Source organism: Streptomyces sp. SS1-1, from assembly GCF_008973465.1.
Taxonomy (GTDB): domain Bacteria; phylum Actinomycetota; class Actinomycetes; order Streptomycetales; family Streptomycetaceae; genus Streptomyces.
In genome coordinates this window covers 114469-172139 of sequence record NZ_WBXN01000004.1, presented here as the reverse complement: position 1 = coordinate 172139, position 57671 = coordinate 114469, and the positions used below count along the sequence as shown (strand labels likewise).

At 71.6% G+C, this 57671-nt stretch carries 42 protein-coding genes and 2 pseudogenes (2 of these 44 only partly in view); 29 read left to right on the top strand and 15 right to left on the bottom strand.

Translation table 11 applies throughout. The annotated features are described in order from the left end of the window. From F8R89_RS01970 to F8R89_RS36545, 6 genes and pseudogenes are all read left to right on the top strand, one after another. On the top strand, positions 1 to 5114 hold the end of the coding sequence (locus F8R89_RS01970; RefSeq protein WP_151782299.1) for a type I polyketide synthase. Its footprint begins 10588 nt before the window's first position; 5114 of the gene's 15702 nt are visible here — the last part of the coding sequence; the start codon falls outside the window, past its left edge; its stop codon occupies positions 5112 to 5114. Further along, entirely contained in the window at positions 5111 to 16405 is an 11295-nt protein-coding gene (locus F8R89_RS01965; protein ID WP_151782298.1) for a type I polyketide synthase, read from the top strand. Before F8R89_RS01970 ends, F8R89_RS01965 begins: the two co-directional genes overlap by 4 nt. A gap of 69 nt (positions 16406 to 16474) precedes the next feature. Further along, the gene (locus F8R89_RS01960) at positions 16475 to 16777 is read left to right on the top strand and encodes a hypothetical protein (protein WP_086867885.1); all 303 of its coding nucleotides are present in this window, start codon (positions 16475 to 16477) and stop codon (positions 16775 to 16777) included. A gap of 23 nt (positions 16778 to 16800) precedes the next feature. Continuing rightward, positions 16801 to 17682, top strand: coding sequence for a proline iminopeptidase-family hydrolase (locus tag F8R89_RS01955; protein ID WP_225994295.1), 882 nt, complete (start codon positions 16801 to 16803; stop codon positions 17680 to 17682). Positions 17683 to 17701: 19 nt separating this feature from the next. Then, the gene (locus tag F8R89_RS01950) at positions 17702 to 19330 is read left to right on the top strand and encodes an amino acid adenylation domain-containing protein (RefSeq protein ID WP_192806023.1); all 1629 of its coding nucleotides are present in this window, start codon (positions 17702 to 17704) and stop codon (positions 19328 to 19330) included. A gap of 38 nt (positions 19331 to 19368) precedes the next feature. Beyond that, positions 19369 to 19526, top strand: a pseudogene (locus tag F8R89_RS36545) (murein biosynthesis integral membrane protein MurJ); the annotation flags it as partial. Positions 19527 to 19681: 155 nt separating this feature from the next. Here F8R89_RS36545 and F8R89_RS01940 read toward each other — a convergent pair. Continuing rightward, entirely contained in the window at positions 19682 to 20701 is a 1020-nt protein-coding gene (locus F8R89_RS01940) for an alcohol dehydrogenase catalytic domain-containing protein (RefSeq protein WP_151782295.1), read from the bottom strand. 288 nt (positions 20702 to 20989) lie between these two features. Between F8R89_RS01940 and F8R89_RS01935 the strand changes: the two genes are divergently transcribed. From F8R89_RS01935 to F8R89_RS01900, 8 genes are all read left to right on the top strand, one after another. Then, positions 20990 to 21562, top strand: coding sequence for a TetR/AcrR family transcriptional regulator (locus tag F8R89_RS01935; protein ID WP_192806022.1), 573 nt, complete (start codon positions 20990 to 20992; stop codon positions 21560 to 21562). Between the two features lie 228 nt (positions 21563 to 21790). Continuing rightward, positions 21791 to 22402: an NAD(P)H:quinone oxidoreductase gene (wrbA, locus tag F8R89_RS01930; protein ID WP_151782293.1), complete on the top strand. Its 612-nt coding sequence runs from the start codon at positions 21791 to 21793 to the stop codon at positions 22400 to 22402. A gap of 129 nt (positions 22403 to 22531) precedes the next feature. Beyond that, positions 22532 to 22825 carry a muconolactone Delta-isomerase family protein gene (locus F8R89_RS01925; RefSeq protein WP_151782292.1) on the top strand — a complete coding sequence of 98 codons (294 nt, stop codon included), beginning with the start codon at positions 22532 to 22534 and terminating at the stop codon, positions 22823 to 22825. Between the two features lie 103 nt (positions 22826 to 22928). Continuing rightward, positions 22929 to 23978: an LLM class flavin-dependent oxidoreductase gene (locus tag F8R89_RS01920; protein WP_151782291.1), complete on the top strand. Its 1050-nt coding sequence runs from the start codon at positions 22929 to 22931 to the stop codon at positions 23976 to 23978. Continuing rightward, positions 23971 to 25002 carry an LLM class flavin-dependent oxidoreductase gene (locus F8R89_RS01915; protein WP_151782290.1) on the top strand — a complete coding sequence of 344 codons (1032 nt, stop codon included), beginning with the start codon at positions 23971 to 23973 and terminating at the stop codon, positions 25000 to 25002. The genes F8R89_RS01920 and F8R89_RS01915 overlap by 8 nt, the downstream gene beginning before the upstream one ends. A 19-nt stretch (positions 25003 to 25021) precedes the next feature. Next, a complete protein-coding gene (locus F8R89_RS01910; RefSeq protein WP_151782289.1) occupies positions 25022 to 25732 on the top strand; it encodes an NADPH-dependent F420 reductase in 711 nt (236 codons plus the stop codon). A 311-nt stretch (positions 25733 to 26043) separates the two neighbouring features. Next, positions 26044 to 27069 carry an alcohol dehydrogenase gene (locus F8R89_RS01905; protein ID WP_151782288.1) on the top strand — a complete coding sequence of 342 codons (1026 nt, stop codon included), beginning with the start codon at positions 26044 to 26046 and terminating at the stop codon, positions 27067 to 27069. A gap of 165 nt (positions 27070 to 27234) precedes the next feature. Continuing rightward, positions 27235 to 27429 (top strand): hypothetical protein, encoded by a 195-nt coding sequence (locus F8R89_RS01900; protein ID WP_151782287.1) that lies wholly within the window; start codon positions 27235 to 27237, stop codon positions 27427 to 27429. Between the two features lie 35 nt (positions 27430 to 27464). On the opposite strand, the gene F8R89_RS01895 is transcribed toward F8R89_RS01900, so the two are convergent. Further along, positions 27465 to 27920, bottom strand: a complete 456-nt coding sequence (locus F8R89_RS01895; RefSeq protein WP_151782286.1) for a MarR family winged helix-turn-helix transcriptional regulator — start codon at positions 27918 to 27920, stop codon at positions 27465 to 27467. Positions 27921 to 27964: 44 nt separating this feature from the next. Next, on the bottom strand, positions 27965 to 28816 hold the full coding sequence (locus F8R89_RS01890) for a LysR family transcriptional regulator (RefSeq protein WP_151782285.1): 852 nt from the start codon (positions 28814 to 28816) through the stop codon (positions 27965 to 27967). A gap of 203 nt (positions 28817 to 29019) precedes the next feature. Here F8R89_RS01890 and F8R89_RS01885 point away from each other — a divergent pair, with 203 nt between their 5' ends. After that, the gene (locus tag F8R89_RS01885) at positions 29020 to 30051 is read left to right on the top strand and encodes a nitronate monooxygenase (protein ID WP_151782284.1); all 1032 of its coding nucleotides are present in this window, start codon (positions 29020 to 29022) and stop codon (positions 30049 to 30051) included. A 19-nt stretch (positions 30052 to 30070) separates the two neighbouring features. On the opposite strand, the gene F8R89_RS01880 is transcribed toward F8R89_RS01885, so the two are convergent. Continuing rightward, positions 30071 to 30688 carry a TetR/AcrR family transcriptional regulator gene (locus F8R89_RS01880; RefSeq protein ID WP_151782283.1) on the bottom strand — a complete coding sequence of 206 codons (618 nt, stop codon included), beginning with the start codon at positions 30686 to 30688 and terminating at the stop codon, positions 30071 to 30073. A 208-nt stretch (positions 30689 to 30896) separates the two neighbouring features. Between F8R89_RS01880 and secY the strand changes: the two genes are divergently transcribed. After that, positions 30897 to 32204, top strand: coding sequence for a preprotein translocase subunit SecY (secY, locus tag F8R89_RS01875; protein WP_151782282.1), 1308 nt, complete (start codon positions 30897 to 30899; stop codon positions 32202 to 32204). 12 nt (positions 32205 to 32216) lie between these two features. Here secY and F8R89_RS01870 read toward each other — a convergent pair whose 3' ends face one another. The 4 genes from F8R89_RS01870 to F8R89_RS01855 all read right to left on the bottom strand — a co-directional run bounded on the left by F8R89_RS01870 (position 32217) and on the right by F8R89_RS01855 (position 35617). Then, the gene (locus tag F8R89_RS01870) at positions 32217 to 33353 is read right to left on the bottom strand and encodes an NAD(P)/FAD-dependent oxidoreductase (RefSeq protein ID WP_225994294.1); all 1137 of its coding nucleotides are present in this window, start codon (positions 33351 to 33353) and stop codon (positions 32217 to 32219) included. A gap of 101 nt (positions 33354 to 33454) precedes the next feature. Then, on the bottom strand, positions 33455 to 34219 hold the full coding sequence (locus F8R89_RS01865; protein WP_151782281.1) for an SDR family NAD(P)-dependent oxidoreductase: 765 nt from the start codon (positions 34217 to 34219) through the stop codon (positions 33455 to 33457). A gap of 200 nt (positions 34220 to 34419) precedes the next feature. After that, positions 34420 to 34788 (bottom strand): DoxX family protein, encoded by a 369-nt coding sequence (locus F8R89_RS01860; protein WP_192806021.1) that lies wholly within the window; start codon positions 34786 to 34788, stop codon positions 34420 to 34422. A gap of 238 nt (positions 34789 to 35026) precedes the next feature. After that, positions 35027 to 35617 (bottom strand): TetR/AcrR family transcriptional regulator, encoded by a 591-nt coding sequence (locus F8R89_RS01855; RefSeq protein ID WP_192806020.1) that lies wholly within the window; start codon positions 35615 to 35617, stop codon positions 35027 to 35029. Positions 35618 to 35758: 141 nt separating this feature from the next. Between F8R89_RS01855 and F8R89_RS01850 the strand changes: the two genes are divergently transcribed. The 8 genes and pseudogenes from F8R89_RS01850 (at position 35759) to F8R89_RS01815 (ending at position 46363) form a co-directional block, all read left to right on the top strand. Then, the gene (locus F8R89_RS01850; protein ID WP_225994293.1) at positions 35759 to 36421 is read left to right on the top strand and encodes an isochorismatase family cysteine hydrolase; all 663 of its coding nucleotides are present in this window, start codon (positions 35759 to 35761) and stop codon (positions 36419 to 36421) included. Next, a complete protein-coding gene (locus F8R89_RS01845; RefSeq protein WP_151782278.1) occupies positions 36418 to 37995 on the top strand; it encodes an aldehyde dehydrogenase (NADP(+)) in 1578 nt (525 codons plus the stop codon). Before F8R89_RS01850 ends, F8R89_RS01845 begins: the two co-directional genes overlap by 4 nt. A gap of 62 nt (positions 37996 to 38057) precedes the next feature. Continuing rightward, entirely contained in the window at positions 38058 to 38543 is a 486-nt protein-coding gene (locus F8R89_RS01840) for a lipocalin-like domain-containing protein (RefSeq protein ID WP_151782277.1), read from the top strand. A 76-nt stretch (positions 38544 to 38619) separates the two neighbouring features. Further along, the gene (locus F8R89_RS01835; RefSeq protein WP_151782276.1) at positions 38620 to 39438 is read left to right on the top strand and encodes an enoyl-CoA hydratase/isomerase family protein; all 819 of its coding nucleotides are present in this window, start codon (positions 38620 to 38622) and stop codon (positions 39436 to 39438) included. A 250-nt stretch (positions 39439 to 39688) separates the two neighbouring features. Beyond that, positions 39689 to 41203, top strand: a pseudogene (locus tag F8R89_RS37320) (S8 family serine peptidase); the annotation flags it as partial. A gap of 2448 nt (positions 41204 to 43651) precedes the next feature. Continuing rightward, positions 43652 to 44296 carry a DsbA family oxidoreductase gene (locus F8R89_RS01825; RefSeq protein ID WP_151787947.1) on the top strand — a complete coding sequence of 215 codons (645 nt, stop codon included), beginning with the start codon at positions 43652 to 43654 and terminating at the stop codon, positions 44294 to 44296. 69 nt (positions 44297 to 44365) lie between these two features. Continuing rightward, entirely contained in the window at positions 44366 to 44911 is a 546-nt protein-coding gene (locus tag F8R89_RS01820; RefSeq protein WP_151782274.1) for a CGNR zinc finger domain-containing protein, read from the top strand. Between the two features lie 300 nt (positions 44912 to 45211). Next, complete coding sequence (locus F8R89_RS01815) at positions 45212 to 46363, top strand: YbfB/YjiJ family MFS transporter (protein WP_151787946.1); 1152 nt, start codon at positions 45212 to 45214, stop codon at positions 46361 to 46363. Here F8R89_RS01815 and F8R89_RS01810 read toward each other — a convergent pair. Both F8R89_RS01810 and F8R89_RS01805 read right to left on the bottom strand, forming a co-directional pair. Beyond that, positions 46360 to 47817, bottom strand: coding sequence for a dihydrolipoyl dehydrogenase family protein (locus F8R89_RS01810; protein ID WP_151782273.1), 1458 nt, complete (start codon positions 47815 to 47817; stop codon positions 46360 to 46362). The genes F8R89_RS01815 and F8R89_RS01810 overlap by 4 nt on opposite strands. Before the next feature lie 96 nt (positions 47818 to 47913). Then, complete coding sequence (locus tag F8R89_RS01805) at positions 47914 to 48357, bottom strand: VOC family protein (RefSeq protein WP_151782272.1); 444 nt, start codon at positions 48355 to 48357, stop codon at positions 47914 to 47916. Positions 48358 to 48690: 333 nt separating this feature from the next. On the opposite strand from F8R89_RS01805, the gene F8R89_RS01800 reads away from it, so the two are divergent. Next, a complete protein-coding gene (locus tag F8R89_RS01800) occupies positions 48691 to 50940 on the top strand; it encodes a SpoIIE family protein phosphatase (RefSeq protein WP_225994292.1) in 2250 nt (749 codons plus the stop codon). Positions 50941 to 51000: 60 nt separating this feature from the next. On the opposite strand, the gene F8R89_RS01795 is transcribed toward F8R89_RS01800, so the two are convergent. Beyond that, the gene (locus tag F8R89_RS01795; protein ID WP_151782271.1) at positions 51001 to 51804 is read right to left on the bottom strand and encodes an enoyl-CoA hydratase/isomerase family protein; all 804 of its coding nucleotides are present in this window, start codon (positions 51802 to 51804) and stop codon (positions 51001 to 51003) included. A 36-nt stretch (positions 51805 to 51840) separates the two neighbouring features. After that, positions 51841 to 52410 (bottom strand): ester cyclase, encoded by a 570-nt coding sequence (locus F8R89_RS01790; RefSeq protein ID WP_151782270.1) that lies wholly within the window; start codon positions 52408 to 52410, stop codon positions 51841 to 51843. Positions 52411 to 52543: 133 nt separating this feature from the next. Between F8R89_RS01790 and F8R89_RS01785 the strand changes: the two genes are divergently transcribed. The 3 genes from F8R89_RS01785 to F8R89_RS01775 all read left to right on the top strand — a co-directional run bounded on the left by F8R89_RS01785 (position 52544) and on the right by F8R89_RS01775 (position 54342). After that, the gene (locus tag F8R89_RS01785) at positions 52544 to 53164 is read left to right on the top strand and encodes a TetR/AcrR family transcriptional regulator (RefSeq protein WP_151782269.1); all 621 of its coding nucleotides are present in this window, start codon (positions 52544 to 52546) and stop codon (positions 53162 to 53164) included. Between the two features lie 24 nt (positions 53165 to 53188). Continuing rightward, positions 53189 to 54031, top strand: a complete 843-nt coding sequence (locus F8R89_RS01780) for a PhzF family phenazine biosynthesis protein (protein WP_151782268.1) — start codon at positions 53189 to 53191, stop codon at positions 54029 to 54031. Between the two features lie 125 nt (positions 54032 to 54156). Further along, positions 54157 to 54342, top strand: coding sequence for a hypothetical protein (locus F8R89_RS01775; protein WP_151782267.1), 186 nt, complete (start codon positions 54157 to 54159; stop codon positions 54340 to 54342). Between the two features lie 20 nt (positions 54343 to 54362). Here the strand turns inward: F8R89_RS01775 and F8R89_RS01770 are convergent, their stop codons facing one another. Continuing rightward, a complete protein-coding gene (locus F8R89_RS01770; protein ID WP_151782266.1) occupies positions 54363 to 54773 on the bottom strand; it encodes a RidA family protein in 411 nt (136 codons plus the stop codon). A gap of 76 nt (positions 54774 to 54849) precedes the next feature. Between F8R89_RS01770 and F8R89_RS01765 the strand changes: the two genes are divergently transcribed. Then, complete coding sequence (locus tag F8R89_RS01765) at positions 54850 to 55221, top strand: winged helix-turn-helix transcriptional regulator (RefSeq protein WP_151782265.1); 372 nt, start codon at positions 54850 to 54852, stop codon at positions 55219 to 55221. 36 nt (positions 55222 to 55257) lie between these two features. On the opposite strand, the gene F8R89_RS01760 is transcribed toward F8R89_RS01765, so the two are convergent. After that, complete coding sequence (locus tag F8R89_RS01760; RefSeq protein ID WP_151782264.1) at positions 55258 to 56883, bottom strand: ABC transporter ATP-binding protein; 1626 nt, start codon at positions 56881 to 56883, stop codon at positions 55258 to 55260. Further along, positions 56880 to 57671, bottom strand: the 3' portion of a protein-coding gene (locus F8R89_RS01755) for an ABC transporter permease (RefSeq protein WP_151782263.1). The gene runs 27 nt beyond the window's last position; the window shows 792 of its 819 coding nt (coding positions 28-819); its start codon lies off the right edge, out of view; it ends in the stop codon at positions 56880 to 56882. Before F8R89_RS01755 ends, F8R89_RS01760 begins: the two co-directional genes overlap by 4 nt.

Here is a 57671-nt window from a genome sequence, read left to right as displayed (position 1 = left end):
GGACGTACGCGCGGTCCGGGGGTTTTGTCCACGACGCCGGTGAGTTCGACGCCGGGTTCTTCGGGATCAGCCCCAACGAGGCGCTGGCGATGGATCCTCAGCAGCGGCTGTTGCTGGAGACGTCGTGGGAGGCGCTGGAGCGGGCCGGGATCGACCCGCGCACGCTGCGTGGAAGCGCCACCGGCGTCTTCGCGGGTGTGATGTACCACGACTACCAGGACAACACCAACACCGGATCCATCGCCTCCGGCCGGGTGGCGTACACGTTCGGCTTCGAGGGCCCTGCGGTCACCGTCGACACGGCCTGCTCCTCCTCGCTCGTGGCGCTGCACCTGGCGGCGCAGTCCCTCCGCAACGGCGAATGCTCACTCGCGCTCGCCGGGGGTGTGACGGTCATGGCCACCCCCGAGGTGTTCGTCGAGTTCAGCAGGCAGCGGGGTCTTTCGCCGGACGGCCGTTGCCGCTCGTTCGCCGCGACGGCGGACGGGACCGGGTTCTCCGAGGGCGCGGGCGTGGTGCTGCTGGAGCGGCTGTCGGATGCGCGGCGCAACGGGCATCCGGTGCTGGCGGTGGTGCGGGGTTCGGCGGTGAATCAGGACGGTGCGTCGAACGGGCTGACGGCACCCAATGGGCCGTCGCAGGAGCGGGTGATCCGTCAGGCGCTGGCGTCGGCGGGGTTGTCGGCCGCTGACGTGGACGTGGTCGAGGGGCACGGGACGGGGACTGTTCTGGGTGATCCGATCGAGGCGCAGGCCCTGCTGGCCACGTACGGGCAGGACCGCCCCGAGGGCCGTCCGCTGTGGCTGGGTTCCATCAAGTCGAACATCGGGCACACGCAGGCCGCTGCCGGGGCAGCGGGGATCATGAAGATGGTCCTGGCGATGCGCAACGGTGTGCTGCCGCGGACCCTGCACGCCGAAGAGCCGTCCCCCCAGGTGGACTGGTCGTCCGGTGCGGTCGAACTGCTCACGCGGCCCCAGGAATGGACCGGTCGTGAGGGGCGTCCGCGTCGGGCCGCCGTCTCCTCGTTCGGACTGAGCGGAACCAACGCGCATGTGATCGTGGAAGAGCCGCCGGCAGTCGAGGCGGCGCCGTCCGAAGACGATGTCACGCCCGTGGCGTGGGTCGTGTCGGGGAAGACTCCCGAGGCGCTGACCGCGTACGCCGACCAGCTCAGGAGCAATCTCTCCGGGCATCGCGAGGAACTGCGCCTGGTGGACGTGGCGTCGACGCTGGCAGGCCGGGCGCAGTTCGCCCACCGGTCCGTGGTCGTCGGTGCGAACCGCGAGGAGCTGTTGCGCGGCCTGGGGAACGCCGGGGAAGTCTCCTCGGCCACCGGCGGGCTGGCCTTCCTGTTCACGGGGCAGGGCGCGCAGCGGCTGGCCATGGGGCGCGAACTGGCTTCCCGTTTCCCGGTGTTCGCCGCCGCTTTCGAAGAAGTGACCGCCGCGCTCGACGCACACGTGGAGCGTCCGTTGCGCGAGGTCGTGTGGGGCGAGGACCCTGCCGTTCTTGAGCAGACCGGCTGGGCGCAGCCCGCGCTGTTCGTGTTCGAGGTCGCGCTGTTCCGGCTGTTGGAGTCGTCCGGGCTGAAGCCGGACTTCGTGGCGGGGCATTCGATCGGCGAGCTGGCCGCCGCGCACGTCGCCGGGGTGCTCTCTCTGGCAGAGGCAGCGCGCCTCGTCGCCGCTCGGGGACGGCTGATGCAGGCGCTGCCCACGGGTGGCGCGATGGCGTCCGTACGGGCGAACGAGACCGCGGTGCGCCCTGCCCTGGCCGAGGGGGTGGAGATCGCCGCCGTCAACGCCCGCACCTCCGTGGTGATCTCGGGCTCTGAGGAGGCGATCGCGGAGACGATCGAGAGTCTGCAAGGCGAGTACAAGGTCACGCGTCTGCGGGTGAGTCACGCGTTCCATTCGGCGCTGATGGAGCCGATGCTGGACGACTTCGCCGAGGTCGCCTCCCAGTTGCACTACTCCGCTCCACGTATCCCGGTGGTCTCGACCTTGACCGGTCAGCGGGTGACCGACGAGCTGTGCGACCCGCACTACTGGGTCCGACAGGTCCGCGAGCCCGTCCGCTTCGCCGACGCCCTCGCCACCCTCGGCGAACACGGTGTAGGCACGTTCCTGGAGGTCGGCCCCGATACCGCCCTGACCGCCATGGTGGAGGACACGGCCCTACACGCAGTCGCCACGCAACGCCGTGACCGCGACGAAGCGCACACCCTCCTCACGGCCCTCGGCGCCCTCCACACACGTGGCATCGACGTCGACTTCGCCGCCCTCCACCCCGGACGCCACCTCGACGACCTGCCCACCTACCCCTTCCAACGCCGGCTGTACTGGAACAGCGGCGGCACCGCGGGCGGAGACCCCGAGTCCATCGGGTTGACCCGGGCCGCGCACCCCCTGCTCGGCGCCGCCGTGTCGGTGGCCGACTCGGAGACGGTCGTGTTCACCGGCCGGCTGTCGACGCGGACCCAGCCCTGGCTGGCCGACCACGTCGTCGGCGACTCGATCCTCTTCCCGGGCACCGGGTTCGTCGAGCTGGCGATCGCGGCGGCCGAGGAATGCGCGTGCGGCCACCTGGACGAGCTGGTGCTGGAGTCACCCCTGGTGATTCCGGAACACGGCGGTGTCGCGGTCCAGGTCGTCGTCGGAGCCCCGGACGACACGGGCGCCCGCGCCGTCGGCGTGCACGCACGCGGCGACGTCCCCGGCCTGCCATGGATACGGCACGCCGTCGGCACCGTACGGGCGTCCGCCGCCGTACTCGCCCCGCCAGAGGTCCGCGGCGCATGGCCGCCGCCCGGCGCCGCTCCGCTCGACCTGACCGGTCGCTACGACCGAATGGCCGGCGACGGGCTCTCCTACGGTCCCGCCTTCCGAGGACTGACGGCCGCATGGACGGTCGGCGACGAGGTCTTCGCCGAGGTGGAGCTGCCCACGGCCGGGGTGTCGCCGGAGGGCTTCCGTCTGCACCCGGCGCTCCTGGATGCGTGTGTCCAAGCCGTCGGTCTGCGCGCCGGTGGACCGGCCGCCATCCGGCTTCCCTTCGCCTGGACCGGAGTCACGGTGTCCGGAGCGGGTGCCACACGGCTGCGGGTACGGATATCTCCGGCACCCGACGGCGGCGTCGCACTGGGCATCGACGACAGGGAAGGCAGGCGGATCGCCTCGATCGACTCGCTGGTGCTGCGCGAGATCGACACCGCCGAGATCGCGGCCGCCCGCCCCGCGGAGCGGGACGCGCTGTTCGAGCTCGCGTGGACGCCGGCCCCCTTCCCGGCGGCGCAGGAGCCCACCTGGACATACTGGGACCAGCTCGACAGCGAAGACGCCGTGCCGGAGACGGTCGTCCTGGTCACGGACACGTTCACCGCACCGGGCCGGACCACGGACGCCGTGCGCCGGGAGGTCCGGCACGTCCTCGGCGTCCTGCAAACCTGGCTGGAGGACGACCGGTACGCGCGTTCCACCTTGGCCGTCGTCACCCGGAACGCGGTCGCCCTCGACGGTATCGAAGCGACCGATGGATCTGACGGGATAGCCAGGGGGACCGGCATCGACCTGGCCGGTGCCGCGGTGTGGGGTCTGGTGCGCTCGGCACAGTCCGAGAACCCCGGGCGCATCGTGCTGGCCGACCTCGACGACCTCACGGCACTGGGGACGGCCCTGGCGACCGACGAGCCTCAAGTGGCCGTACGAAAAGGGGCAGTCCGGGTGGCACGGCTGACTCGGCACACCGCACCCACCCCCGCCACCGACCGCGGGCCGACGTTCGACCCGGGCGGGACGGTCGTGCTCACCGGCGCCACCAGCATGCTCGGCAGGTCGATCGCCCGCCATCTGGTGACGGCGCATGGCGTACGACACCTGCTGCTCCTCAGCAGGCGGGGACCGGCCGCCGAGGGCGCCAGGGCACTGGTCGCCGAACTGGCGGAGTCGGGCGCGCATGCCGAGCTGATCGCGTGCGACGTCGCCGACCGGGACGCGCTCGCCGACGCCTTGGCCCAGGTACCCGCCGACCACCCGCTGACCGGCGTCGTGCACGCCGCCGGTGTGCTGGACGACGGTGTGATCGGCTCGCTCACCGCCGAACGCGCCGACGCCGTGCTCCGGCCCAAGGCCGATGCCGCGCTGCACCTCCACGAGCTGACCCGCACGGCGAAGCCGTCCGCGTTCGTCCTGTTCTCGTCGGCCGCGGGCGTCTTCGGGAACCCCGGTCAGGCCACCTACGCCGCCGCCAACGCCCTCCTGGACGCGCTCGCCGCGCACCGCAGAGCCCTCGGACTGACGGCGCACTCGCTGGCCTGGGGGCTGTGGGACGGCGCCGACGGCATGGCGGCCGACCTGGCGGACGGCGACCGCCGCCGCATGGCCGGCACGGGCGTACGGCCCTTGTCGGAGGCGGACGGTCTGGCGCTCCTCGACGCGGCGCTCGCCACCGACACACCGTCCCTCGTCCCGGTCCGGCTGGACCTCGCGACCCTGGCGCGCCGAGCCGACCTGCCGCCTCTCTTCGGCACCCTCGTCCGGCGCACCGGAGCACGACCGGCCGCGGCGGACACGGCCGACGCGCTGCGGCGCCGCCTCGCGGACACCCCTGCGGACCAGCGGGAAGCCGCACTGCTCGACGTCGTCAGGGAGCATGCGGCGGCGATCCTCGGTCACTCCGGACCCCAGGACGTCCCGGCCACCCGGCCGTTCAAGGAGCTCGGCTTCGACTCGCTGAGCGCGGTCGAGTTCCGCAACCTCCTCAACGCCGCCACCGGCCTGCACCTGCCGCCCACCCTCGTCTTCGACCATCCGAACGCCACCGCTCTGGCCGCCGAACTCGCCGCACAACTGGCCATCGGCGGTGACGACGGCGAGCCCGACGCGGAGCGGCGCATACGGGACCTCCTGCACGTCATCCCGATCAGCCGGTTGCGTGACGCGGGCCTCCTGGAACGTCTCCTGGAACTCGGCGGAGGAGCAGCGGCGCCCCTCGACCCCGCCGACGCCGAGGCCCCCTCCATCGACGACATGGACACCGACGCCCTGATCAACATGGCCCTGGGCGGACGTGACGACTTCGACGCGACCGGAATGAGTGGAGATCAACGATGACCGGCTCCGACAACAAGCTCGTCGCCGCGTTGCGCAGCTCACTCAAGGAGACCGAGTTCCTGCGTGCGCAGAACGCGAAGCTGAACGCGGCCCTCTCGGAGCCGATCGCGATCATCGGCATGGCCTGCCGCTACCCGGGCGGCGTCAGCTCTCCCGAGGACCTGTGGCGACTGGTCGCCGACGGCGTCGACGCGATCTCCGACTTCCCGTCCAACCGCGGCTGGGACACCGACCGGCTGTACGACCCGACAGGAGAGCGACCGCAGACGACGTACGTCCGCCGAGGCGGGTTCCTGCACCACGCTGACCAGTTCGACCCCGCCTTCTTCGGGATCAGCCCCAACGAGGCACTGCTCATGGACCCGCAGCAGCGGCTGCTCCTGGAGTGCTCCTGGGAGGCGATCGAGCGTGCGGGCATCGACCCCGCCTCCTTGCACGGCAGCCGCACCGGCGTCTTCGCCGGCGTGATGTACCACGACTACCCGGCCAACGCGAACACCGGCGCCGTCGCCTCGGGCCGCGTCTCCTACACCCTCGGCCTCGAAGGACCGACGGTCACGGTGGACACCGCCTGCTCCTCCTCCCTGCTCGCCCTGCACTCGGCCACCCAGGTGCTCAGGGCGGGGGAGTGCACGCTGGCGCTGGTCGGCGGAGTCGCGGTGATGGCGACACCGGAGGCGTTCGTCGAGTTCAGCCGTCAGAAGGGACTGTCGCCCGACGGGCGCTGCCGCTCGTACGCGGCCTCCGCCGACGGCGCCGCCTGGGCCGAGGGCGCCGGCGTCCTCCTGGTGGAACGCCTCTCCGACGCCCGGCGCAACGGACACCCGGTCCTGGCCGTCGTGCGCGGCTCGGCCGTCAACTCCGACGGGGCGAGCAACGGCCTGTTCGCTCCCAACGGCCCCTCGCAGCAACGGGTGATCCGGCAGGCGCTGGCGTCGGCCGGACTGTCGGCCGCTGACGTGGACGTCGTCGAGGGGCATGGGACGGGGACTGTCCTGGGCGATCCGATCGAGGCGCAGGCGTTGCTGGCCACGTACGGGCAGGACCGCCCCGACGGCCGTCCGCTGTGGCTCGGCTCGATCAAGTCGAACATCGGGCATACGCAGGCTGCTGCGGGCGTCGCCGGGATCATCAAGATGGTGCTGGCGATGCGCCATGGCGTGGTGCCCCGGACGTTGCATGTGGATGAGCCGTCTTCGCAGGTGGACTGGTCCGCGGGCGCGGTCGAACTGGTCACGGAGGCTCGGGAGTGGGCCGGTGAGGACGGCCGTCCCCGTCGGGCGGGGGTGTCGTCGTTCGGGATCAGCGGCACGAACGCACATGTGATCGTGGAGGAGCCACCGGCCGTCGAAGTGCCGCCCTCTGAAAGCGATGCCGCGCCGGTGGCGTGGGTGGTGTCGGGGAAGACGCCGGAGGCACTGACCGCGTACGCCGCTCGGATCCGCTCCTATGTGGCGCAGCGTGACGGCGTACGTCTCGTGGACGTGGCGTCGACGCTGGCCGGCCGTGCGCGATGCGAGCACCGCGCTGTGGTGGTGGGCGCGCATCGCGACGAACTGCTGCGTGGGCTGGACCAGGTCGGGCCGATGTCCCCGGTGGACGGCGGGCTGGCCTTCCTGTTCACGGGGCAGGGCGCGCAGCGGTTGGCCATGGGGCGCGAACTGGCATCCCGGTTCCCGGTGTTCGCCGCCGCTTTCGAAGAAGTGACCGCCGCCCTGGACGAGTATCTGGAGCGTCCGCTGCGCGAGGTCGTGTGGGGCGAGGACCCTGCCGTTCTTGAGCAGACCGGCTGGGCGCAGCCCGCGCTGTTCGTGTTCGAGGTCGCGCTGTTCCGGCTGCTGGAGTCGGCCGGGCTGAAGCCGGACTTCGTGGCGGGGCATTCGATCGGCGAGCTGGCGGCCGCCCACGTCGCGGGGGTGCTCTCTCTGGCAGAGGCAGCGCGCCTCGTCGCCGCTCGGGGGCGGCTGATGCAGGCGCTGCCCACGGGTGGCGCGATGGCGTCCGTGCGGGCGGAAGAGGCCGTGGTGCGGCCCGTGCTGGCCGAGGGTGTGGAGATTGCCGCGATCAACGGCCCCAAGGCGGTGGTGATATCGGGCTCGGACGACGCCGTCACGCGCACGATCGAGAGTCTGCAAGGTGAGTACAAGGTCACGCGTCTGCGGGTGAGTCACGCGTTCCATTCGGCGCTGATGGAGCCGATGCTGGACGACTTCGCCGATGTCGCCTCCCAGTTGCACTACTCCGTTCCACGTATCCCGGTGGTCTCGACCTTGACCGGTCAGCGGGTGACCGACGAGCTGTGCGACCCGCACTACTGGGTCCGACAGGTCCGCGAGCCCGTCCGCTTCGCCGACGCCCTCGCCACCCTCGGCGAACACGGCGTAGGCACGTTCCTGGAGGTCGGCCCCGATACCGCCCTGACCGCCATGGTGGAGGACACGGCCCTACACGCGGTCGCCACGCAACGCCGCGACCGCGACGAAGCGCACACCCTCCTCACGGCCCTCGGCGCCCTCCACACACGTGGCACCGACGTCGACTTCGCCGCCCTCCACCCCGGACGGCACCTCGACGACCTGCCCACCTACCCCTTCCAACGCCGGCGCTATTGGCTGGACATGAAGGACTACCTGGCCGAGTCGTGGCTCGGCGATGTCCTGGGGAGCGACCCCACGAGTCTCGGGGTGAAGGCGCTGGATCATCCGCTGCTCGGTGCCGCCGTCACCCTGCCGGACAGTGGCACCGTCGTGGCGACCGGCCGGCTGTCGGTCCGGGACCAGCCGTGGCTCACCGACCACGACGTCCTCGGCAGCGTGCTGCTCCCCGGCACCGGTCTGGTCGAGCTGGTGCTGCGCGCCGGCCAGGAGGCGGACTGCGACCGGATCGACGAACTGACGCTCACCAGCCCGCTCGTCCTCCCGGATGACGGTGCCCGAGTCCTCCGGGTGCTCGTGGGAGCGCCGGACGGGTCCGGCCGCCGTACCGTGGCGGTCTACTCGGCCGAAGAGCAGCAGCTCGCCGGCACCTCGACCGACGACGCCTGGACACTGCATGCCGAGGGCGTCCTGACATCCGGCTCAGCGCTCACGACCGGCCTGTTCGGCACGTGGCCCCCGCCCGGTGCCACTGCCCGTCCGACGCAGGACGCGTACGACCGACTGGTCGAGCGAGGGTACGTATACGGCCCCGTGTTCCAGGGCCTGCGCGGGGCATGGGAGCGCGGCGACGAACTCTTCGCCGAAGTCACCCTCCCCGAGGACGCGCACCGGGACGCCCGGCGATGCGCGGTGCACCCCGCCCTCCTCGACGCGGCGTTGCACGCTTCGCTGCTGGAGGACGTGGACGACGAAGACGGCGCCGCGGCCACCCTGATTCCGTTCGCCTGGAACGGCGTCTCCCTCCACGCCCCGGGCGCCACGAGCCTGCGCGTCCGTATGCGACCGGCAGGGAACGACAGCATGACCCTCGACATCGCGGACGAGGCGGGGCGCCCGGTGCTCTCCGTGACGTCGCTGGTGTCCCGTGCGGTGTCGGCGCAGCAGCTCGACCGGGCGCGCGGGGCCGGTGACGCGACGCTCTACCGCGTCGGCTGGCAGCCCACCGACCTCACCTCCGCCGTCCCCTCCCGTCGCGTCCGCTCGGTCGTCATAGGTGCGCCGGACCTCGGACAGCCGGCGTTCCCCAGCCTCACCGCCCTGGCCGAGGCCGTCGAAGCCGGGGACACCGAAGCGCCGGACGTCGTCCTGCTCCCGTCGGAGCCGGCTGCCGGTGACGTGCCCACGGCGGTGCGGGCCACGACGTCGGCCGCTCTGCACGCCGTTCAGACCTGGCTCGCGGACGAACGCTTCGCCGCTTCGCGGCTGGTGTTCGTGACGCGGCAGGCCGTGACCGCGCGTGAGGGTGAGCACGTCGACCTCGCCGCGGCCCCGGTCTGGGGTCTCGTCCGCGCGGCCCAGGCGGAGAACCCCGGCCGCTTCGCCCTGGCCGACGTCGACGCGTCCGCCGAGACCCGCGCCGTCTGGCCCGAGGTGCTGCCGCACAACGACGAACCGGAAGTCGCCCTGCGCCAGGGCCAGTTGTATGTGCCCCGGCTCGTCACCGCGGACGCGGGCCCGCGACCGGAACCCCTGGACGGTACGGTCCTGGTCACCGGCGGCACGGGTGGGCTCGGCGCCTTGATCGCCCGCCACCTGGTCACCGGGCTCGGCGTCCGCAGCCTCGTGCTGACCGGTCGACGCGGCCCCGAGACCCCCGGCGCCGCGGCACTGGCGACCGAACTGACCGGCCTCGGTGCCCAGGTCACGATCGCCGCCTGCGACGCGGCCGACCGGGAGTCGCTGGCCGCCGTACTGGCCGCGATCCCCGCCGACCGGCCGCTCACCGCCGTGGTGCACGCGGCCGGCGTCGTCGACAACGGCCTGGTCACCACACTGGACCCCGGCCGCCTCGAGTCCGTCCTCCGCCCCAAGGTCGACGGCGCCTGGCATCTCCACGAACTGACACGGCACCTGCCCCTCCGCGCCTTCGTGCTGTTCTCGTCCGCCGGTGGACTGGTCCTCGGGGCGGGCCAGGGTGGCTACGCGGCAGCGAACGTGTTCCTCGACGCGCTCGCCGAGCACCGCGCGGCCACGGGACTGCCCGCCACATCCCTGGCGTACGGCCTCTGGGGCCTCGACACGGGCTTCGGCGCCGCCCTCACCGAGGACGACCTGGACCGTATGGCGCAGCAGGGGTTCCCGGCCCTCACGGCGGAAGAGGGCCTCGCCGCCCTCGACGCCGCCCTGCCCGGCCCGCCCACCCTGGTGCCCCTCAAGATCCGTGCCGCCGGGATCCGGGCGAACGGTGACGTGCCCGCCCTGCTCCGCGGTGTCGTCCGCGTGCCCCGCCGTTCACCGGCCGCCCCCGGCTCCGTGCGGTCGGATCGCCTGGCCGGCCTCACCGGCGACGAGCGCGCGAGTGTCCTGCTCGCCATGGTGCGCGCGGAGGTCGCCGCCGTACTGGGGCATGATTCGGCCGAGGCGATCGAGCCGGACCGCGCCTTCTCCGAACTCGGGTTCGACTCACTGTCCGCCGTCGAGCTCCGCAACCGGCTGGCCTACGCGACCGGCCTGCACCTGCCGGCCACCCTGGTCTTCGACCACCCGACCGCCGACGCGGTCACCGCGCACCTCGACGCCACCCTCGGCGGCACCTCGCCCGACAAGTCCACCCCGGCCGGAGCGAGCCACCGCGCCGACGACGAACCGATCGCCGTCGTCGGCATGGCCTGCCGCTTCCCCGGTGGTGTGCGCTCACCCGAGGACCTGTGGCGCATGCTCGCGGCCGGAGACGAAGCCCTCACGCCGCTGCCCACGGACCGGGGCTGGGACGAATCCCTCTACGACCCCGAACCGGGCAGGGCCGGCAAGTGCTACGCCCGGGGCGGTGGATTCCTGCACGACGCGGGGGACTTCGACGCCGGCTTCTTCGGCATCGGCCCGAACGAGGCGCTGGCGATGGACCCGCAGCAGCGCTTGTTGCTGGAGACGTCCTGGGAGGCGCTGGAACGGGCGGGCATCGACCCTGGCGCCCTGCGCGGCAGCGCCACCGGTGTCTTCGCGGGCGTCATGTACCACGACTACGGCTACGGCAGCTCCAGCGGAGGCAGCGCCGTGGCCGGGCGGGTGTCGTACGCACTGGGCCTGGAAGGCCCGGCCGTCGCCGTCGACACGGCGTGCTCCTCGTCGCTCGTGGCACTCCATTCCGCCGTGCAGGCGCTGAGGCAGGGGGAGTGCTCGCTCGCCCTGGCCGGTGGCGTGGCGGTGATGGCCTCCCCCGAGATCCTCGTCGAGTTCAGTCGCCAACGGGGACTGTCCGCCGACGGCAGGTGCCGTTCGTACGCGTCCGGCGCCGACGGCACCGGCTGGGCCGAGGGCGCCGGCATGCTCCTGGTGGAGCGACTGTCGGACGCCCGGCGCAACGGCCGTACGGTCCTCGCCGTGATCCGGGGCACTGCGGTGAACCAGGACGGCGCGTCCAACGGGTTCTTCGCACCGAACGGCCCCTCGCAGCAACGGGTGATCCGGCAGGCGCTGGCGTCCGCCGGGCTGTCGGGCGCGGACGTGGACGTGGTCGAGGGACACGGGACCGGCACGACGCTGGGCGACCCGATCGAGGCGCAGGCGCTGCTCGCCACGTACGGGCAGGACCGTCCCGGGGGCCGTCCGCTGTGGCTGGGGTCCATCAAGTCGAACATCGGCCACACGCAGGCCGCGGCCGGTGTCGCCGGGATCATGAAGATGGTGCTGGCGATGCGGCACCGCCTGGTCCCGCGCACCTTGCACGTCGACGAGCCGTCGCACCAGGTGGACTGGTCCTCCGGCGCGGTCGAACTGGTCACGGAACCCCGGCCCTGGCAGGCCCGGGACGGCCGCCCGCGCCGCGCCGGGGTCTCCTCGTTCGGTCTCACGGGCACGAACGCGCATGTGATCGTGGAGGAGCCGCCGGCGGTCGAGGTGGCGCCGTCCGAAGGGGATGTCGTGCCGGTGGCGTGGGTGGTCTCGGGGAAGACGCCCGAGGCGCTCACCGCGTACGCCGGTCAGCTCAAGTCCTATGCGGCCGGGCACGAGGGTCCGCGCCTGGTGGATGTGGCGTCGACACTGGCCCGGCGGGCGCGGTTCGCACACCGGGCCGTCGTCGTGGGCGCGGACCGCGAGGAGCTGCTGCGAGGGCTCGACCACGTCACCGGGGCGCCACCGGCGCAGGGCGGCACGGCGTTCCTGTTCACCGGGCAGGGCGCGCAACGACTGGGGATGGGGCGGGAACTCGCGGCTCGCTTCCCGGCGTTCGCGGATGCCCTGGACGAGGTCGTCACCGCCCTCGACGAGCACTCGGAGCGCCCGCTCCGAGACATCGTGTGGGGCGAGGACGCGGGTCTGCTGGAGCAGACCTGCTGGGCGCAGCCCGCACTCTTCGCGTTCGAGGTCGCGCTGTTCCGGCTGCTGGACTCGGCCGGTCTCAAGCCGGAGTTCGTGGCCGGGCATTCGATCGGCGAACTGGCGGCAGCGCACGTCGCCGGGGTGCTGTCACTGCCGGACGCCACCAGACTCGTGGCCGCACGAGGACGCCTGATGCAGGCCTTGCCCGCCGGCGGGGCGATGGCCTCCGTCCGGGCCGAAGAGCCCGACGTACGAGCGGTGCTCGTGGACGGGGTGGAGATCGCGGCGGTCAACGGGCCCAGGTCCGTGGTGATCTCGGGCTCCGAGAAGGCCGTCACCCGGACCGTCGAGAGACTGCGGAACGACCACAAGGTCACGCGTCTGCGCGTCAGTCACGCGTTCCACTCGGCGCTCATGGAGCCGATGCTGGACGACTTCGCCGAAGTCGCCTCGCAGCTGCACTGCTCCGCTCCACGCATCCCCCTGATCTCGACCCTGACCGGTCAAAAGGTGACCGACGAGCTGCGCGACCCGCACTACTGGGTCCGCCAGGTCCGCGAGCCGGTCCGCTTCGCCGACGCACTCACCACCCTCACCGAACACGGAGCGGGCACCTTCCTGGAGGTCGGCCCCGACGCGGTCCTGACCGCCATGGTGGAAGACCCGGCCGTGCACGCCGTCGCCACGCAACGCCGCGACCGCGACGAAGCGCACACCCTCCTCACCGCCCTCGGCACCCTCCACTCCCGAGGCACCGACGTCGACTTCGCCGCCCTCCACACCGGACGCCACCTCGACGACCTCCCCACCTACCCCTTCCAACGTGAGCGCTACTGGCAACCCGAGCACGCGACCGGCGGCGGACCCACCTCGCTCGGGCTGGCCCCGGCCGAGCATCCGCTGCTCGGAGCAGCCGTACCACTCGCGGGCTCCGACGCCGTCGTGTTCACCGGCCGGCTGTCCCCGCACACACATCCCTGGCTGAACGATCACGCCGTCGGCGACTCGGTCCTGTTCCCGGGCACCGGCTTCGTCGAGCTCGCGCTGGCCGCAGGCGCAGAAGTCGGCTGTGACGCCCTCGCGGAACTGGTGCTGACCGCCCCGCTGGCCGTCCCCGACCGGGGCGGCGTGACGATCCAGGTGTCCGTCGGCGCGCCGGGCGCCGACGGACGTCGTACGGTTGCCGTCCACTCACGCACCGAGGACACCGAACCGTGGAGCCACCACGCGGACGGAGTCCTCGGCCAAGGAGGCCGAACGGACTCCGCCGGGCTGACCCAGTGGCCGCCACCGGGGGCCACGGCCCTCCCCGCCGACGACGTCTACGAGACGATGGCCGCCCGCGGCTACGGCTACGGTCCCGTGTTCCAGGGGCTGAGGGCCGCCTGGCAGCGCGGCGACGAGATGTTCGCCGAGGTCGCCCTGCCCGAGCAGGCGCACGCCGAGGCCGACCGGTACGCCGTGCATCCGGCCCTGCTGGACGCCGCCCTGCACGCCATGGCGCTGACCGGCGAGGACAGGGCCGACGCCGTCACCATGCTGCCGTTCTCGTGGAGCGGCGTGACCGTGCGGGCCCATGGTGCGCGCGGCCTCCGCGTAAGGATCACGCCCACCGGTGACGCGTCCGTCGCCCTGGAGCTCGCCGACCTCTCCGGCAGCCCCGTCGCGTCCGTCGGCGCGCTGAACCTGCGCGAGATCAGCCCCGAGCAGCTCGCCGTCCTGCGCCGGGGCGGCGACCCGCTGTACCGGATCGACTGGGTGCCGATCCGCCGCGCCCCGTCCACGGACGCCGACGCCGACTGGATGGCCGTGGGCCGGGGCTGCGAGTACGCCGATCTGGCCGCCCTCGTCGCGGCCTGCGATGCGGGCACGGCCACGGTGCCGGACGTGGTGCTGTGGCGGTCGGCGCCGGGAGGCACGTCCGGCGTCCCGGCCGGAGCCCGCGCGGCTCTGGCCGAGGCACTCGCGGCGGTGCAACTCTGGCTGGCCGAGGAGCGTTTCGCCGCATCGAAGCTGGTGATCGTGACCGAGGGCGCCATGAGCGAGGACAGCTCGGACCTCTGTCTCGAACAAGCGCCCCTGTGGGGTCTGGTCCGCGCGGCCCAGGCGGAGAACCCCGGACGGTTCGTACTGGCCGACGTGTCCCGGACACCGAACGACGCCACAGAGCCCCACCCCACACGGACACCGAACGACGTCACCGGGGCCGACCCCACCCGGACACCGGTCGACCTGCCCCTCCTCGCCGCACGCGCAGCCACCGAACCCGAGCTCATGCTCCGCGCCGAACAGGCCCTCGTGCCTCGACTCGCCCGCGAGCAACAGCCCCCCGAGGCCCCCGCCACACGCCCGCTCGACCCCACCGGAACCGTCCTCGTCACCGGGGGAACCGGCGGCCTCGGCGCTCTGATCGCCCGCCACCTCGTCACCCGCCACGCCATACGCCACCTGGTCCTCACCAGTCGCAGCGGCCCCACGGCCCCGGGCGCGGACCACCTGCACGCCGAACTCACCGCACTCGGCGCCGAGGTACGGATCGTCGCCTGTGACGCCGGGGACCGGGACGCGCTGTCCGCCGTGCTCGCGGACATCGATCCGGCCGCGCCCCTGACCGCGGTGGTGCACGCGGCCGGTGCCGTGGACGACGGTGTGGTCGGCTCGCTGACGCCACAGCGCTTCGAGACGACCCTCCGTCCCAAGCTCGACGGAGCGTGGCACCTGCACGAACTCACACGTGACCTGCCCCTGCGCGCCTTCGTCCTGTTGTCATCCGCCGGCGGCCTGGTCCTGGCGGCCGGCCAGGGCGCTTACGCCTCCGGCAACGTCTTCCTCGACGCGCTCGCCCGGTACCGTACGGCCCACGGGCTCCCGGCGACCTCACTGGCGTACGGCCTGTGGGGGACCGAAACGGGCCACGGCGCGTGGCTGACCGACGCCGACCGGGGGCGCCTCGCCAGGCAGGGCTTCCCCGTGCTCGACGTCGACGAAGGGCTGGCGGCGTTCGACACCGCGCTGGTCACCGACCGTCCGACGCTGGTCCCCGTCAAGGTGGACGTCGCGGCTTTGCGCACTCGGTCCGGTGAACTCCCGGCCCTTGTACGGGACTTGGTGCCCGTGGCGCGGCGCAGGGCCGCCGCCGGTGCGGCGGACGCCGGGGACCTGGCACGCCGGCTCGCGGGCCTCTCCGACTCCGAACAGGAGCAGGAGCTCACCCAGATGGTGCGGGCGCACGCCGCGGCCGTACTGGGGCACGACAGTGCCCAGGCCGTCGATCCCGAGCGGGACTTCCTGGAGCTCGGGTTCGACTCGCTCGCCGCCGTCGAGCTGCGCAACCGGCTGACGGCCGCGACAGGCCTGCAACTGTCCCCGATGGCGGTGTTCGACAACAAGAACCCCACTGCCCTCGCCCGGCATCTGCGCGCCGACCTGTCCCTGCCGCCCGCCGCCGCCCCGGCCGCCGGGGAGGCGGCGGACACCTTGGCCGAGCTGTTCCGTGCCGCCGTCCTGTCCGATCAGGTGATCAAGGGCTTCGACCTGCTGCGTGCGGTGGCCGACCTGCGGCCGCGGTTCACGCGCGCGGCCGACTTCGGCCCCCTGCCCGACGGCGTCCGGCTCGCGGACGGCCCGGAGGAGCCCGTACTCATCGGGATCAGCACCCCGATGGCGACCGGCGGCCCGCACCAGCACGCACGGCTCGCCGCCGCCTTCCGCGGCAAGCGGCCGATGATCACGCTGACCAACCCCGGGTTCACCGCCGGGGAACCCCTGCCGGACACCACGGACGCGGTGGTCGACTACCTCGCCGAAAGCGTGCTGCGGGCCGCCGGGGACCGCCCGTTCGTCCTCGTCGGCTACTCGTCGGGCGGCACGCTCGCCCACGCCACGGCGGGCCACTTGGAACGCGTGCGCGAGGTCCGGCCCGCGGGCGTCGTCCTGATGGACACCTACCGGGTCGACCTGGAGGACCGCGACCAGGGCCGGCTGATGGAACAGCTCACCATCGGACTGGTACGGAAGGACCAGGCGTTCGGCCTGTTCCACAGCAGCGCCCTGTCCGCCATGAACCGCTACTTCGACCTCGTGCCGAGGTTCACGCCGGAACCGCTGGAGGCCCCCGTGCTGTTCGTCGGAGCCACCGAGTCCTTCATGCCCCCAGGCACGGAGGCGGGCGCGGACGGCGACGACTGGCGGGCGAAGCCCTGGGACCCGGCACACCACTACGCCACCGTCCGGGCCACCCACTTCTCCATGATCGAGGACCACGCCGCCGAGGCCGGCGCCCTGATCGAGGAATGGATCTCCCGGCACGCACTCCGCCAGGGCCTCTCGTCTGGATCAGGCCGGATCCAAACGAAAGACCCTAGGGGTGACTAGGGGTTCTTGCCGCCTCCGGCCCTTCCTATCGTCAGGGGACCATCGGGTGATCGACAAACGGGAGACGGAATGAGCGCTGACGGCAGCTGGGAGTTCACGATCGACAGCCCCATCGGCAAGCAGAGCCTGTGGGTGGACATGAAGGCGGAGGAAGGCAAGCTGGTCGGCACCTGCCGGGCCAACGGCCAGGTCATCGACCCCGACATCATCGACGGCAAGATCGACGGCGACCTGCTGTCCTTCAAGGTGAAGTCGCACAAGCCGGTCCCGCTCAAGATGACCCTGACCCTGACGCGCAACGGCGACACCATGACCGGCAAGGCGAAGCCCGGCATGTTCGGCACGTTCCCCGTCACCGGGAAGCGGGTCTAGTGATCCGTCCCACTGCCAGAGGCGTGGCGCCGTTCGGTGCGTACAAGACGTGGTACCGGGTCACCGGCGACCTGTCGCCGCACCGGACGGCGCTCGTGGTCGCGCACGGCGGTCCGGGCAGCACGCACGACTACCTGGTGAGCCTGGCCGCCCTGTCCGAACTCGGGGTCCCGGTGGTGCACTACGACCAGATCGGCAACGGCGGCTCCAGTCATCTGCCGGACGCACCGGCCGGCTTCTGGACCGTGGAGCTGTTCCTCGCCGAGCTGGACAACCTGCTGCGGCACCTCGGCATCGCCGACAACTACATGCTGCTCGGGCACTCGTGGGGCGGCCTGCTCGCGGCCAAGCACGCCTCGGCCGCGCCCGCCGGACTCAAGGGCCTGGTCATCGCGGACGCCCCCGCCTCCTATCCGCTCTGGCTGCGGCAGATGGACGTCCTGCGCGCTGCTCTGCCCGCCGGCGTCAACGAGACCCTCCTGCGCCACGAGGCCGCCGGGACGACCGACAGCGACGAGTACCACGCGGCCACCCGCGTCTTCTACGACCGGCACCTGTGCCGCCTCGACCCGTGGCCCCGCGAGTACCAGGCGTCGTTCTTCGAGATGTTCAACGACCCGACGGTCTACTTCACCATGAACGGCCCCAGCGAGTTCCATGTGATCGGCTCCCTGCGCGACTGGGGCGTCACGGACTGCCTCGCGGACATCACGGTGCCGACCCTGCTGATCTCGGGCCGCCACGACGAGGCCACGCCCGCCACCGTCCAGCCGTACGCCGACCTGATCCCCGACGTGCGCTGGGAGATTTTCGAACAGTCCAGTCACGTGCCGCACCTCGAGGAGCCGGAACGGTTCCGCACGGTCCTGACCGAGTACGTGAAGGCCGTCGCGGCCTTCGGGTAGAAGAAGAGGGATGCACAGCATGGCCGACGAGCGCTTCGCCCCCCGCTTCCCCGCCGACACGCTCGACGCGTTCGCGCTCGCGCCGGTGTCCCGGACCCCGGACAAACCCGCCGTGGTGGAGTGCGACGCCTCCGGAACGGTCACGGCCGTGTCCTACCGCGCCCTGGCCCGGCGCGTCGACGCGTACGCCGAAGGACTGACCGCCGGCGGCGTCGGGATCGGCGACCGCGTGGTGGTCGCCTCCCACACCTCGGCGTCGGCGATCGCCGTCATGCTCGCCTGCTCGCGTGTGGGGGCGGTGTTCGTCCCCGTGGACCCCGACATCCCGGCCCTCCGTCTTGACGCCATCATCGAGACCACGGACGCGGCGGCCGTCCTGCGCCCCGCAGGCGCCGCCACATCCGACCACGGCAGGGCACCCTCCGGCACGTTCGAAGCGGACGGCCGTATCACGCTCACCGGTGCGCGGACGCCCCGAACACGCCACCGCCGCACCACCGTGGGCGGCGACCCGGCCTACATCATCTTCACCTCGGGAACCACCGGCCGCCCCAAGGGCGTGGTGATGAGCCATCACTCGGCGCTGGCCTTCTACCGCGGCACCCAGCGCTTCGGCGCGGTCACGCCCGACGACCGAGTGGCGAGCACCTCACCGCTCGCCTTCGACGTCGCCCTCTTCGACATCTGCGTCACCATGGGCACGGGCGCCACCCTGATCGCCGTACCCCGCGCGTACCTCAGCTTTCCGCGCCGCCTGCTCGGCCACCTCGAGGCAACCGGAGCCACCGTCGTGCACGGAGTCCCCTCGCTGTGGCGGCCGTTGCTCCGGCACGAACCGGACCGCGTGGCCGCCCTCGGCGAGCACCTGCGGGGCATCCTGTTCGCCGGTGAGAACTTCCCCCTCGCCGAACTGCGCCACCTGCGCGCCCTGTTGCCGCGCCTGCGCGTGGTGAACGCGTTCGGCGCCACCGAGACCGTGGCCTGCTCGTTCGCCGAGGTACCCGACCCGCTCCCGGAGGACGCCGAAGCCCTGTCCATCGGCCACGGCTACCCCGGCGCCGAGATCCTGCTCCTCGACGAGACGGGCCGGCCCGTCGACGAGCCCGGCGTGGCGGGGGAGATGTACATCCGGTGCCCCTCCCTCTTCTCCGGGTACTGGGACGACCCGGAAGCCACCCGGCGCGTCCTCGTCCCGGACCCCCTCGAACCGCGCTCCGGACAACTGGTCTACCGGTCCGGCGACCTGGCCTACCGAGACGCCTCCGGCGAGCTGTACTTCTGCGGACGCGCCGACAGCATGGTGAAGATACGCGGCAACCGCATCGAACTGGGCGAGATAGAACGGCGACTCACGGAACACCCGGGCGTGACCTCCGCCCTGGTCCTGGCACTCGACGGACCGGACGGCGAAGCCGCCCTCTCGGCCTTCCTCGTGGCCCCCGGCGGCACGGTGACGCCCGCGGAGCTCGCCGAGCGATGCCGACGTTCCATGCCCGTCTACATGACCCCGAAGAGGTTCCTGTTCCTCGACGCCCTGCCCCTGAACGCCAACGGCAAGATCGACCGCACGGCACTCACAGCACTGGCCACGACGGACACCCACGCCCACCCCGACAGAGAGCCCCACGACGAACTGCTCCGGCGGTAGCGACACCATGCTCGGGTCACTGGACCCAGCCCAACAGCACCCCATTACTCACGGCGGCGTGGATCGCGGGCGTCAACATCGCCCTGGCCACCGCGCGTCATGTGATCCTGCCCGCCCGTTGGGCTGTCGTCGGCATGGCCGGCGCCTACACCCTTTCCTGCGTGACAGGACTCGACTCACCGCGCATCTGCTGCGCAGTGGGGTCTCTCCTTGCCACCCGGCTGATGAAAATCGACGAGTTGCGCCGTCTGCCCGGGATGCGTTGAACAGGCAGACGTTGCCAGATGGTGTGCTCGCCCTGTCGGCCGCTGCCCGCCGGGGATCGCGTCCGGCGCGCAGCGGCCGGACGCATCAAGCCGCCGTGACGTCGAGCACGACGCGGAACCGGGCCTGGCCCGACAGCATCCGCTCGTAGGCCTCCATCGCCCGCTCGAAGCCCATGACTTCGACGCGGGGGCGGATCTCGTGGGCCAGGGTGAACGCCAGGTTGTCCTCGTTCTCGATCGAGGTCCCGGTCAGGCTGCCGACGACCGAGCGGGTGCCGAATATGAGGTCAGGGGTGGCGATGGTCAGCGGGTCGGGTGCCGCGCCGACCACGACCAGCTTGCCGTTCGGAGCGAGTCCGCGGACCAGTGGGTTCATCGACGCGCCGCTGGAGGCGGTGGCGATGATGATCGACGCCCCGCCCAGAGCGGCCAGTTCGGCCCCGGGGTCGGTGCTGGTGCTGTCGATGTAGACATCGGCGCCCAACTCCCGGGCGTACGCCTCCTTCTCGGGGCCGCGGGCGATGGCGGCCACCCGGTAGCCGAGGCTGCGCGCGTACTGCAGGGCCAGGTGGCCCAGGCCGCCGACGCCCTGCACGGCGACGAGGGCGCCCGCCCGGGTGGGCCCCTGCTGGAGGGCGGTGAAGGTGGTCAGACCGGCGCACAGCAGGGGAGCGGCGTCGATCGCGGAGATGCCTTCCGGTATGCGCACCAGCCCGCTCGCCCGGGCGTGGACGACCTCGGCGTAACCGCCGTCGATCGTCGTACCCGTCTGCTCCTGGGCGAGGCAGTTGACGAAGTCGCCCCGGCGGCAGGGCTCGCACTCCCCGCAGTGCCCGTTCAGGAAGCCGACGCCCACGCGGTCGCCGATCCGCCAGGTGGTGACGCCGGCTCCCACCGCGTCGATGACGCCGACGACCTCGTGGCCCGGGACCACGGGTGCCGAGGGGTCGGCCCGCAGGCCCTCCACGGCCAGCACGTCGGTGTGGCAGATCCCGCAGGCCTCGACACGCAGACGCACGTGTCCCGGTGCGGGTTCGGTCAGCTCGCGCTCGACCAGCCGAAGGTGGTGGACGCCGGTGGCCTCGAAGGCCCGGTAAGTGGACATGGTGGCTCCTGAATGTCGTGCGGAGGGGGAAGGGCGACGTACCGGTCCGTCGGTGGGCGCCTGCGCAGGCGGCGTATACCGCCGCCTCGGTCTCTCAAAATGACCGGTCGTCTTAAAGAGCCTAACCCACGTCCGAACGTTGGTTCCGACGAAAGCGCATACGATGAGGTGGCCGGTCGTCTTGTTCGCCGTGGTTACCCCCGACTAGCCGTCGGTTCTCCGCTCTGGAGGCAAGGCCGCGGGGCCCGCGGGACCGGCGATCGAGTGCGGTCACGGGAGGCGAGTGGCATGGGGCGAGCGTCCAAGCGCGAGGAGATCGCTGAGGCGGCCTTCCGGCAGTTCCACGCGCGGGGCTTCAACGCCACCGGCATCAACGACATCACCAAGGCGGCGGGAGTCCCCAAAGGCTCCTTCTACAACCACTTCGCCAGCAAGGAGGAGAGCGCTCTGGAGGCACTGAGCAGGTACGCGGACACTCTGCGCTTCGACCTGCTCACCACGCCGGGCCTCCCTCCGCTGGACCGGCTGCGAGCGCACTTCGAGTACCTCAGCAGGGACACGGTGGACAACGGGTTCGTGCGTGGCTGCCTGGTGGGCAACTTCGGTGCCGAGGTCGCCGATCACAGCGAGGAGATCCGGTCCGCCGCCAAGCAGGGCTTCGACGGTTGGGCCCACCGGCTCGGCCTGGTGCTCGCCGAGGCCCAGGAGGCGGGTGACCTCGACGGTTCCCTGGACGTCGAGGCGACCGCCCTGTTCATCCTCAGCGCCTGGGAAGGGACGTTGATCGCGGCGAGAGTCGACAAGTCGGCCGCTCCCGTGGAGGCGTTCTTCCAGACCGTTTTCGAGCGGATCCTCCGCTAGCCCCGGATGCCCCTGCGCGCCGCTCTGGCCGGCGCGCACGATCATGTCCCGCGCCACCCCGGCGCCGCGCATGACGCCATCTGAGCCCTTCCCTGGCGCTCCTACCTGCATGAACTCCTGCGTATGAACCCCTGTGTTTGACGATAGGCGACCGGTCGTCTAGCTTAAATGACCGGTCGTCTAGTGACGCCGAAAACCACCCTCAGCCCTTTTCGATGGAGGCTCTCCATGTCCACTCCCGTCAAGCTCGCAATCGTCTACTACTCCTCGACCGGCACCATCACGGAGATCGCCAAGGAGCTCCACGACGCCGGTGTGAAGGCGGGAGCCGACGTCCGCCTGCTGCGGGTCGCCGAGCTGGCCCCTCGGGCGGCGATCGAGTCCAACCCGGCCTGGGCGGCCAACCACGCGGCCACCGCGGGCATCCCCGAGGCCACCCCCGGCGACATCGAGTGGGCGGACGCGGTCATCTTCGGCACCCCGACCCGCTTCGGCAACGTCTCCTCGCAGCTGAAGCAGTTCATCGACACGCTCGGCGGCCTGTGGGCCGAGGGCAAGCTCGCCGACAAGGTGTACAGCGGCTTCGTCTCCACCGCCACGGCGCACGCGGGCCACGAGTCGACGCTGCTCGCCCTGTACAACTCGGTCCACCACTTCGGCGGCATCGTCGTCAGCCCGGGCTTCACGGACCCGGCCAAGTTCGCCGACGGCAACCCCTACGGCACCTCCCACGCGGACGGTCAGGGCACCAACCCCGTCGACGACACCACGCGTACCGCCGCCCGCATCCAGGCCGAACGCGTGGTGAGGATCGCCGACACGATCAAGGCCGCCGCCTGACCCGGCCCCTCGGGTGACGGTGGCACGCCGTCACCACGGTTGAGCGGGCCGGACCCCCTGCGCCGGCCCGCTCACCGTTCCCCATCCGCACTGAGCACCCGCTGAGCACCCACTGAGAAGGAAAAGACCATGAAGGAGTTCCTGGTCGAACTGACGACCACCGTTCCCGAGGGGACCGATCAGACCGTGGTCGACGAGCGTCGCGCCGCCGAAGCCGTACGAGCCAAGGAGCTCACGGCCCAGGGGCATCTGTTCCGGCTGTGGCGGCCGGTCGGAGAGCTGCGCAGCGTCGGTGTCTGGCTCGCCGACGACGAGGCGGAACTGCGGGCCGAGGTGCTCGGCAGCCTGCCTCTGTGGCCCTGGATGACCGCGGTGATCACACCCCTGCAGTCCCATCCGAACGATCCGGGCCGGGCCGCCTAGGTAATGCTTGACATGTCAAGCACATGGAGGCATGCTTGACGTGTCAAGTAATGCATCCTCCGGGGCGACGGGTTCCGGGGGAGCGGACCGGGAAGGAGCGGCCATGGGAGCCAACGCTTTCGAGATCGGGCTGAACTCTTTCGGTGAGATCGCCACGGACGACGGCCGCACGCTCGACGACGCCGAGGTGGTGCGTCTCCTCGTCGAGGAGGCCAGGCTCGCCGAGTCCTCCGGGGTGGACGTCTTCAGCGTCGGCGAGCACTACCGGCCCGGTCACGTCGACAGCGCCGTCCCGGTCCTGCTCTCCGCCATCGCCACCGCCACCGAACGCATCCGCCTCGGCACCTCGGTGACCGTCCTGAGCACCAATGACCCGGTGCGGCTCTATCACGCGTTCTCCACGCTCGACGCCGTGTCGAACGGTCGGGCCCAGGTGATCCTCGGACGCGCGTCGTCCACCGAGTCCTTCCCGTTGTTCGGTTACGACCTCACCACGTACGAGCAGCTCTTCGAGGAGAAGCTCGAACTGTTCATGCGCCTCCAGCGGGAGGAGAAGGTGACGTGGAGCGGGGCGACCCGCACCCCGCTCGTCGAGCAGGAACTGCGTCCCCGGATGCGCCCCGGCGGCATCCCCACCTGGATCGGGGTGGGCGGCAGCCCGCATTCCGTCCTGCGTGCCGCCCGCTACGGTCTGCCCCTCATGCTGGCCGTCATCGGCGGCCGGCCCCAGCGCTTCGGCGGTCACGTGGACCTCTACCATCGGGCGCTCCAGGAGGCCGGACACGCTCCGCAGCCGATCGGGCAGCACTCCCTGGGGCTCATCGCCGACAGCGACGAGGAGGCGATCGAGACCTGGTGGCGGTACTGGGAACCGGTCGTGCGTCAACTCGCCGAGGAGCGCGGTTTCTACAAGCCGGACCGCACGCGCTACGAGGCCGAGCTGGAGCACGGCGCTCTCTTCGTCGGCTCCCCGGAGACAGTCGCCCGCAAGATCGCCACCGTGGCCCGGGACCTGCGCCTGAGCCGCTTCGACCTCAAGTACGACGTCATGCACCTGCCGCGGCAGGCCCGCGCCCGCACGATCGAGCTGCTGGGGCACGAAGTCGCCCCCCGGGTCCGGGAGATCCTCAGTAAGGAAGCCACCCATGTCTGATCTCGTCTTCGGCCTGGACACCTTCGGCGACGTACCCGAGGACGACTCGGGTGTCCTCGTCTCGCACGCGAGGTCGATCCGCCAGACGGTCGCCGAGGCCGTCCTCGCCGACGACCTCGGCGTCGACGTCCTCGCGCTGGGCGAACACCACCGCCCGGAGTACTCGGTCAGCACCCCCGAGACCGTGCTGGCCGGCATCGCCACCCGCACCCGGCGTATCCGGCTCTCCTCCGGCGTCACGGTGCTCAGCTCGGACGACCCGGTCCGTGTCTTCCAGCGCTTCGCGACGCTCGACGCGTTGAGCGAGGGGCGCGCCGAGATCATCCTCGGCCGCGGCTCGTTCACGGAGTCGTTCCCGCTGTTCGGCTACGACCTGGCCGACTACGACGTCCTCTTCGAGGAGAAGCTCGACCTCTTCGTGCGGTTGCTGAAGGAGGAGCCCGTCACCTGGAAGGGCACGGTCCGGGCCCCGCTCGACAACGCGGAGGTCTACCCCACGACCGAGTCCGGCCGTCTGCCGACCTGGGTCGGCGTCGGCGGTTCCCCTCAGTCGGTGGTGCGTACCGCCCGCCACGGCCTCCCTCTCATGATCGCCATCATCGGCGGCGCCCCCACCCGCTTCGCCCCCTACATCGACCTCTACGAGCGCGCGACAGCCCAGTTCGGCACCACCGCCCACCCGGTCGCGATGCACTCACCCGGTTTCGTCGCCGACACCGACGAGGAGGCGCGCGAGGCGCACTGGCCGGGCTACCGGGTGATCCGGGACCGCATCGGCGCGCTGCGCGGGTGGCCGCCGGTGCGCCGGGAGGAGTACGAGGCCGAGATCGCCCACGGCTCCATGTACGTGGGGTCGCCGGAGACAGTCGCACGCAAGATCGCCGCTGCCGTCCGGACCCTCCAGGTCGGCCGGTTCGACCTCATCTACACGTCGGGCTCGCAGTCCGTCAGCAACCGCCTTCGCTCGGTCGAGCTCTACGGCACGAAGGTGATCCCCATGGTCCGCGACCTCCTCGCGGGCTGACCCGGGTCAGGAGACGAAGATGAACATCCGGCACAAGCACACGATCGGCATCCTGGGCGCCGGAAAGGTGGGTACCGTCCTGGCCCGCCTGGCGGTGGCCGCCGGGTATCGCGTCCTCATCGCGGGTTCGGGCGACCCCGACAGGATCGCCCTCACCGTCGAGGTCCTCACCCCCGGCGCGGTCGCGGTCACCGCGGCCGAGGCGGCGGACCAAGCCGATGTGGTGGTCCTCGCCCTCCCCCTGAGCAAGTATCGCGGCGTCCCCGTCGAGGCGTTGCGGGGCAAGCTCGTCGTCGACGCGATGAACTACTGGTGGGAGATCGACGGGGTGCGCGAGGACTTCACCGACCCGCGCACGTCGACCAGCGAGATCGTCCAGGCGTTCCTGCCGGGATCCAGGGTGGTCAAGGCGTTCAACCACATGGGCTACCACGACCTGGAGGACGGTGCCGTGCCCGCCGGCACGCCCGGCCGCAAGGCGATCGCCGTCGCCGGGGACGACCCGGCAGCCGTGTCCACCGTGACGCGCCTGGTCGACGACCTCGGGTTCGACCCGGTCGACGCCGGCCCGCTCGCTCACGGCGTGCGCCTCCAGCCGGGCACCGAGCCCTTCGGGGCCAACGTCGACGCGGGCGAGCTGCGGGCCATGCTGGACCGTTTTCCCGCCACCGAGCGCGGGCGTGCGGTCAGCGAGGCGCGCTCCGCGAACGGACTCGCGTCGGCAGGATGACGACCGGCAGGTCCTGGCGGGGTGGGAGAAGGCGGCCGGGCGGCCGCGCACGACGGTGCCAGGGGCGCATCTTTTGCCGGGGCGTCCGTGTGATGGTGGGATGGATGTGCTCACTGGTGCCGGGCCGGCCACCGGTGAGCGCAACCGCCGCCCGTTGAAAAGTCGCCACCGACTCAGCCGCCCAGGGACCCGGGTCCTGGTCCTGGCGCGCGTGGCGTGACGCCAGCTTCCCTCGGGGCCTGCCTCGACGTGCCGTCGATCGGTGCGGTCGGCCTGCCGCGAGGGGTGCCCTCCTGATGACGGAGACACCTATGCCTACCTATCGAGTCGCTCAGGTGACGAGTCCCAGCGGGCGGTTCGAGGTCGTCGAGCGCGAAGTGCCCCGGCCCGGACCCCGCCACGTCCGCCTGGCCGTCGAGGCGTGCGGCATCTGCCACAGCGACGACTTCTTCGTGACCGGCACCATGCCCGGCACGCAGTTCCCCCTGGTCCCCGGACACGAGGTCGCCGGGCGGATCGAGGAACTGGGCGAGGGCGCCGACTACTTCGGCTGGAACGTGGGGGACCGGGTCACGGTCGGCTGGTTCGGCGGCAGTTGCCGGCACTGCGCCGCCTGCCGGCGGGGTGACTTCATCGTGTGCGAGAACCTCAAGATCCCGGGCTATGCCTACGACGGAGGCTTCGCGGAGAGCATGATCGCGCCGGTCGACGCTCTGGCGCGCATCCCGGATGGCCTGTCGGCGGCGGACGCGGGACCGATGGCCTGCGCGGGCGTCACGACGTTCAACGGACTGCGCCGCAGCTCCGCCCAGCCGGGGGACCGGGTCGCCGTGGTGGGACTGGGCGGTCTGGGGCATCTGGCCGTCCAGTTCGCCGTGGGCATGGGGTTCGAGACGGTGGCCGTCGCCCGCGGCGCGGAGAAGGCCGAGCTGGCCAAGCGCTTCGGGGCCCACCACTACGTCGACAGCACGGGGGCGACCCCGGTCGCGGAGGCGCTGCAGGCCCTCGGAGGAGTCAAGGTGGTGCTGGCGACCGCCGGCAACTCCGCGGCCATCGCGGCCACCGTCGACGGGCTGACGTCCCGAGGCGAACTCGTGGTCATCGGGGTCTCGCCCGAACCCCTGGGCATCACACCGCTCCAGCTCATCCTGTCGGGCAAGGTGGTCCGCGGACACCCCTCCGGAACCGCGAAGGACGTGCAGGACACCATGGAGTTCGCCGCCCTGCACGGCATCCGCCCCACCGTCGAGACCGTGCCCCTGAGCGAGGCGGACTCCGCCTACCAGCGGATGCTCTCCGGGGCCGCGCGCTTCCGGATGGTCTTCACCTTCGACTGACCCCGCCGCGGAGTCGTCCGGCCGCGAGCGCCGTCCAGGCGTCCCGCGGTCCCCCCTCGCACCCATCGCGTCACCTGCTTGACTGGTGACGCGATGGGTGCGACATTTGACCATCGATTCCCTGTGGACCCGACCCGAACGGGCACGACGGAAGAGGAAGACATCATGAGCGCTGAACATGCGATGGACGCCGCGACGGCCGCCCGGCTCGAGCGATTCGGCCGGCTGCCGGAGCGCATACGCGTCGAGGACATGACCGTGTCCCAGCCGGCCACACCGGACGGGTCCGTGGTCGACGCCTACAACTCCGAGAGGTCCTGGATCCAGTTCTCCTGCCTCGCCCTTGACATGGGCTTGTGAGAGAACCGGCCCGCCACCTCAGGGCGCCGCTGTACTCAGGGCGCCGCTATGCGCCGCAGCACCTCCGCTGCCGCCGCCACGTCGCACCCTTCCAAGCGGGAGAAGACGTGTCGGCGCACGCTGGCCAGGTTCGTGGGCCACGCCTGCTCCAGCATCTTCCGTCCCGGGCCGGTGAGCACGACGAGCCACGCCCTGCCGTCCTCGGGGCACTTCTGCCGCGTGACGAGCGACTGTGACTCCAGACGGTTCACCACACGCGTCATCCCGCTCAGCGACAGGCCGCAGGCGTTGGCCAGTTCGCTCATCCGCAGCTGATGGTGGGGGACTTCGCTGAGATGCACCAGGACCGTGTACTCGGTACCGGAGATCGGCAGTTCGCCGAGCATGTCCGCGTCGACCACCCGGGGCAACAGGGCCATCACCGTGCCGAGAGCGCGCAGGAACGCTTCCTCGTCCGGGTCGAGCGGGATGACCGGCGTCGCGTCTGGCATGGGCCCAGTCTAGGTACGCCGGGACTGAGCAACGGCCCTGGTACTCACCTGGCGACCGCCGCCAGGGAGGCGTCGAGGAACCGGCGGATGAGCACGCGCGGGCCGTCCGGGAGGTGGACCAGCCGGACCGGGACCGGCGGGGCGTCGGTGAGAGGGACGAAACGCAGCGCGGGATGGGGGGAGCGGTGCCGCGCGGTCTCGGGCACGATCCCGATGCCGCGGTTCGCGGCCACCGTCTCCACCCACTCGTCGTAGTTCGCCGTCTCGACGATGTCCCGCGGCCGGGACTCCTCGGGCCAGGACCAGGGCCCTGTGGTGCCGCTGACGGTGTTCACGATCAGACGCCAGTCCCGCACCTCGCCCCAGTCCAGATGGTCGCGTCCGGCCAGCGGGCTCTCGCGGGCGCACACGGCGAAGCGCGGCTCGTCGTACAGCCGGACGGAACGCAGCGGCTCCGGAGCTGCTGCGTCGCCGCGCACCACGGCGATGTCGACGGTGCGCCGGCGCAGGGCCTCCAGCGGATCGTCGGTGCGGGTGAGGGTCACGGAGGCGCCGGTGCTTCCCTCGAAGGCCTTGATGGTCCGCTGCGCCCACGGAGCCGGAAGAAGCCAGCTGAAGCCGAGCCGCAGCACACCGAGCCGGCGGGCCGCGGTGAGGGCGTGGTCGAAGGAGGCGAGGACTCGTTCCGCCTCCCGCAGGAACTCCGTGCCGGCATCGGTCGGTTCCACGCGTCGTGACGTGCGCTCGAGGAGGCGTACGCCCAGCGCCGCCTCGAGCTGGGCGACCGTACGGCTCAGGGCGGGCTGCGTGATCGACAGCTCGTCGGCCGCGCGGGAGAAGGAACGGTGGCGCGCCACCGCGGCGAAGGCCCGGAAGTGACGGATCTCGATCTCCATCCCTCACCCCTTCGCGTATCGATGCACGGCATGCATGGTCGCAGCGTAATCGGCATCGTCGCGGCCCTGATCCGGCGCGTTCGGCGTCCTACGCTGTCAGCGTGGGTGTGGGGCCCGGCGTCCGTCGGCCGGTGAGGCCGCTCCGAAGCCGAGAGCGCGGCGAGACCGCCCGCCCACACCCCAGCGGAGAGGAACTGTGACCCATGAGCCGACTGCTGTCCGACCTAGGTGTGGAACTCCCGGTCCTCGCCGCGCCCATGGCCGGTGGGGGAAGCACGCCCGACCTGGTCGTGGCGGCCGCGCGCGCCGGAAGCCTGGGCTTCCTCGCCGCCGGATACAAGCCGGCGGGACTCCTCGCCGAACAGATGCGCACCGTCCAGGAGCAGGGGGTCCCGTACGGCGTCAACGTGTTCGCTCCCCATCCGGTCCCGGTGGCGGCCGACGCCTACCGGCGCTACGCCCGTACGGTCCAGGCCGAGGCCGACCGTTACGGCCTGACCCTGACCGACAGCCTGCCGAAGGAGGACGACGACGACTGGGCGGCCAAGATCGACCTGCTCGTCGAGTCGCCGGTGCCCTGGGTGTCCTTCACGTTCGGCATCCCGGACGCCACGGTCGTACGGGCCCTGCGGCGAGCGGGCACCACGGTCCTGCAGAGCGTCACCACGGTCGAAGAGGCCCGCCTGGCGGCGGAGGCCGGTGCGGACGCGCTGGTCGTGCAGGGTCCCGCGGCCGGCGGGCACTCGGCCACGCTCACCCCCGACCGCCCGATCGTCCCCGTCGCCCTGCCCGACCTGGTGGCTCGGATCCGCGCCGCGGTCGCCCTGCCGCTCGTCGCCGCCGGTGGCATCGGGGCGCCCGCCGACGTGGCGGCAGCCCTGCGGGCAGGTGCGGAGGCCACCATGGTCGGCACGCTCCTGCTGCGTACGGACGAGAGCGGCGCGTCGGCCCCCCACCAGCAGGCTCTGGCGGATCCGGCGTTCGACACCACCGTGCTGACCCGTGCCTTCACGGGGCGGCCCGCACGAGGACTGCGCAACGCCTTTATCGACCGGTACGAATCCGCGGCCCCGGCCGGCTATCCGGCCGTGCACCACCTCACCGCGCCGCTGCGCAGGGCGGCCGCAGCGGCGGGCGACCAGGGACTTCTGCACCTGTGGGCGGGGACCGCGTACCGCGGCGCCGAGCAGGAGCCGACGGAACGGACGCTGCGGCGGCTCACCGACGGGCTGTGAGGCGGGGGAGTGCGGAGCCTCAGGCGGGTTCGGCGACCCGGGGATCGGCGGCGCGCAGCAGAGCCAGGCAGTTGGGCCACAACGTCGTCAGCTGCGCGGTGTTGTTGTAGAGCTTGGCGAAGAGCACCTGGCCCTCGAGCTGCGCCACCACCGACCGCGCGGCTTCGCGGGGGTCGTCCACCGCGATCTCGCCCCGGCTCAGGGCCTCGGTGACGGTCGCCTCGACCATGTCCACCTGGGCCTCGAAGATCTGCTGCAGACGTTCCCGTACGGCGTCCGTCTGATTGCTCATCTCCAGGGAGAGATTGCCGAACATGCAGCCGGACACCACTCCGCAGCTGTCCTGACCGTTTCGCTGGCGCTGCTCGGTGGCCTCGAAGAGCTGCCTCAGCCGCTCCAAGGGCAGGGCGTCCCCGCCCAGGATGGTCTCCCAGTCCCGCCTCTCGGCGGCCCACTGCTCGTCGATGACGGCGAGGGCAAGGGCTTCCTTCGACTCGAAGAAGTAATAGAAGCTGCCCTTCGGCACCTCGGCCGTCTTGCAGATCTCGGCCACACCCAGCGCCGAATATCCACGCTGCTCGAGCAGTGATCGAGCAGCGGTGAGGATCTTGTTCTTTGCATCGCTCGTTCGCCCCATACGGCAAGTATACGACCGACCGGCTAGTAGGCCCGGCTCTTCGGCGGCGTGACCGGTCCCGGGGGGGCATGACCGGCCCCGGGCCTCCGCGCTGTCCCGGTCCTTGCTCGTTCCGGGGGACCTGATCGGCGTGTAGTCGTACTGGATGGTCGGCGGTCCGTACGGTTCGGGCCTATGCCCTGCCTCGCACCGCTGTAGAGGAACCATCGTGCTGAACGCGTTGAGCCAGGTGTTCAAGACCCCCGACCTGCGCAAGAAACTGCTCTTCACCCTCGGCATCATCGTGCTGTACCGGGTCGGTTCCCATGTGCCGATTCCCGGCGTGGACTACCGGACGGTCCAGCGATGCGTGGATTCGGTCTCGAAAGGCGAGGGAATCCTCGGCCTGGTCAACCTTTTCAGCGGCGGGGCGCTTCTGCAGATCACGATCTTCGCGCTGGGAATCCTCCCGTACATCACGGCCAGCATCATTCTCCAATTGCTCACCGTGGTGATTCCGCGGCTGGAGGCGCTGAAGAAGGAGGGGTCGTCGGGGCAGGCGAAGATCACGCAATACAGTCGCTATCTCACGCTGGGACTCGCCGTACTGCAGGGGACCGGGCTCATCGCGACCGCGCGCAACGGCGCCCTGTTCCCCACCTGCCCGGAGGCCTCCGGCATCGTGCCGGACCAGTCGGTCTTCATCACCGTCGTCATGGTCATCACGATCACGTCGGGCACGGCATGTGTCATGTGGTTCGGAGAGATGATCACCGAGCGCGGCGTCGGCAACGGCATGTCCCTGCTCATCTTCATCTCCATCGCGTCCACGCTTCCCGGAGCCATCTGGGCGGTGAAGCAGGAGAGCACCATCGCCGACGGATGGCTGGCCTTCGCCATCGTCCTGCTGGTCGGGTTCGCCATGGTGGGCCTGGTCGTCTTCGTGGAACAGGCGCAGCGCCGCATTCCCGTTCAGTACGCGAAGCGGATGATCGGCCGCAAGTCGTACGGGGGGACCTCCACCTACATTCCCCTCAAGGTGAACCAGGCCGGTGTGGTCCCGGTCATCTTCGCCTCGTCGCTTCTTTACATCCCCGCGCTGGTCGCGCAGTTCGCCGGATCGGGCTCGGGGTGGGCGACGTGGGTCACGCACAACTTCACCAAGGGGAACCACCCCTACTACGTGGCGGCCTACTTCCTGCTGGTCGTCTTCTTCGCCTTCTTCTACGTGGCGATCACGTTCAACCCGGAGGAGATCGCGGGCAACATCAAGCAGGCCGGAGGGTTCGTACCGGGCATCCGGGCGGGCCGGGCCACCGCGCAGTACCTGGGATACGTCCTCAACCGGCTCACGTGGCCCGGATCGATCTACCTGGGCCTGATCGCGCTGGTCCCCACCGTGGCGCTCGGCAACTTCGGCAGCTCCAACCAGCTCACGGGCACCAGCATCCTGATCATCGTGAGCGTCGGACTGGAGACCGTGAAGCAGATCAGCAGCCAGGTCGAGCAGCACCGCTACGAGGGCTTCCTGCACTGAGAGAGCGGTGGGTCACCAGGGACTTGCCACCGGGTTCCCGGGGTGACCCAGGAGCTTGCGCATGGCCGGTATCGCGAGGTGCCTGCTCTTCAGCGCGGACGTGGCCCTGTTGCCCAGGACGACGACGTCGCGGCCGAGAGTGGGCAGCAGCGTCGTGCCGCCGTCGGGCCCGAACGGCACCGAGAAGACGCGCACCGGCGCCGGCTTGTACGGACGGGGCACGTGCCCGTGCTTGCCGTGGCCCAGGTAGGCGCGGATGTTGTGGGCCGTCGCCTCTCCCTGTGCGACGGCCGTCGGGCTCAGCTTCGCCTCCGACACGTCGTTGACGTCGCCGATGGCGAAGATGTCCCGTCGGCCCAGGACACGCAGATGCTCGTCCACCTTGACGTGACCGTGCTCGTCGAGCCAGTCTCCCCGTCCCGCGAGCCGGAGCCACAGAGTGTTGGGGGTGGTGCCCGTCGTCCAGAACACCACGTCGGCGCCGAGCGGACGGCCCGTCTGGTCCCTCAGACCCGTCCCGACGCCGCCGGCGGATGAGACGAAGGTGCCGAGGAGGACCTCGACGTCACGCCGCTCCAGCCATGTGCGCGCCTGGCGGGCCATCCGGCCGGTGCCGTGGCGGGAGAGGAGTCGCTGACCGGAGTGAGCGAGGGTGACCGCGGCCCGTGGGTTGACCCGCCGCAGTTCCGCGGCCAGCTCCACTCCGGAGGGGCCTCCTCCGATGACCAGCAGGCTGCGGGCGTCGGCGATGCGGCGCTGATGGCCGCGGAAGGCGGCGGCCGCCTCGGCGACGGTGGTCCCGGTGAACCGGGCGGGCTCCTGGTAGTCGGCCCCGGTCGCGATGACGAGAACGTCGTACGGAACCCGGTGTCCCGTGGCGAGGACGATCCGGCGCTCTTCCACCTCGATGCCCACGGCCTTGTTCCGTACGACACGGCCGTTGGCCAGGAGCGAGTCGTACGGGATGAAGGGGGCGAGGGTCCAGTCCGGGTCGGCGCCGGCCCGCAGCGAGGCGACGCGGTGGAAGAACGCCTCCTTGAGGTCGATCAGGGTGACGTCGGCGTCCGCGTCCAGCTCGCGAGCGAGGCGCACTCCGGCGTAGCCCCCGCCGACGATGACGACATGACGGTTGTTCGTGTTCGTGATCAACGTGTTTCTTTCGGCTCGGCCCGCGGACTGCGGTTGCCGTGAGTGGGTGACGTGGCACGTCCCGCGTGTGCTCGCGGTGCGCCCTCATCGGCCTCCCGGTCTCACCAGGCGCTGGCTCCGCCGTCGACGGGATAGTTGGCTCCGGTGATGAAGCTCGCGCGGTCGGAGGCGAGGAAGGCGCCGAGTTCGACGATCTCCTCCGGGCGGGCGAAGCGCTTGAGCAGGGTCTTGCTGACGACGGCGTCGCGTGCCGCCTGGTTGTCGCCCAGGTCGCGGTCGCTGGCCGGGGTGAGGACGGGGCCGGGGCTGATGGCGACGGCGCGGATGTGATGAGGGGCGCCTTCCAGGGCGAGCTGACGGGTCATCCCGATGACACCCGCGTTGGCGGCGGTGTGGGCCACCATCGGGGGCGTCGCACCGGCGATGAGGCCCGCCTGGGAGGCGATGTTGATGATGACGCCGCCGCCGCGCCGCACGAGGTGGGGCCAGGTGTACTTGGAGACGAGGAACGGGATGTCGAGCTCGCCCGCCACGGTGACGTTCCAGTCCTCGACGGAGAAATCGGGCATGGCCCCGAAACGCACCAGGGCGGCGTTGTTGTAGACGACGTCGAGTCCGCCGTACGCGGCCGCGGCCTCGTCGGCCAGGCGGTGCACCTGCTCGGCGTCGGTAAGGTCGACGGGAGCGATGCCGGTCATGTCGCCGCCCGCCCGGCGCACCATGCCGACGGTCTCCTCATTGGCCTCGGCCTGGATGTCGCATCCGACGATCTTCGATCCCTCCCGGGCGAAGACGAGTGCGGCGACACGGCCCATGCCCCCGCCGGTGCCGGTGATGAGGGTGACCTTGCCGTCGAGGATTCCCATGGGATCTCTCCTTGAGTCGAGGGGGTGCCGTGCCGGCGGTCAGGCGGCCGCAGCCGGCTGTGCTGATGCGTCGGTCGTGGATCCATGGCAGCACCGGCGCGACGGTGTGGCGCGGCGGGTGCCGGCTGAGGCCCGGGTCCGGGCGCCCGGTGATGTCCGGGAGCCCGGCAGTGTGGGCAGGCTCATGACAGCCCGAGCGGTCACTGCGAAGCGGCGAGGGTGAGGGCCGCCGCGATCGCGACGAAGGTGAAGAGGATGGGCGCCGTCGCGGCACCGCGGGCCTCGCTGTCCGCGTAGTCGCCCCACTTCACGTGGTACCGGACCGCGCCGATCATCACGATCGCCAACCCGATGGCGGCGGCGATGCCCAGGGGCTGCCACCAGATGCCCACGACGAGGCCCACCGCGGCGGCCACCTCGGCCAGGCCGATGAGACGGATGAGACCGGAGCCGAGGCCCTTGGCCTGCAGCCCCTCCGGCACGCTGCCCTTGAGCTGCGCCTTCGGCGCGCCTGCGGCAAGGGCGAACAGGGCGAGGAGAACGCTGAGGATGACGGCGGCGATGTACACGATGTTCCTTGTCGGGGGTGGGGAGGGCTGCGTCGAGGCCGCGGTGCGTGGTGACGCGCCGGTGTGTGGACCCGTGACGACGGATTTACTTGACGCGACAAGTAAACAGCTAAGAACTTGTCACGTCAAGTAAATCTGGCCGGGGTGCCCGCCGGGCCGACAGGGGAGTGGGGTGTGGAGGTGTGGGGCCGCATGCCGCGGCGGCGGCGCACTGTCTCGCCGCCGCCGGAGGTGCGTGTCAGGCCTCGGTGGGGAGGTCGCGGGAGGCGCGGTCCGTCAGCTGTGCGGTGACGGTCGCCAGCAGGTCGTCGGAGAACTCCTGGTCCGCAACGGCCCGGGAGATGAGTACGGCGCCGACCAGTGCGCTGAGCGTGAGCATCGCCTCGCCCTGGGGGTCCTCGGCGTCCTCGTCCAGGCCGGCGATCAGGTCGAGATAGGTGCGGACCTGCTTCTCGTACGCCTGCTTGATCTGCTGGTCGCCACGCCCGGCGGCGGCGCCCAGGGTGACGAGGGCGCACCCGGTGGCCGGGCCGTCCCGGTGCTGCTTCGCGAGGTAGGCGTCGATGAGGCCGGCTCGCGCGTCCTGCGTGTTCCTGCGGGCGGACCGTTCCATCTTCGCGGTGCCCTCCGCCAGGGCGAAGGCGGCGGCCTGGGTGATCAGGTCGTCCCGTGAGCCGAAGTGCTTGTAGAAGCCGCCGTGGGTCAGGCCGGCCTCCTGCATGAGCTCCGCGACCCCCGGACGGTCGACGCCGTCCTTACGGATCCTGCGTGACGCGACCCTCAGCACCCGTTCGCGCGTCGCCGCCTTCTCTGCCTGCGAGTGGCCCATGGTGACCCTGCCTTTCCGGGGGCGGCGCGGCGAGGAAGCCGCATGTCTGGATGACATACATCATACACCTGGGCCCGTGCCGAGGGGGTTCGTGCAGCGCTCGCTTGACTTTCAGGATGATGAGCATCATCTTCAATCCAGATGATGCTCATCATCCTGATCGGAGTGGACTCCATGCCCCAGACCTACGACCCCCGGTGTACGGCCGTTCTGCTGGTCGACCCGTTCAACGACTTCCTGTCGGAGGGCGGCAAGATCTGGCCGCGTCTCAAGGCCATGGCGGAACAGGTGGACCTGCTCGACCACCTGCGCTCCGTCGTCGGCGCCGCCCGTGACGCCGGTGCGCGGGTGATCTTCGTCCCCCACCGCCGCTGGGAGCAGGGCGACTACGAGACGTGGGCCCACCCCAACCCCACCCAGCTCGGCATCATGGAACGGCACAGCTTCGCCCGCGGCACCTGGGGCGGCGAGTTCCATCCGGACCTCCGGCCGCGGCCCGGCGAGACCGTCGTTGCCGAGCACTGGGCGCAGAGCGGATTCGCCAACACGGACCTGGACTTCCGCCTCAAGCAGCACGGCATCACGCACGTGGTGCTCGTCGGCCTGCTCGCCAACACCTGCGTCGAGTCCACGGGCCGCTTCGCCATGGAACTCGGCTACCACGTGACGCTCGTACGCGACGCCACCGCCGCCTTCCTGTCGGAGATGGTCCACGCCGCGCACGAACTGAACGGGCCCACCTACGCCCACGCCATCACCACCACCGGCGAGCTCGTCGCCGCGTTCGAGGGAGCACACGCATGACACTGACCGGAGACCTCCTGATCGGCGGAGAGCAGGTGTCCGCCACCGCCGGAACCATGAAGGCGTTCAACCCCGCCGAAGGAGCCTTCGTCGAGCCCGAGTTCGCCTTCGGCGGACCGGCCGAGGTCGACCGCGCCCTGCGCCTGGCCGACGACGCCTTCGACAGCTACAGCCACACCGGGCTCGAAGAGCGGGCGCGGTTCCTCGAACTCATCGCGGACAAGCTGGAGGCGGCCAAGGACGAACTGGCCGCGCGGACCTCCCTGGAGACCGGGCTGCCCGCAGCGCAGTTCGAGGGCGAGGCCGTGCGCAGCGCGGGCGTCTTCCGGAAGTTCGCCGCCGTCGTACGCCAGGGCCGCTTCCTCCAGACGGCCATCGACCCGGCGCAGCCGGACCGGCAGCCCGCCCCGCGCCTGGACCACCGGTTGCAGAAGGTGGCCCTCGGCCCTGTCGCGATCTTCGGCGCCAGCAACTTCCCGATCTCCTACTCGGTCGCCGGCGGTGACACCGCGTCCGCGCTGGCCGCCGGCTGCCCCGTCGTCCTCAAGGCCCACAACGCCCACCCCGGGGCGTCCGAGATCGAGGGCCGTGTCATACAGGAGGCGGTCGCCGCCTCGGGGCTGCACCCGGGCGTCTTCTCCCTCGTCCGCGGCTCCGGCAACGAGATCGGCGAAGCCCTCGTGGACCACCCCCTGGTCAAGGCCGTCACCTTCACCGGGTCCGAGGCCGGTGGCATGGCCCTGTACCGCCGCGCCCAGCGGCGCTCCGAACCCATCCCGGTCTTCACCGAGATGACCAGCGTCAACCCCACCTTCGTCCTGCCCGCCGCCCTGGCCGCCCGCGCCACCGAGATCGGCACCGGCCTCGTACAGCGCGGCATGTACAACGTCGGGCAGGCCTGCCTCAAGCCCGCCGTGCTCGTCGCCGTCGAGGGGCCCGGCTACGCCGAACTCCGTGACGCGGCGATCACCGAGGTGGAGAAGTGGGACGCACGCCCCATGCTCACGCCGGGCATCCACGACGCCTACCTGCGCCACACCCGGCGCCACCAGGCCAACGGCGCCGTACGGCTCGCCGAGGGAGGCGCCCCGGACGGCGGAGCGTACGGGCAGGCCCTGCTCCTCGAGGTCACCGGTGACCAACTCCTGGCGGAACCCACCCTGCGCGAGGAGGTCTTCGGCCCCGCACTGCTGCTGGTCAGGGTCTCCGGCACGGAGCAACTGCTGGACGTGGCACGGGCCTTCCGCGGACAGCTCTCGGCGACCCTCCACGCGGACGCGGCCGACCGCGTGACCGCCGAACGACTCCTGCCGGTGCTGGAACGCCGCACCGGACGGATCGTGTTCAACGCCTTCTCGATCCCCCAGGAGGTGTCGTACGCCTCCACCCACGGCGGCCCCTTCCCCGCCACCTCCGACAGCCGCTTCACCTCGGTCGGCATGGGCGCCATCGAGCGGTTCCTGCGGCCGGTCACCTACCAGAACTTCCCCGACGACCTGCTGCCGCAGTCCCTGCGCGAGGCCAACCCTCTCCACCTCTGGCGCCTCGTCGACGGCGAGCTGACCCGGCCGTGAACCCGTCGACCGTCCGCCCGGCGACAGCCCGCGGACCCCGTCCCGTCCCAAGAGGAGGGCCCATGGCCGTTACGGACCCGGCCGCCGAACGACACGAGGAGGCGACCCGGGACGAGGTCCGCATGCGGCTGTTCGGCGCGTGGCGACTCGTCTCGTACACCGCCGTCAGCGTCGACGGGGAGGTCGTCCACCCCCTGGGCCGTTCGCCGTACGGCCTGATCCTCTACACGCCCGAGGGGTACATGTCGGCCCAGCTCGGCCGTGGCGACCGGCCGCCCCTGGCCTCGGCCCGGCTGGAGGACGCGGCAGCCGACGACCTGGCCCGGGCGGCGACCGGTTATGTCGCCTACGGCGGCCCGTTCGAGGTGGTCGACCCGCACACCGTCGAGCACCACGTCACCACGAGCCTCTTCCCGAACTGGATCGGGCGGAAGCAGGTGCGCAGCGTCGAGTTCGCCGGCTCGCTCCTGCGGCTCGGCGTCACCACTCCGACTCGGCTCTGGGGCGCCGAGCGGACCGCGGAACTCACCTGGCACCGGCTGGTCTGACCAGCCCGGCGCCGACCTTTTCCGAAGTCGACCAACGCGTGCCGTCGGCCCGCGCCACACGAGGAGACAGACTCCCATGCCTTCCCCCGAACAGTTCGCCGTCGAAGAGATCAGCCCTTCGTACTGGCGGGTGACCTTCTCCAACGGCGAGATCAACTTGATCGACCCGGACACCATCGAGCAGCTCGCCGCGCTGATCACCCGCATCGAGGAGGCGCCCGACCTGACGGCCGTCGTCTTCCGCAGCGCCAACCCCTCCTTCTTCATGGCCCATTGGGACATGCGGTCCGACCGGTCCAGGGTCGCCGCCATGAAGCCCGCCCCCTCCGGACTCCACCCGTTCGCGGACAACCTGTACCGGCTGGCCAAGGTCCCCGCCGCCACCATCACCGAGATCAACGGCCGGGCCCGCGGCGCCGGGAGCGAGTTCGCCCTGGCGACGGACATCCGTTTCGCCGGGCCGGGCGCCGTCCTGGGACAGTTCGAGGTCGGCGTCGGGTCGGTCCCGGGCGGCAACCCCACCGGCAGGCTCCCCCGACTGCTGGGCCGTGGGCGCGCCCTGGAGATCCTGCTGGGCGGCGACGACTTCCCCGCCGACCTCGCCGCGGCGTACGGCTATGTGAACCGTGTGGTGCCCGAGGGGGAACTGGAGGCGTTCGTCGACGGCTTCGCCAGGCGCATCGCGGGCTTCGACAAGGTCGCCGTCGCCCGGACCAAGTCCCTGGTGGACGTCGAGTCCCTGCCGACGCCCGAGTCCTACGGCGCCAGCCTTCAGGCCTTCTTCCAGACCTCCGGCCGCCCCGAGAACGCCCATCGCGTCCGCTCGCTGTTCGAGCGGGGCCTTCAGCGCCCCGACGGTGTGGAACTCGACCTGGGCCGCCGTCTGGCCGAGTGAACAGCGGCTCGTCGTACGACGATTCCGACTGACGAAGACGGTCGTCGCCCCGCTGCGGGCGGCGGCCGTCTGTCGTTCCCCCAGTGACCCCGGTATCTGAGATGGCGTCAGATAGTCCGCCTTGTAGGTCGTTTCGGCGTGGTGTACGTTTCCGGGAAACTTGACGTGCGAAGTATCCGTCAGTTCCATTTCCGATTCCTGATGGCCTTCCGGGGCTTCACTGTGCTGTGCGCGAAAGGTGTTCCGAGGAATGCTGAGAACCCGCATGACGGCGGCGATATCGACAGGACTGGCGTTGATCGCCGGAGCGACGCCCGCGGCCTTCGCGGCGCCGACGACCGAGCCGAGCGCCGCCGTCCCCGCCGCCGACCGGCCTGGAACACACACGGCCACGGTACGACTGGTCACGGGGGACCGGGTGACCCTGACCTCCTTCCCCGGCGGCCGGCACGCCGTGGCCGTACAGCCCGCCCCGGGGCGTGAACACATCGCCTTCCAGACGCGGGAGGGCGACGGCGGAACGGTGAGCGTGGTGCCGTCCGACGCCGAGCAGTTGGTGTCGGCCGGTGCCGTCGACCGGCGGCTGTTCGACGTCTCGGCTCTCGTGGCGGACGGTTTCGACGAGGCCCACAGCCCTGGCCTGCCCCTGATCGTCGCCTCCCGGCCGGTGCCGCCGCGCGACGGAGCCCGGACCGACGCGCAAGCCGCCCGGTCGGCGGCGGCGACCGCCGACCGGCTGGTCGCGCTGAACAAGGCGAGCACGCCGTCCCGCGACCTGACGAGCATCGACGCCCGGTCGGCCGTGGTCGCCGGCAAGGACCTCGGCACCTTCTGGAAGACCCTCACCTCCGGCAAGAAGCCGGACACCGCCCGGACGGCGACGACCCCGCGCATCCTCCTGGACGGCAAGGTGAAGGCCGCCCTCGACCGCAGCACGGCCCAGATCGGCGCACCCACGGCCTGGAAGGCCGGCTACGAGGGCCAGGGCGTCAAGGTGGCCGTGTTGGACACGGGAGCCGACGCCCACCACCCCGACCTGGCCGGCCGGATCGAGTCGGCGAAGGACTTCTCCGGCAGCGGCAACACGGACGACCACTTCGGGCACGGCACCCACGTCGCCTCCATCGTGGGCGGAAGCGGCGCCGCGTCCGGCGGCACCCGGCAGGGCGTCGCGCCGAAGGCGGAACTGCTGATCGGCAAGGTGCTCGACGACAACGGCTACGGCTCGGAGTCCGGCATCATCGACGGCATGGAGTGGGCGGTCGCCTCCCACGCCAAGGTCGTCAACATGAGCCTCGGAGCGGACGGCTACGCCGACGGCACCGACCCGATGAGCCAGGCCCTCGACGCCCTGACCGCCTCTTCGGGCACGCTCTTCGTCGTCGCCGCGGGCAACGCGGGGCCGGGCCAGTCGACGCTCGGCACACCGGGCGCGGCCGACGCCGCGCTGACCGTAGGCGCCGTCGACCGGGACGACTCCCTCGCGTCCTTCTCCAGCCGCGGACCGCGCTACGGCGACGGGGCCGTGAAACCCGACGTGACCGCACCGGGTGTCGGCATCGTCGCCGCCCGCGCGGCGGGCACCACTCTGGGCGACCCCGTCGACAGCCACCATGTCTCCCTGTCCGGCACCTCCATGGCCACCCCGCACGTCGCCGGTGCCGCCGCACTGCTGGCCCAGCGTCACCCCGACTGGTCGGCGCGGCAGTTGAAGGACGCGCTGACCAGCACCGCCCACACGGTCCCCGGCACGGAGGTGACGGCGCAGGGAGCGGGTCGCATCGACCTGGCCGCGGCCCTGGGCCCCGTCACCGCCACCGGGTCCCTGGCCCTCGCCCCGCTGTCCGTGGGCGGCGGCCAGGGCCGGCGGCAGGCCACCGTCCGCTACACCAACACCGGTGACCACCCCGTCACGCTGTCGCTCGACCTGAAACTGGCCACCGACACCGGGCGTCCCCTGGCCGACGGGGTGGTGGGCGTCGGCGCCACCACGGTCCGCATCGCCCCCGGCGCCACGACCGAGGTGCCCCTGCGCACCGACCCGCACGGGGCCACCAGGGGTCACTACTACGGGTATCTGACCGCCACATCGGCGGACGGCACCGTCACCGTCCACACGACGGTCTCCCTCCGGGTGCACGCCCCCGCGCACCAGCTGAAGGTGGTCTACCGCGACCGCACCGGCCAGGTCGTCCCCGGCTGGCTGGGGACCATCTTCGGCGCGGACGGGTTCGTGGAGTACACCGACCGGGAGGCCGGGACCGCCCTCGTGGAGGAGGGGACGTACTACGTCAGCAGCCAGTTCACGGACTACGCGGCGGACGGCGCCTCCGAGATCGGCAACGTCGTCGCCCCGGAGGTGAAGGTCACCAAGGACACGACGGTCACGCTGAACGCCGCCGAGGCGACCGAGGTGCGGTTCCGCACCCCCCGGCCCGCCGAGCGCTACGGCGTCCTGTGCCCGACCTACTACCGCAGGATCGACGGCAAGGACCTCTTCCAGACCACCGCCGTCTTCGGCGGGGACCGCTTCTACACCAACGCCACCGCCCCGGTCACCGACGGCTCCTTCGAGTTCTCCGTACGCACCCAGATGGCCGCCCCGCAGCTGCGGGCCAAGACCTCGGGCAGCACCGCCGACTTCCGGCCCTACTACGAGGAACTCTCACCCGTCTTCGGCGACCGGGGCGAACGGCTGACCGCCGTGGACGCCGGCACCGCCCAGGCACCGCGCTTCCACGGCACGCGGGGCAAGCTGGCCGTGCTGCGGGACGACGAATCCAGCGGCTACGACAACGCGGCGCTCGCCCGGGCCGCCGCGGCCGCCGGTGCCGAGGCCGTGCTGCTGGTGCTGCCCGACCGGTTCCCGGTGTGGACCCAGTGGCGGCCGACCGGGGAGCGGATGGCCCTCCCCTTCGTGCGGGCCTCCTCGACCGACGGCGCCACCCTGCTCCAGCGCATGGCCGCGCGCAGCACCACGGTGACCTTCACCGGCACCGCGCGCAGCCCGTACATGTACGACGTGATGGGCGTCTGGAGGAACGCGATCCCCAGAAACCCCCAGTACACCGTCTCCGAACGCGACATGGCCGTGGTCCGCGCCACCTACCACCGCACCGGTGCCTCCGCGTGGGCGAGCGAGCAGCGCTTCGCGTGGCGGCCCCACCAGACCACCGCCTGGGGTCAGTGGACCCGTTTCGTGCCGGTGGGACAGGAGCGCGTCGAGTACGTGAGCGCCGATGAGGGCACGCAGTGGCAGCACGCCGTGCAGTACAAGGTCGTCGAGGCCACCGACCATCCGCTGCAGGGCGGCATGCACGACGACCCGCACACGTACCGGCCTGGCCGGCACACCTCGGAGCAGTGGTTCGGAGCGGTGGTCCGCCCCTCCATCCCCCGCGGGGGCCGGCAGCCGTCGCTGCGCACGGGCAACGCCCTGTCCGTCTACGTGCCGGAATTCAACGACGGCACCAGCCACTGGTCCTTCGCCGAGCACGGCGGTTTCGGCGACGCCGACGGCGACACCGCGACAGCCCTGCTGTACCGCGACGGACAGCTGCTGACGCGCTCGGAGGACGGCGCCTGGGGCGACTTCGAGGTCCCCACGGGTGAGGCCACCTACCGGCTGGACCTGACGACGAAGCGCGCCTCGGACCAGTGGCGCTTCGCGACGAGCACCGACACGTCGTGGACCTTCCGCTCCGGCGCCGCCGCGAAGCCCGCTCTCCTGCCGTTGCTCCAGCTCGACTACGACGTGCCGGTCGACGCCCGGAACGCGGTGGGCCGCTCCCGCACGCACCGCGTCGGGCTGAGCGTCCGTATGCAGGACGGCATGGCCGCCCCGCGCGGCGTCACGCTGAAGGTGGAGACGTCCTACGACGACGGGCGCACCTGGAGCACCGCGCGCACCGCACGGCAGGGCGACAGCCGGTTCACCGCCGTGGTGGAGCGGCCGGCCCGTCCGCACGGGGACGCCTACGTCACGCTGAGGGTCACCGCGAGCGACGACCGGGGGAACAAGGTGCGGCAGACCGTGAACCGCGCCTACCTCCACCGGGGCACCGAGTGAGCAGGCACTTTGTGAAAGACGGTCGGTCGTCTATTCTCGGAGGTGGCGCCGGTGAGCCCCGCTGATGAGGGCGTGCGCCGTTCGCCGTTCGGTGTCGGCCGACAGGCCCGCCCCCCCCGTGCCATGCGATGGAGAGATCAGATGATGCGTGTCGAGATGTGGACCGACGTGGCCTGCCCGTGGTGCTACGTCGGCAGGGAGCACTTCAAGAAGGGACTGGCCGCGTTCGCCCACCGCGACCGGGTGGAGGTCGTCCACCGTTCCTTCGAGCTCAACCCGCAGGCCGAGAACGGGACGGTCCCGATCATCGACGCCGTCGCGGCGCAGTACGGCCGGACCCGGGAGCAGCAGGTCGCGCGGGAGGAACAGGCCGCGGCCATGGCGAACGCCGTGGGGCTGGAGTTCCGTATCGGCGGACGTGTCTTCGGGAACACCTTCGACGTGCACCGCCTCTCGCACTTCGCCGCCACGCGCGGACTGCAGGGCGGGTTCCTGGATCTCGCCTTCCGGGTGAACTTCGCGGAGGAGGCCTCGATCTACGACCGCGAGACCCTGGTGCGCCTGGCGGTCGAAGCGGGACTGGCCGAGGCGGAGGTGCGCGAGGTGCTCGACGCCCCGGACGCCTACGCCGACGACGTGCGCTCCGACCAACGGCTTGCCGCCGAACTGGGCGCGAACGCCGTCCCGTTCTTCGTCCTGGACCGGCGCTACGGCATGAGCGGCGTCCAGTCGCCCGAGACGTTCACGCGGGCACTGGAGGAGGCGTGGACGGACACGGCCGCCGCCTGACGGCCCGAACGGCGGGGTGCGCGGGAGGGGTCTTTGCGCACCCCGTCACTCACCGGTTAAAGTGGTGACGTGCATGCCTTTCCCTGTGGGACGCCCTTCCTCGACTTCGTCGGAACGCTGCGCGCGCGACGCAACGCGGAACCGACGGAGATGCTGGCCTCCCCGCAAGCGCTCGACGCCTGGTTCGTCGAGTCCGGGATGATGGACGCCGCTCCAGGAGCCGATCACACCGGACTCGCCGCAGCCGTGAGCCTGCGGGAAGCCCTCTACTCGGTGACGGCGGCCGCCCTCGCGAAGGAACCCCTGCCCGCCGACGCGCTCGCCGAGGTGAACCAGCGCGCGTCCGGGCTGCCCGTGCAGGTGCGGCTCGGCGAGAACGGCACCGCCCGGACGGGCTCGGTCTCCCAGGGCCTCGCGTCCCTCGCCCGCGAGGCGGTGGAGATCCTGGGCGGGGCGGAGGCCGACCTTCTGAGGGAGTGCTCCCGCCCCGAGTGCACCCAGACCTACCTCGACCGCTCGCGCGGCCGCCGACGCGAATGGTGCGCCATGGAGACGTGCGGCAACAGGGTCAAGGCCGCCGCGTACCGGGCCCGGCGGCGCAACCAGACGGTCTGACGGCTGATCGGACGCCGCTCGCCCCCACTCGGGACGGGCGGCTCGCTGCGTATCCACGCTCGCACGAGAGGACACGGCTCCCAGCAGGGAGGAAATCAGTCCTGGATCCGCGTGCCCAGGGCGGGCGACTCTGTCCGCATGGGAAGTGCGCGCAACTTTCAGGCGGTGGCTCGTGGCGTCGGCTCCGACCCGGCGCTCGGGCCTCTGCCCACCACCGGTCCTACGCACCATGAGGCGGGAGGCGTTCCACGCGCACCGTGGGTGCACGTCCTCCAGTCCGCCGCCGCGCTCGCGGCCGGGATGGGCGTCGGCCGGTTCGTCTACACCCCGATCCTGCCGCTGATGCACGCCCGGGCCGGACTGACGGCGGGCGCGGGAGCACACCTCGCGACCGCCAACTACGGGGGCTACTTGGCCGGCGCGCTGGCGGGCAGCCTCGCCCCGCGACTCGTCCGCTCCTCCGTCGTCCTGCGTGTGTGCCTCGTGGCGCTGGTCGCCTCCCTGGCCGGGATGGCGCTGACGCACAGCACCCTCATCTGGCTGCTCCTGCGCCTGGGCGCGGGCGCCTTCAGCGCGATGATCTTCGTCATCGCCGCCGGCTCCCTGCTCAGCCACCTGCGCGACCATCCGGCGCATCTGCCCGGCTGGGCGTTCGGCGGTGTGGGGGCCGGCATCGCGCTGTCCGGCCTGCTCGTCCTCGTCCTGCGCACGGTCGGGACCTGGCAGACGGCCTGGTGGGCCTCGGCGGCGCTGGCCGTCCCCCTCACACTCGCCGCCTGGGGCCTCCGACCGGAACCGGCGCTCCCACGGGCCGTGACGCCGACGCCGGGGGCCGTTCCCCAGGCACCGCGGACCCACCGCTGGTTCGGCGCGCTGTTCGTGTCCTACACGCTCGAGGGCGTCGGCTACATCATCGCCGGGACCTTCCTGGTGGCGGCGATCGACCAGACGTCACCCGGATGGCTCGGCAGCGGAGCCTGGGTGCTGGTGGGCCTGGCGGCGATCCCGTCCGCCGCGCTGTGGGCCGGCCTCGGACGCCGGTGGACCCGGCCGGACCTGCTGCTGGCCGCGCTCGCCGTGCAGGCCGTCGGCATCGCCCTGCCCGCGCTGGTCGGGGGAGTGGCGGCCGCACTGCTCTCCGCGGTGCTGTTCGGATCCACGTTCATCGGCGTGAGCACCCTTGTCCTGGGAACCGGCGCGCACCTGCGCTTCCCGCGTGCCGTGGCCCTGCTGACCGCCGGATACTCGGTCGGCCAGATCCTCGGCCCGCTGGCCGCGACGCCCCTTCTGCGCCACGGCTACCACCAGGCCCTGCTCCTGGCGGCCGCCGTCGTGCTGGCCGCCGTGCTCACCGCCTTCCTCCTGCGCGCCGGATTCCCGCACACCATGCCGGAACCGCACGAACCTCGGGCGGTCGCCGGCGGCCGTCCCCCCGACCGGACAGCCCGCTAGAAGCGCCTGCCGACGTCGTCCCGGTAGGTCTCCAGAAGCCGCAGCCACACCTCACTGATGGTCGGGAAGGCGGGGACCGCGTGCCACAGCCGGTCCAAGGGCACCTCGCCCGCGACGGCGATCGTCGCCGAGTGGAGCAGCTCCCCGACGCCCGGCCCGGCGAAGGTCACCCCTGCCACGGTGCCACGGTCGGCGTCGACCAGCATGCGCGCTCGCCCTCGGTACCCGACGGCGTACTGCTGCGCGCCCGCGAGGCGGGCGAGGTCGTAGTCCACCACGTCGACGCGGCGACCGGTCCGCCGTGCCTCGTGCGTGGTGAGACCGACGGAGGCCACCTCCGGAGTGGTGAACACGACCTGGGGGACGGCCAGATGATCCGCCGTGGCCGTGTGCGCGCCCCACCTGGTGGTGTCGAGCGGCGTACCCGTCGCGCGCGCACCGATGGCGGCGCCGGCGATCCTCGCCTGGTACTTGCCCTGGTGCGTCATCAGGGCGCGCCGGTTGACGTCACCGACGCCGTAGAGCCAGCCGCCGTCGACCCCGTCGACCAGGAAGGTGTCGTCCACCGTGAGCCAGGAGCCCGGGGTGAGGCCGACGTTCTCCAGGCCGAGGTCCGCCGTGCGCGGAGCCCGGCCGGTGGCGAACAGGACCTCGTCCGCGGCCAGTTCTCCACGGTCGGAGAGAGCCAGCCGTACGTCCCCGTCCGCGCCGCCCACGCGCCTCACGGACGTGACCTCCGTGCCGGTGCGGACGTCCACACCGGCCTCGCGGAGCGCGTCCGCGACGAGTTCGGCGGCGAACGGTTCCATCGTCCGCAGCAGCCCCTCGCCCCTGACCAGCAGGGTCACCTGGGCACCCAACGCCTGCCACGCCGTGGCCAGTTCGACGGCGACCACGCCACCGCCCACCACGGCGAGCCGCCCGGGCACCCGGTCGGCGGCCGTGGCCTCCCGGTTGGTCCACGGGCGTACGGTGTCGATGCCCGGTATGCGGGGCAGGGCGGTGCCCGTGCCGGTGCACAGGGCGACCGCGTGCCGCGCGGCAAGCCGGACGGTGTGCCCGTCCGGAGTCACGACCGACACCTGCTTGGGGCCGGTGAGCCTGGCGTGACCGCGGATCAGGTCGACGCCGACCGAGTCGAGCCAGTCGACCTGGTCCGCGTCCTTCCAGTGGGCGGCCATCCTGTCGCGGTGCGCGAGGACCGCCTCCACATCCAGCGGCCCCCGTACGGCGTCGTCGAGGCCGGGCACCCGGCGGGCGTCGGCGCGGGCCACCACCGGCCGCAGCAGTGCCTTGCTCGGTTCGCACGCCCAGAACGAGCACTCACCGCCCAGCAGTTCGCGCTCCACGATCACGGTGCTGAGTCCCGCGGCGCGGGTGCGGTCGGCCACGTTCTCGCCGACCGGGCCGCCTCCGACGACCACCACGTCGTAGGCGCGGGATACCTCGTCCATCTTCATTCCTGTCCTCGAGAGGTGTGTCGCCCCCGACCGGGCGGGCCGGACGGGGGCGAGTGAGTCGCGGCTGCGTTCCGGTGCCCGGATACGTCCCTACCGGCCCGGGAGCCGGGTCGTGACCTCCTGGAGCGCCCATCCGTTGCCGTCCGGGTCGGTGAAGGTGGCGAACGATCCATAGCTGGCGCGCTCGGGGGCCGGGCCGCGCACGCGTCCTTCCTCCGTGCCGCGGTGGAACACCCCGCTGGCGTCGTGGAAGATCTCGCTCATCTCGACACCCCTGGCGAGGAGTTCGGCGCGGGCGGCCTCGATGTCGTCGACGATCAGATGCAGGCCCCGCACGGAACCCGGTGCGGCGGTGGTGACCCCGGTGCCGAACAGGATCGAGCACGAGGAGCCCGGCGGCGTCAGATGCACCACGCGGTAGCCGTCGTCGGCGACGACGTCGACGTCCAGGCGGAAGCCCGCCCTCTCGTAGAACGCCTTGGCGCGGTCGACGTCGGCCACGGGCAGCACCACGACTTCGAGCTTCAGATCCATCGTCGTCTTCACTTCCACGAGAACCGGGCACGGCGGGTCCGTGCGTCACCGGTTGAACAGGTGACACCCTGCCATGTGTAATCGTCACCGGTCAAGGTGGTGGCGCTTGCGGTCGTTCGCGCGGAGAGAGCCGGCCCGGGGAGGTGTTTACTGGAGCTGTAGCCGTTCCTCGGCGATCAGCGCACCCGCGCAGACGTCACTCCGTGCGTGCCACGGGCCTTCGCCGATGGCCGATCGAGGACCGTTGGCCGATCGAGCGCCGACGGCCGATGGCCGAGGGCCAAGCAGGCGGTCGGCGGCGGGCAGGCACGGAACGCCGGAGGGAGCCCCCTCGTGCGGAGCAGCACACCGGGAAGAGATCAGCGACACGGCGGCGGCACCCCCGTCGTCCACGGATCGAACCTGTCGGAAGCCCTGCACTCCGCCGCTTGCGAGGCCAGGCGCCTTCTGGGGGCCGTGTCGGCGGCGGTCTACCTCGCGGACGAGGAGCAGGGCGAGCTGCGACTGGCGTTGGCCGACGGGAGCGCGCCCTCCTTCTTCACCCTCCCCGGCCGGATGGCGCTCGACGTGCCGTCCGCGACGGCACGCGCGTGGGCCACGGGCAAGGCGGCCGTACTGACCGATCCCGATCCGGCCGGCCCGGACCAGGAACACGTGCTCCCCTATCCGTACATCGCCCTCTCCGTGCCCGTCGCCGTGCACGAGCGGCGCTTCGGAGCGCTGACGGTATTGCGCGTGGAGACCGCCGGCGCCTACGAACCCGCTCAGACGCTGATCCTCGAGGACATCGGCCGCCAACTGGCCGACTTCCTGGCGCGACTGGTGGACGACGGCTTCCGCGTGGCGGCGGGTCCGATGCCGATGCTCGTCCCCGCGGGGGAGGGGGTGGACACCAGCGTCCGCACACCCGGCTGGGGTGTGCGCGAGGTTCCGGGATCGTCCGGTACGAGCATGATGTTCCCGTTGCGGCGGCTGTCGGAGCTGCTCAACCGGGCCACGACCATGGACGACATCGTGGCGGCGGCCCGGTACTGCGTGATGTCGTCGCTGCGTGCCGACGCGCTGGTGCTGTTCACGGCGCGTGAGGGCCGTCTATGGGTACTGGGCCACAGCGGTGACTCCGCGGAGCTGGCCCGCCGTATCCACGGCGCCGGGGTGGACGGCCGGACACCGGCGGCCGCGGCGTTCCACGGACGTGCGCTGTACCTCACCGGTGACGGGAACCCCCTCCTCGGCGAGACGTCCGCCGGCGAGTCCCGTCCCGAGGTGTACCTTCCGCTCAAGGGGGACGGGCAGTTCATCGACCTGCCCTTCGCCGACCGGAGCCGGGTCGTGGCCGTCTGCGGCCTGGCCTTCTCCCGCCCCCGCGCGTTCCCGGCCGAGGAGCGGGCGCTGCTCGGGATGATGGCGGGGCCGCTGGGTGCGACCGTCGAGCGTGTCGAACTGAGCGCCGAACAGCGCGAGGCCGCCCAGCTGCTGCAGCGGTCCCTGCTGCCGACGCGGCTGCCGGACCTCCCGCGACTGGTCACCTCGGCCCGCTACCGCCCCGCCGACGTCACGTCCGAGGTGGGCGGCGACTGGTTCGACGTGTTCCGGACCTCGGAGGAGCGCGCCGTCCTCGTCATCGGCGACGTGGAGGGGCACGCGGTGGAGAGCGCCGCCGTCATGGGGCAGGTGCGCACCGCGATGGCGGCCTACGCGAGCGAGGGCCATCGCCCCGCGGCGATGATCGACCGGACCGGACGCGTGTTGGCCGCACTGGGCACCGACCTGACCGTCACCTGCTGCGTCGTCGCACTGGACACCCTCGACGGCACCGCGGAAGTGGCCCTGGCGGGCCACCCCGCCCCTCTGGTCCGCCGGTCCGACGGGCGCATCGACGCCCTGGACGCACCGGCCAACGTGCCCCTCGGGGTGCCCATGGTCCAGCCCTACGAGGCGCGGGAACACACGCTCGAGTCCGGTTCCATCGTGATGCTGTACACCAATGGCCTGGTCTCCTCGCGGTCCGCGAGCCCCGAGACCTGCGCGCGGGACCTGCTCGGCTCGACCGACGCCACACACCCGTCGCACCTGGAGGATCTGGCCGACAGGATCGTCTCCGAGATCGTCACACCGCAGCAGCGCCGCGACGACGCCGCGGTGCTGCTGGCGCGCTACGAGGGAGCGGGCCGGCAGCACGAGCCGAAGGCGGCCGGACTGCACATCCAGCGACGCGACCTGCGGGGCGTGGGGACCGCCCGCGCGTTCGTCCACGACCAGTTGGGCTCGTGGGGCCTGCAGGACATGTCGGACGTCGTGGAGCTGGCGGCCTCCGAGATCGTGACCAACGCGCTCATCCACGCCGGGAGCGACGTGGACCTTCGGCTGCGTGCCTTCGAGGACCGCCTCCGACTGGAAGTACGGGACTCCGACACGAACCCGCCCATCCCCTCACCACTGTCGCTGACCGACGAAGAGGCCCCCGAGGCCGAACACGGGCGCGGCATGCTGATCGTGGAGGCGCTGGCCGACGAGTGGACGAGCTACCCCAATGGTCAAGGCAAGACGGTGGCCCTGAGCCTGGTCATCCCTCAGGAGTGAGAACTCCTGGGGCCGTCGCCGGTCGGGCTCGCACCGAGGCGTCCTCGCGCGCCGGGAGCGTCACCTGTCGGCGATGTGCTCTCCCAGCCGGTACTCGAGGTCGCCCCGCTGCTGCATGCCGCGTTGGAGCAGCTGACGGATCCGCTCCTGTGCCTCGGGCCAGGTCAGTGAGGCGCGGAAGGTGTCCTGGCCGGCCGTCAGGTCGTCCTCGGACGGCAGCGTCGACCGGTTGATCAGCGCCTTCACCTCGGCCAGCGGCTTCCGGCCGAACGAGGCGATGCGGGTGGCGACCCGCTCCACGTGGGCGTCCAGTTCGGCATCGGGCAGCGCCCGGTTGATCCAGCCGTACCGCTCGGCCGTCTCGGCGTCGAAGTCGTCGGCGGTCGTGATGATCTCCAGGGCGCGGGCCCGGCCCACCAGCCGGGGGAGCCGTTCGGTGGCTCCACCGCCCGGTGTGATCCCCGCCCCGACCTCCGGCTGACCGAGGACGGCCTTCTCCTTGCTGGCGAACCGCATGTCGCAGGCCAGAAGGAACTCGTTGCCCACGCCCCGTGCGCGTCCCCGGATCGAGGCGATGGTGAGCACGCGCGAACGGGCCATGCGCGTGGCGACGTCCAGCCATGTGGGCCCGGCGTAGGGCTCCTTCGGCGGCACCAGATCGAAGTGCGCCAGGAAGAAGTCGGGGTCCGCGCTGTCGAAGACCACCACCTTGACGTCCTCGTCGGCGTCCATCCGGTCGACCAGCTCTCCGAGCGCCGCGAAGGTGCCGAAGGTGACGAGGTTGATCGGAGGAGCGTCGAAGGTCACCCGCCAGTACGCGGCGGACCGCCGCACCACCCGGAAGGGAGAGGAGGCATCATCCATACCCCGCACCTTACGTAATCGCGTGACTTCGAAGCGTTATGCGGGGGTCGGCTGCGCCAGGGCGGCAGCCTCGGCGGCCTGGGTGGTGACGGCCTGCGCGGCCCGCTTGGCGCGCCCGGTCAGCCGCCATCCGGCCATGCGGAGCATGCCGGCCGGCTCCGGCGGGAACACGCCCAGCTGCCCGAGCATCGTGATGTCGTCGCGGACCGCTTCGTGCGAGACCACCTTGCCGTCGCGCAGACCGAGCACATGGATCTGCTCGAAGTCGATCTCGCGCCCCGTGGGCGGTATCGCCTGGTCGAGGCCGCCGTGGCGGAACTTCACGAACGGGCCGGTGTGACGGCCCTGCATGCGCAGGCGCACCCACACCTGCTCGTCCTGGTGGGCGATGTCCTCGACGGCGAAGCGCAGGTCGCTGAAGGCGGAACGCATCCACGCGCCCGACGCCAGCACCCCGGCGGGTCCGGGGATCGAGCAGGCCTTGGGTGACACCGCGGCCTCGCGGTTGCGGAAGTCCGGGTGCACCACGTTGGCGGCCAGGGCCCGGTCGCCTGTCGCGAGGATGCGGAAGAGGCCGTGACCGAGCTCCGAAGCGTCCATTCCCATGATCAAGCCTTCCGTCGGCGCCCGAAGGAGGACCCGAAGGCCGACCCAAGGGCTGTCCAAAGGTGGAGTAGCGGTTGGAGAAGCAGTTCGAGTAACACCATACCTAATGAATTCATGGTGCTAGCATCGGATCATGTCGCCCAAACGCCCCTATGTGTCCCCGCTGCGCGCCGAGGGCGCGGCCCGCACCCGCGAGCTGATCCTCAGCCGGGCGACGGAGCTGTTCGCCGAGCGCGGCTATGGGCGGGTCGCGGTCGCCGACATCGCGTCGGCCGCCGGGGTCGCCCCGAAGACGGTGTTCGCCAGCGTCGGGAGCAAGAGCGACATCCTGTACCGGATCGTCGACCAGGGAGTGACGGACTCGGGCTACCGCGAGGCCATGGAGGGGATCCTCACCCTGCCGACGCCGGAAGCGGTCCTCCAGGCGCTGGCACGGGGGACGAGGGCCGGCAACGAGAGCCAGTACCTCGTACACGAAGCCATCCGCAAAGCACTCCCCGTCCACGAGGACGGTGAGGCCCTGTGGGAACGGGCCACCGCGGCCTACCGTGAGGCACTGCGCGCCGCCGCACGTCACCTCCACACACTGGAGCCGCATCCCTCCTGCCCGGAGCAGGAGACGGCCGACCTCCTCTGGTACTGGTTCGGGCCCATGGGCTGGCACGCACTGGTCGTGGAGAACGGCTGGACGTGGGACCGGGCCGAGGAATTCCTCCACAGAACCGCCGTACGCACACTCCTCCCCGTCTCGTGACGCTCCCGAAAGGTGCCCCTGACCATGCCGCGCAGTCGTTCCTTCGTGCAGGTCGACGTGTTCTCCACGCACCCCTACTCCGGCAATCCGGTCGCGGTGGTCCTGGACGGGACGGACCTGAGCGATGAGCAGATGCAACGAGTGGCCCGCTGGACGAACCTGTCCGAGACCACATTCGTCCTGCCGCCCACGGTCCCGGAGGCGGACTACCGGCTGCGCATCTTCACACCCGAGGGCGAGTTGCCGTTCGCCGGGCACCCCACCCTCGGCTCCGCACGCGCCTGGCTCGAGGACGGCGGCACCCCGCGGCACGCCGACCACCTCGTGCAGGAGTGCGCCGCCGGACTGGTCACCGTGCGCCGAAGCGAGGACAGCCTGGCCTTCGCCGCCCCGCCCCGGGTGCGCACCGGCGAGCTCGACGACGACCACCTGAAGCGGATCGTGAACGCGTTCGGCATCACCCGAGAACAGGTCGTGGCCCACCAGTGGGTCGACAACGGGCCCGGCTGGGCCGTGCTCCGACTGGCCACCGCGGAGGAGGTCCTCACCCTCGAACCCGACCTGACCCTGATACCGGACGCCATGGTCGGCGCGATCGGCCCCTGGCCCGAGGGATCAGACCACGCCTTCGAACTGCGTACGTTCGCCCCGGGCATCGGCGTCCCCGAGGATCCCGCGTGCGGCAGCATGAACGCCGCCGTCGGCCAGTGGCTCACCTCCACCGGCGCCGCTCCCTCCGCCTACCGCGTCTCCCAGGGAACGAGGGTGGGCCGGGCCGCGCGCATCGAGGTCACCGCCGACGGCGACGGCACGGTCTGGGTGAGCGGAGCCACCGTCGTCTGCGTCCGCGGCACCATCACCGTCTGACCTGGAACCGGCGGGTGCGGTCTCGACGTTCCCGCCTGCTTCGTGGCAGGCTGCCGATTCGGCGGGACAGTCATGGTTCGTACGGCGTCGGTGGCCCGGAGGCCGGGCGGAGAGGAAACGGGAGCATGACCAGCGCGGTGCAGAGTTACGGTCTGACCTGGACCGACCCCGACGGCGCGCCGCAGGCGTCGGCGAAGGTGTTCGAGAGGGCGGCCGCCATCCAGCGCCGGCGCGCACTCAAGGCCTCGGGCTGTACCCACGTGAAGGTGGTGAAGGTGCGTCCGGGCGAGCTCCCGCGACTTCACACCTGAGCCGCGCCGGGACCCGGGGCTCAGTCCAGCAGCGCGGTCGCCTCCACCTCGACGAGAACGTCCGGCTCGAAGAGATGCTCCACCCCGATGAGTGAGGCCGGCGGCAGGGGAAGCGGGAGCCCGATCTCGTCGGCGACGGCCTCCACACCGCCCATGAAGTCACCGATCTTCTCCGGGCTCCACCGGGTCACGTAGAACGTCAGGCGCACCACATCCGTGAAGGTCGCGCCCGCTCCCGACAGCCCGACGGCCGTATTGCGCAACGCCTGGGCGACCTGCCCGGCCAGATCGCCGGGCGCGACGGCGGTCCCGTCGGCCTGGCGCGCGATCTGCCCGCTGACGTGGACGTGCTTCGTCCCGGTGCCCACCGCGACATGGTGGTAGGGGACGGGCTGCAGCATGCCCTTCGGCGTGACGTACTGAACAGTCATGGCTTCTTCTCCTTCCAAGAAGTATCCGTAAGCTACCTAGTGGCAGAAAGACACTTCAACGAGACCAGGTTTCGCCTTGGACACCGACAACGAGCTCCGCATCGACGCCCCGCACCGCGAACTGCTGGACCAGGTCCTCGACAAGTGGTCGCTCGGCGTCCTCAACGAACTGTGCGAACGCCCGCGCCGCTTCAACGAACTGCGCCGGGCCATCCCCCAGGTCACGCAGAAGTCCCTGACCGCGACACTCCGGCGGCTGGAACGCAACGGCGTGGTCGAGCGCGAGGTCGTCTCCACCCGGCCCGTCGCGGTCGAGTACCGCATCACGCCGCTCGGCAAGACGCTTCGGCACCCCGTCGAGGTACTGCTGGCCTGGGCCGCGCAGAACATGCCGGCCATCGAACGCGCGCGCGCCGTCTTCGACGGGCGGGAAGAAACGCGCCTCTGAGCGACCGGCCCGCCGTCGCATCCCGCCGCGCCGCGGTCATCGGGTCGTCCCTGTCACCGGCCGGGCGGCCGCCCCCGTGAGGGCGATGGTGAACGGATGGGCCGGGGCCGCCAGAACCTCCGGCGTCGGACCCTCCTCGACGAGCTCCCCGCCGTCCAGGACGGCGACGCGGTCGGTCAGCGCCGCTGTGCTCAGGTCGTGGGTGATCAGGACCAGGGACAGGGCGCCACGGTCCCCGACCAGTCCGGTGAGCATGTCGAGCATGCCGCGCCGGGTGAGCGGGTCCAGGCCCGACGTGATCTCGTCGCAGATCAGGACACGGGGACGGGCGAGCAGAGCGCGGGCCAGGGCCGCACGCTGGAGCTCGCCGCCGGACAGCCTGCCCGGACGCCGCAGGGCCGCCTCCTCCGGGAGACCGAGTCCCGACAGAGTGGTCAGTGCCTCCCGCATCGCCGCGTCCTGGTCGGTGCCGAGCAGACGTACGGCGGTCCGGGCGACCTGCTGGACGACGGGGCGATGCTCGTCGAAGGCGGCGCGCGAATCCTGGAAGACGTACTGCACCGCTGCCAACTGCGCGCGATCGCGGTCACGCAGACTGTGCGGCAGCGGATCGTCACCGAGGAGGATCTCACCGTCGTGATCCCGGTGGAGGCCGGCGACACAGCGGGCCAGGGTGGTCTTGCCGCTGCCGGACCGGCCGGCCACGGCGAGCGACCGGCCTGGGTACAGGGTGAGTTCGGGAACGCGCACCACCACGGCCGCGCTGCGTGCGCCGTCGCGGTGCCGGGCCGTGAGGCCGCGTACCCGGAGGACGGGCGGCGGCTCGCTGCCGCCGGTCGGTACGCCGGGCGGCGCTTCGCGCGCCCGCGGTGGCGTATACCCGGAGGCCAGATGCTCGGAGTCCGCCGACCGGGTGCGCCCGTGCAGCAGCTCACGCGTCCAGGGGTCCCGGGGCGCTGTGAGGAGCCGCTCGGCCGGGCCCGATTCGACGACCCGGCCGGCGCGCAGCACCACCACCTCGTCGGCGAGGGAGTGCACCACGTCCAGGTCGTGGCTGAGCAGCAGCACCGCGATGCCACGGGCCGCGACGGCCCGGAACCGCTCGACGACACGGCTCTTGGTCAGGGCGTCCAATCCCGTGGTGGGCTCGTCGGCCACGATGAGCCGCGCCCCGGACAGCAACGCCTGTGCCAGGACGACGCGTTGCTGCTGGCCGCCGGAGAGCTGGTGCGGACGGCGCCGCAGGAGCAGGCCCGCGCGCGGGAGTTGTGCCTCCTTCAGGACGCCGAGGACGCGGTCGCGGGCCGCCGCCCGGCGTCGCCGCAGCGGAAGCCGGCGCACCCTCGTGCGGGCGATGTCGGTCAGCAGCGCGGAGACACGACGGGCGGGGTTGAGAGCCACCGCAGGGTGCTGGGGGACGTAACCGACCGCGCCGCCGTCCGCCACCCGTACCTCACCCGTGACGCGGGCGCCCTCCGGGTACTCGCCGAGCAGGGCGAGGCCGGTGGTGGTCTTGCCGCTGCCCGACGCGCCGATCAACGCGGTGACCCTGCCGGGCCGGACCCGCAGGCTCACCCCGTCGACGATCGCCCGGCCCTCCACGACGACACGCAGATCGCGGATCTCGGCGACGGGATCCGCCGCCGTGTGCTTGTCGTTCACGAACGTCCTTCCTTCCTCGCCCGCCGCCCGCCCTCGTCCAGCGCCGCGTCGAAGAGGAGGTTCGTCCCCGTCGTCAGCGTGACGATCAGCACGGCGGGGACGACCACGGCCCACGGCTGCACGAACAGCCCCGTCCGGTTGCGGTCCACCATGACCGCCCAGTCGGCGGCGTCGGGCGCCACGCCGACCCCCAGGAACGCCGCCGTGGCGACCAGGTAGAGCACACCGGTGAGCCGGGTGCCGGCGTCGGCGGCCAGCGGGCGCAGCATGGCGCGGCCGACATACCCCACGGCCGTCCGCCACCACGTCTCGCCCTGCAGACGCAGTGCCTCGACCGCCGGCCGGGCGGCGGCCTCCGCGGCGGCGGCGCGTACCAGCCGGGCCGCGTCCGGCACGTGGGCCAGCGTGACCAGCAGGGTGAGACCCACGGCGCCCGGCGAGAACACGGTGGCCGTCAGCAGGATCAGCAGCAGCGACGGCACCGCGAGCAGTACGTCCAGGGGGCGCATCAGCAACTCCTCCATCCAGCGGTGCCGGGTGAGCGCGCCGAACAGGCCGACCGGGAGGGCGACCAGATAGGTCAGGGCGGTCGCGGCGAGCGCGGTCAGCAGCACCGGCCGCCCGCCGTGCAGCACCTGCCACCACACGTCCCGCCCCACGAAGTCGGTGCCGAGCCAGTGGCCTTCACCCGGTGTGAAGGACGCGGCCCGCGGACCCGGATCACCCGCGACCACCGGGCCGAGCAGCGCGAGGACGAGCGGTACGGCGACCACGGTGACCCCGAGGGT

Coding starts and splice junctions, on each gene's coding strand:
- F8R89_RS01780 (WP_151782268.1), top strand. CDS start 53,189: ATGCCGCGCAGTCGTTCCTTCGTGCAGGTCGACGTGTTCTCCACGCAC.
- F8R89_RS01855 (WP_192806020.1), bottom strand. CDS start 35,617: ATGGGCCACTCGCAGGCAGAGAAGGCGGCGACGCGCGAACGGGTGCTG.
- F8R89_RS01865 (WP_151782281.1), bottom strand. CDS start 34,219: ATGGGAATCCTCGACGGCAAGGTCACCCTCATCACCGGCACCGGCGGG.
- F8R89_RS01920 (WP_151782291.1), top strand. CDS start 22,929: ATGGGAGCCAACGCTTTCGAGATCGGGCTGAACTCTTTCGGTGAGATC.
- F8R89_RS01965 (WP_151782298.1), top strand. CDS start 5,111: ATGACCGGCTCCGACAACAAGCTCGTCGCCGCGTTGCGCAGCTCACTC.
- F8R89_RS01840 (WP_151782277.1), top strand. CDS start 38,058: ATGGCCGTTACGGACCCGGCCGCCGAACGACACGAGGAGGCGACCCGG.
- F8R89_RS01960 (WP_086867885.1), top strand. CDS start 16,475: ATGAGCGCTGACGGCAGCTGGGAGTTCACGATCGACAGCCCCATCGGC.
- F8R89_RS01845 (WP_151782278.1), top strand. CDS start 36,418: ATGACACTGACCGGAGACCTCCTGATCGGCGGAGAGCAGGTGTCCGCC.
- F8R89_RS01895 (WP_151782286.1), bottom strand. CDS start 27,920: ATGCCAGACGCGACGCCGGTCATCCCGCTCGACCCGGACGAGGAAGCG.
- F8R89_RS01915 (WP_151782290.1), top strand. CDS start 23,971: ATGTCTGATCTCGTCTTCGGCCTGGACACCTTCGGCGACGTACCCGAG.
- F8R89_RS01925 (WP_151782292.1), top strand. CDS start 22,532: ATGAAGGAGTTCCTGGTCGAACTGACGACCACCGTTCCCGAGGGGACC.
- F8R89_RS01950 (WP_192806023.1), top strand. CDS start 17,702: ATGGCCGACGAGCGCTTCGCCCCCCGCTTCCCCGCCGACACGCTCGAC.
- F8R89_RS01770 (WP_151782266.1), bottom strand. CDS start 54,773: ATGACTGTTCAGTACGTCACGCCGAAGGGCATGCTGCAGCCCGTCCCC.
- F8R89_RS01885 (WP_151782284.1), top strand. CDS start 29,020: ATGAGCCGACTGCTGTCCGACCTAGGTGTGGAACTCCCGGTCCTCGCC.
- F8R89_RS01825 (WP_151787947.1), top strand. CDS start 43,652: ATGCGTGTCGAGATGTGGACCGACGTGGCCTGCCCGTGGTGCTACGTC.
- F8R89_RS01910 (WP_151782289.1), top strand. CDS start 25,022: ATGAACATCCGGCACAAGCACACGATCGGCATCCTGGGCGCCGGAAAG.
- F8R89_RS01940 (WP_151782295.1), bottom strand. CDS start 20,701: ATGTCCACTTACCGGGCCTTCGAGGCCACCGGCGTCCACCACCTTCGG.
- F8R89_RS01880 (WP_151782283.1), bottom strand. CDS start 30,688: ATGGGGCGAACGAGCGATGCAAAGAACAAGATCCTCACCGCTGCTCGA.
- wrbA (WP_151782293.1), top strand. CDS start 21,791: ATGTCCACTCCCGTCAAGCTCGCAATCGTCTACTACTCCTCGACCGGC.
- F8R89_RS01805 (WP_151782272.1), bottom strand. CDS start 48,357: ATGGATCTGAAGCTCGAAGTCGTGGTGCTGCCCGTGGCCGACGTCGAC.
- F8R89_RS01890 (WP_151782285.1), bottom strand. CDS start 28,816: ATGGAGATCGAGATCCGTCACTTCCGGGCCTTCGCCGCGGTGGCGCGC.
- F8R89_RS01810 (WP_151782273.1), bottom strand. CDS start 47,817: ATGGACGAGGTATCCCGCGCCTACGACGTGGTGGTCGTCGGAGGCGGC.
- F8R89_RS01900 (WP_151782287.1), top strand. CDS start 27,235: ATGAGCGCTGAACATGCGATGGACGCCGCGACGGCCGCCCGGCTCGAG.
- F8R89_RS01790 (WP_151782270.1), bottom strand. CDS start 52,410: ATGGGAATGGACGCTTCGGAGCTCGGTCACGGCCTCTTCCGCATCCTC.
- F8R89_RS01775 (WP_151782267.1), top strand. CDS start 54,157: ATGACCAGCGCGGTGCAGAGTTACGGTCTGACCTGGACCGACCCCGAC.
- F8R89_RS01795 (WP_151782271.1), bottom strand. CDS start 51,804: ATGGATGATGCCTCCTCTCCCTTCCGGGTGGTGCGGCGGTCCGCCGCG.
- F8R89_RS01835 (WP_151782276.1), top strand. CDS start 38,620: ATGCCTTCCCCCGAACAGTTCGCCGTCGAAGAGATCAGCCCTTCGTAC.
- F8R89_RS01785 (WP_151782269.1), top strand. CDS start 52,544: ATGTCGCCCAAACGCCCCTATGTGTCCCCGCTGCGCGCCGAGGGCGCG.
- F8R89_RS01850 (WP_225994293.1), top strand. CDS start 35,759: ATGATGCTCATCATCCTGATCGGAGTGGACTCCATGCCCCAGACCTAC.
- F8R89_RS01905 (WP_151782288.1), top strand. CDS start 26,044: ATGCCTACCTATCGAGTCGCTCAGGTGACGAGTCCCAGCGGGCGGTTC.
- F8R89_RS01935 (WP_192806022.1), top strand. CDS start 20,990: ATGGGGCGAGCGTCCAAGCGCGAGGAGATCGCTGAGGCGGCCTTCCGG.
- F8R89_RS01815 (WP_151787946.1), top strand. CDS start 45,212: ATGGGCGTCGGCCGGTTCGTCTACACCCCGATCCTGCCGCTGATGCAC.